Origin of the sequence: Cellulosimicrobium cellulans, assembly GCF_006539945.1 — a bacterium.
GTDB lineage: Bacteria > Actinomycetota > Actinomycetes > Actinomycetales > Cellulomonadaceae > Cellulosimicrobium > Cellulosimicrobium cellulans.
In genome coordinates, this window is record NZ_BJNZ01000019.1 from 1 (window position 1) to 56,237 (window position 56,237).

The 56,237-nt window shown below is 74.4% G+C and carries 50 protein-coding genes and 3 riboswitches (1 of these 53 running past the window's edge); of the genes, 34 read left to right on the plus strand and 16 right to left on the minus strand.

All coding sequences use genetic code 11. The features are described from left to right. Positions 1-2,445 (minus strand): exodeoxyribonuclease V subunit gamma (recC, locus tag CCE02nite_RS13850; protein ID WP_141390214.1); only part of this gene is annotated, 2,445 nt, incomplete at its 3' end. 201 nt (positions 2,446-2,646) lie between these two features. Here recC and CCE02nite_RS13855 point away from each other — a divergent pair. Together CCE02nite_RS13855 and CCE02nite_RS13860 are read left to right on the plus strand one after the other, a co-directional pair. Beyond that, entirely contained in the window at positions 2,647-2,895 is a 249-nt protein-coding gene (locus CCE02nite_RS13855; protein WP_141390215.1) for a helix-turn-helix domain-containing protein, read from the plus strand. After that, positions 2,885-4,174, plus strand: a complete 1,290-nt coding sequence (locus CCE02nite_RS13860; protein ID WP_141390216.1) for a HipA domain-containing protein — start codon at positions 2,885-2,887, stop codon at positions 4,172-4,174. The genes CCE02nite_RS13855 and CCE02nite_RS13860 overlap by 11 nt, the downstream gene beginning before the upstream one ends. A gap of 37 nt (positions 4,175-4,211) precedes the next feature. On the opposite strand, the gene CCE02nite_RS13865 is transcribed toward CCE02nite_RS13860, so the two are convergent. Genes CCE02nite_RS13865 through CCE02nite_RS13875 form a run of 3 tightly spaced genes read right to left on the minus strand, consistent with a single transcriptional unit; the run spans position 4,212 to position 6,549 of the window. After that, positions 4,212-4,790 carry a class I SAM-dependent methyltransferase gene (locus CCE02nite_RS13865; RefSeq protein WP_141390217.1) on the minus strand — a complete coding sequence of 193 codons (579 nt, stop codon included), beginning with the start codon at positions 4,788-4,790 and terminating at the stop codon, positions 4,212-4,214. Between the two features lie 20 nt (positions 4,791-4,810). After that, complete coding sequence (locus CCE02nite_RS13870; RefSeq protein WP_170227321.1) at positions 4,811-6,061, minus strand: O-succinylhomoserine sulfhydrylase; 1,251 nt, start codon at positions 6,059-6,061, stop codon at positions 4,811-4,813. After that, positions 6,058-6,549 carry a rhodanese-like domain-containing protein gene (locus tag CCE02nite_RS13875; RefSeq protein WP_141390219.1) on the minus strand — a complete coding sequence of 164 codons (492 nt, stop codon included), beginning with the start codon at positions 6,547-6,549 and terminating at the stop codon, positions 6,058-6,060. The genes CCE02nite_RS13870 and CCE02nite_RS13875 overlap by 4 nt, the downstream gene beginning before the upstream one ends. Before the next feature lie 277 nt (positions 6,550-6,826). On the opposite strand from CCE02nite_RS13875, the gene CCE02nite_RS13880 reads away from it, so the two are divergent. The 3 genes from CCE02nite_RS13880 (at position 6,827) to CCE02nite_RS13890 (ending at position 9,779) form a co-directional block, all read left to right on the plus strand. Further along, positions 6,827-7,384 (plus strand): hypothetical protein, encoded by a 558-nt coding sequence (locus CCE02nite_RS13880; protein WP_170227322.1) that lies wholly within the window; start codon positions 6,827-6,829, stop codon positions 7,382-7,384. Positions 7,385-7,429: 45 nt separating this feature from the next. After that, positions 7,430-7,545, plus strand: a riboswitch (SAM riboswitch). A gap of 35 nt (positions 7,546-7,580) precedes the next feature. Next, positions 7,581-9,017 (plus strand): aminotransferase class V-fold PLP-dependent enzyme, encoded by a 1,437-nt coding sequence (locus CCE02nite_RS13885; RefSeq protein ID WP_141390221.1) that lies wholly within the window; start codon positions 7,581-7,583, stop codon positions 9,015-9,017. 114 nt (positions 9,018-9,131) lie between these two features. Further along, a complete protein-coding gene (locus tag CCE02nite_RS13890) occupies positions 9,132-9,779 on the plus strand; it encodes a GNAT family N-acetyltransferase (protein WP_141390222.1) in 648 nt (215 codons plus the stop codon). Positions 9,780-9,865: 86 nt separating this feature from the next. Here the strand turns inward: CCE02nite_RS13890 and CCE02nite_RS13895 are convergent, their stop codons facing one another. Further along, complete coding sequence (locus tag CCE02nite_RS13895) at positions 9,866-10,039, minus strand: CsbD family protein (protein ID WP_141390223.1); 174 nt, start codon at positions 10,037-10,039, stop codon at positions 9,866-9,868. 92 nt (positions 10,040-10,131) lie between these two features. Here CCE02nite_RS13895 and CCE02nite_RS13900 point away from each other — a divergent pair, with 92 nt between their 5' ends. Further along, positions 10,132-10,695: a GNAT family N-acetyltransferase gene (locus CCE02nite_RS13900; RefSeq protein ID WP_141390224.1), complete on the plus strand. Its 564-nt coding sequence runs from the start codon at positions 10,132-10,134 to the stop codon at positions 10,693-10,695. Positions 10,696-10,803: 108 nt separating this feature from the next. Here CCE02nite_RS13900 and CCE02nite_RS13905 read toward each other — a convergent pair whose 3' ends face one another. The 3 genes from CCE02nite_RS13905 to CCE02nite_RS13915 are packed head-to-tail and all read right to left on the minus strand — an operon-like array spanning position 10,804 to position 14,666. Next, on the minus strand, positions 10,804-11,901 hold the full coding sequence (locus CCE02nite_RS13905; protein WP_141390225.1) for a MaoC/PaaZ C-terminal domain-containing protein: 1,098 nt from the start codon (positions 11,899-11,901) through the stop codon (positions 10,804-10,806). Further along, the gene (locus CCE02nite_RS13910) at positions 11,898-13,268 is read right to left on the minus strand and encodes a 3-oxoacyl-ACP reductase (RefSeq protein ID WP_141390226.1); all 1,371 of its coding nucleotides are present in this window, start codon (positions 13,266-13,268) and stop codon (positions 11,898-11,900) included. The genes CCE02nite_RS13905 and CCE02nite_RS13910 overlap by 4 nt, the downstream gene beginning before the upstream one ends. Before the next feature lie 27 nt (positions 13,269-13,295). Continuing rightward, on the minus strand, positions 13,296-14,666 hold the full coding sequence (locus tag CCE02nite_RS13915) for an acetyl-CoA C-acetyltransferase (protein ID WP_141390287.1): 1,371 nt from the start codon (positions 14,664-14,666) through the stop codon (positions 13,296-13,298). 306 nt (positions 14,667-14,972) lie between these two features. Between CCE02nite_RS13915 and CCE02nite_RS13920 the strand changes: the two genes are divergently transcribed. Next, on the plus strand, positions 14,973-15,827 hold the full coding sequence (locus CCE02nite_RS13920; protein WP_255318867.1) for a TetR/AcrR family transcriptional regulator: 855 nt from the start codon (positions 14,973-14,975) through the stop codon (positions 15,825-15,827). After that, positions 15,824-17,956, plus strand: a complete 2,133-nt coding sequence (locus tag CCE02nite_RS13925) for an acyl-CoA dehydrogenase family protein (protein WP_141390227.1) — start codon at positions 15,824-15,826, stop codon at positions 17,954-17,956. Before CCE02nite_RS13920 ends, CCE02nite_RS13925 begins: the two co-directional genes overlap by 4 nt. Before the next feature lie 126 nt (positions 17,957-18,082). Here CCE02nite_RS13925 and CCE02nite_RS13930 read toward each other — a convergent pair whose 3' ends face one another. Then, positions 18,083-18,910, minus strand: a complete 828-nt coding sequence (locus CCE02nite_RS13930) for a DUF2599 domain-containing protein (RefSeq protein ID WP_141390228.1) — start codon at positions 18,908-18,910, stop codon at positions 18,083-18,085. A 236-nt stretch (positions 18,911-19,146) separates the two neighbouring features. Then, positions 19,147-19,587: an NUDIX hydrolase gene (locus tag CCE02nite_RS13935; protein ID WP_141390229.1), complete on the minus strand. Its 441-nt coding sequence runs from the start codon at positions 19,585-19,587 to the stop codon at positions 19,147-19,149. A gap of 208 nt (positions 19,588-19,795) precedes the next feature. On the opposite strand from CCE02nite_RS13935, the gene CCE02nite_RS13940 reads away from it, so the two are divergent. The 3 genes from CCE02nite_RS13940 (at position 19,796) to CCE02nite_RS13950 (ending at position 22,517) form a co-directional block, all read left to right on the plus strand. Beyond that, entirely contained in the window at positions 19,796-20,446 is a 651-nt protein-coding gene (locus CCE02nite_RS13940; protein ID WP_255318868.1) for a PadR family transcriptional regulator, read from the plus strand. A 206-nt stretch (positions 20,447-20,652) separates the two neighbouring features. Continuing rightward, positions 20,653-21,732 (plus strand): ABC transporter ATP-binding protein, encoded by a 1,080-nt coding sequence (locus CCE02nite_RS13945; RefSeq protein WP_218027119.1) that lies wholly within the window; start codon positions 20,653-20,655, stop codon positions 21,730-21,732. Further along, the gene (locus CCE02nite_RS13950) at positions 21,729-22,517 is read left to right on the plus strand and encodes an ABC transporter permease (RefSeq protein ID WP_141390231.1); all 789 of its coding nucleotides are present in this window, start codon (positions 21,729-21,731) and stop codon (positions 22,515-22,517) included. The genes CCE02nite_RS13945 and CCE02nite_RS13950 overlap by 4 nt, the downstream gene beginning before the upstream one ends. A 34-nt stretch (positions 22,518-22,551) precedes the next feature. Here CCE02nite_RS13950 and CCE02nite_RS13955 read toward each other — a convergent pair whose 3' ends face one another. From CCE02nite_RS13955 to CCE02nite_RS21045, 3 genes are all read right to left on the minus strand, one after another. Beyond that, a complete protein-coding gene (locus tag CCE02nite_RS13955; protein WP_141390232.1) occupies positions 22,552-22,923 on the minus strand; it encodes a YrdB family protein in 372 nt (123 codons plus the stop codon). Then, positions 22,920-24,383 carry an APC family permease gene (locus CCE02nite_RS13960; RefSeq protein WP_141390233.1) on the minus strand — a complete coding sequence of 488 codons (1,464 nt, stop codon included), beginning with the start codon at positions 24,381-24,383 and terminating at the stop codon, positions 22,920-22,922. Before CCE02nite_RS13960 ends, CCE02nite_RS13955 begins: the two co-directional genes overlap by 4 nt. Before the next feature lie 64 nt (positions 24,384-24,447). Continuing rightward, positions 24,448-25,632: an EamA family transporter gene (locus CCE02nite_RS21045; RefSeq protein ID WP_255318869.1), complete on the minus strand. Its 1,185-nt coding sequence runs from the start codon at positions 25,630-25,632 to the stop codon at positions 24,448-24,450. Between the two features lie 90 nt (positions 25,633-25,722). Between CCE02nite_RS21045 and CCE02nite_RS13980 the strand changes: the two genes are divergently transcribed. From CCE02nite_RS13980 to CCE02nite_RS13990, 3 genes are all read left to right on the plus strand, one after another. Further along, positions 25,723-26,676 carry a LysR family transcriptional regulator gene (locus CCE02nite_RS13980; protein WP_141390234.1) on the plus strand — a complete coding sequence of 318 codons (954 nt, stop codon included), beginning with the start codon at positions 25,723-25,725 and terminating at the stop codon, positions 26,674-26,676. After that, positions 26,673-27,221 carry a hypothetical protein gene (locus CCE02nite_RS13985; protein WP_141390235.1) on the plus strand — a complete coding sequence of 183 codons (549 nt, stop codon included), beginning with the start codon at positions 26,673-26,675 and terminating at the stop codon, positions 27,219-27,221. The genes CCE02nite_RS13980 and CCE02nite_RS13985 overlap by 4 nt, the downstream gene beginning before the upstream one ends. 70 nt (positions 27,222-27,291) lie before the next feature. Then, a complete protein-coding gene (locus CCE02nite_RS13990) occupies positions 27,292-27,678 on the plus strand; it encodes a DUF1304 domain-containing protein (protein ID WP_141390236.1) in 387 nt (128 codons plus the stop codon). Positions 27,679-27,712: 34 nt separating this feature from the next. Here CCE02nite_RS13990 and CCE02nite_RS13995 read toward each other — a convergent pair whose 3' ends face one another. Next, positions 27,713-27,988 (minus strand): hypothetical protein, encoded by a 276-nt coding sequence (locus tag CCE02nite_RS13995; RefSeq protein WP_074805434.1) that lies wholly within the window; start codon positions 27,986-27,988, stop codon positions 27,713-27,715. 163 nt (positions 27,989-28,151) lie between these two features. On the opposite strand from CCE02nite_RS13995, the gene purL reads away from it, so the two are divergent. Together purL and CCE02nite_RS14005 are read left to right on the plus strand one after the other, a co-directional pair. Further along, on the plus strand, positions 28,152-30,524 hold the full coding sequence (gene purL / locus CCE02nite_RS14000; RefSeq protein WP_141390237.1) for a phosphoribosylformylglycinamidine synthase subunit PurL: 2,373 nt from the start codon (positions 28,152-28,154) through the stop codon (positions 30,522-30,524). A 243-nt stretch (positions 30,525-30,767) separates the two neighbouring features. Beyond that, positions 30,768-31,775 carry an endonuclease/exonuclease/phosphatase family protein gene (locus CCE02nite_RS14005; protein ID WP_141390238.1) on the plus strand — a complete coding sequence of 336 codons (1,008 nt, stop codon included), beginning with the start codon at positions 30,768-30,770 and terminating at the stop codon, positions 31,773-31,775. 72 nt (positions 31,776-31,847) lie between these two features. Here CCE02nite_RS14005 and CCE02nite_RS14010 read toward each other — a convergent pair whose 3' ends face one another. Beyond that, positions 31,848-34,481 (minus strand): MMPL family transporter, encoded by a 2,634-nt coding sequence (locus tag CCE02nite_RS14010; protein ID WP_141390239.1) that lies wholly within the window; start codon positions 34,479-34,481, stop codon positions 31,848-31,850. Between the two features lie 110 nt (positions 34,482-34,591). Continuing rightward, positions 34,592-35,314, minus strand: coding sequence for a TetR/AcrR family transcriptional regulator (locus CCE02nite_RS14015; protein WP_255318870.1), 723 nt, complete (start codon positions 35,312-35,314; stop codon positions 34,592-34,594). 170 nt (positions 35,315-35,484) lie between these two features. Continuing rightward, positions 35,485-35,592, plus strand: a riboswitch (SAM riboswitch). Positions 35,593-35,939: 347 nt separating this feature from the next. Between CCE02nite_RS14015 and CCE02nite_RS14020 the strand changes: the two genes are divergently transcribed. The 18 genes from CCE02nite_RS14020 to CCE02nite_RS14105 all read left to right on the plus strand — a co-directional run. Next, on the plus strand, positions 35,940-37,094 hold the full coding sequence (locus tag CCE02nite_RS14020; protein ID WP_141390240.1) for an LLM class flavin-dependent oxidoreductase: 1,155 nt from the start codon (positions 35,940-35,942) through the stop codon (positions 37,092-37,094). A gap of 19 nt (positions 37,095-37,113) precedes the next feature. Continuing rightward, complete coding sequence (locus CCE02nite_RS14025) at positions 37,114-38,523, plus strand: NtaA/DmoA family FMN-dependent monooxygenase (protein ID WP_141390241.1); 1,410 nt, start codon at positions 37,114-37,116, stop codon at positions 38,521-38,523. 53 nt (positions 38,524-38,576) lie between these two features. Continuing rightward, positions 38,577-39,491 carry a DUF1684 domain-containing protein gene (locus tag CCE02nite_RS14030; protein ID WP_141390242.1) on the plus strand — a complete coding sequence of 305 codons (915 nt, stop codon included), beginning with the start codon at positions 38,577-38,579 and terminating at the stop codon, positions 39,489-39,491. Continuing rightward, positions 39,488-40,111 (plus strand): GNAT family N-acetyltransferase, encoded by a 624-nt coding sequence (locus tag CCE02nite_RS14035; RefSeq protein WP_141390243.1) that lies wholly within the window; start codon positions 39,488-39,490, stop codon positions 40,109-40,111. Before CCE02nite_RS14030 ends, CCE02nite_RS14035 begins: the two co-directional genes overlap by 4 nt. Further along, positions 40,108-41,199, plus strand: a complete 1,092-nt coding sequence (locus CCE02nite_RS14040; protein ID WP_141390244.1) for an amino acid ABC transporter permease — start codon at positions 40,108-40,110, stop codon at positions 41,197-41,199. Before CCE02nite_RS14035 ends, CCE02nite_RS14040 begins: the two co-directional genes overlap by 4 nt. Next, positions 41,196-41,990, plus strand: coding sequence for an amino acid ABC transporter ATP-binding protein (locus tag CCE02nite_RS14045; RefSeq protein WP_141390245.1), 795 nt, complete (start codon positions 41,196-41,198; stop codon positions 41,988-41,990). The genes CCE02nite_RS14040 and CCE02nite_RS14045 overlap by 4 nt, the downstream gene beginning before the upstream one ends. 143 nt (positions 41,991-42,133) lie before the next feature. Further along, on the plus strand, positions 42,134-43,156 hold the full coding sequence (locus CCE02nite_RS14050; protein WP_141390246.1) for an ABC transporter substrate-binding protein: 1,023 nt from the start codon (positions 42,134-42,136) through the stop codon (positions 43,154-43,156). Between the two features lie 7 nt (positions 43,157-43,163). Then, complete coding sequence (locus CCE02nite_RS14055; RefSeq protein ID WP_141390247.1) at positions 43,164-44,345, plus strand: FAD-dependent oxidoreductase; 1,182 nt, start codon at positions 43,164-43,166, stop codon at positions 44,343-44,345. Further along, positions 44,342-45,283 carry a nitroreductase family protein gene (locus tag CCE02nite_RS14060; RefSeq protein ID WP_141390248.1) on the plus strand — a complete coding sequence of 314 codons (942 nt, stop codon included), beginning with the start codon at positions 44,342-44,344 and terminating at the stop codon, positions 45,281-45,283. Before CCE02nite_RS14055 ends, CCE02nite_RS14060 begins: the two co-directional genes overlap by 4 nt. 89 nt (positions 45,284-45,372) lie before the next feature. Continuing rightward, entirely contained in the window at positions 45,373-46,632 is a 1,260-nt protein-coding gene (locus CCE02nite_RS14065) for an LLM class flavin-dependent oxidoreductase (protein WP_141390249.1), read from the plus strand. Positions 46,633-46,726: 94 nt separating this feature from the next. Beyond that, positions 46,727-47,104: a rhodanese-like domain-containing protein gene (locus CCE02nite_RS14070; protein ID WP_141390250.1), complete on the plus strand. Its 378-nt coding sequence runs from the start codon at positions 46,727-46,729 to the stop codon at positions 47,102-47,104. Positions 47,105-47,164: 60 nt separating this feature from the next. Further along, entirely contained in the window at positions 47,165-48,280 is a 1,116-nt protein-coding gene (locus CCE02nite_RS14075; protein ID WP_141390251.1) for an LLM class flavin-dependent oxidoreductase, read from the plus strand. A 202-nt stretch (positions 48,281-48,482) separates the two neighbouring features. Continuing rightward, positions 48,483-49,580 carry an LLM class flavin-dependent oxidoreductase gene (locus tag CCE02nite_RS14080; RefSeq protein WP_141390252.1) on the plus strand — a complete coding sequence of 366 codons (1,098 nt, stop codon included), beginning with the start codon at positions 48,483-48,485 and terminating at the stop codon, positions 49,578-49,580. A 219-nt stretch (positions 49,581-49,799) separates the two neighbouring features. Further along, positions 49,800-50,120 carry a contact-dependent growth inhibition system immunity protein gene (locus tag CCE02nite_RS14085; protein ID WP_141390253.1) on the plus strand — a complete coding sequence of 107 codons (321 nt, stop codon included), beginning with the start codon at positions 49,800-49,802 and terminating at the stop codon, positions 50,118-50,120. Positions 50,121-50,629: 509 nt separating this feature from the next. Then, positions 50,630-50,743, plus strand: a riboswitch (SAM riboswitch). Positions 50,744-50,847: 104 nt separating this feature from the next. After that, positions 50,848-52,476, plus strand: a complete 1,629-nt coding sequence (locus tag CCE02nite_RS14090) for an ABC transporter substrate-binding protein (protein ID WP_141390254.1) — start codon at positions 50,848-50,850, stop codon at positions 52,474-52,476. 70 nt (positions 52,477-52,546) lie between these two features. Continuing rightward, positions 52,547-53,500 carry an ABC transporter permease gene (locus CCE02nite_RS14095; RefSeq protein ID WP_141390255.1) on the plus strand — a complete coding sequence of 318 codons (954 nt, stop codon included), beginning with the start codon at positions 52,547-52,549 and terminating at the stop codon, positions 53,498-53,500. Next, positions 53,497-54,549 (plus strand): ABC transporter permease, encoded by a 1,053-nt coding sequence (locus CCE02nite_RS14100; protein WP_141390256.1) that lies wholly within the window; start codon positions 53,497-53,499, stop codon positions 54,547-54,549. Before CCE02nite_RS14095 ends, CCE02nite_RS14100 begins: the two co-directional genes overlap by 4 nt. Then, positions 54,546-56,237, plus strand: the 5' portion of a protein-coding gene (locus tag CCE02nite_RS14105; protein WP_141390257.1) for a dipeptide ABC transporter ATP-binding protein. 42 nt of this gene lie beyond the right edge of the window; the window shows 1,692 of its 1,734 coding nt (coding positions 1-1,692); its start codon is at positions 54,546-54,548; the stop codon falls past the right edge of the window. Before CCE02nite_RS14100 ends, CCE02nite_RS14105 begins: the two co-directional genes overlap by 4 nt.

Here is a 56,237-nt window from a genome sequence, read left to right on the forward strand (position 1 = left end):
GTCGAGCGGTGCGCCGACGAGCGCGCCGACGGGCCGGCGCTCGCGGTGCAGGGCGCGGGCCCCGGCGAGCGCGGCGCCGTCGTGGCTGAACGGTCCGGGCACGCCCAGGGCACCCGGGACGAAGTTGCGCTCGTCCACGGTCTGGAGCGGGTGCTGCACGACCACGTGCTCGCGCGCCGGGCGGCCGTCGACGGTCGTCGCCACACGGTCGAGCGCGTCGAGCAGCTCCGCGACGGGGACTGCCGGCGGGCGGGCAGCACCCGTGCGCTCGTCGGCGCCCGTGTGCACGACGACGAGGTGGTCGCCCGCCGCGGCGACGGCGTCGAGGAAGATCTGCCGGTCCTCGCTGCGCGCGTCGCGCTCGCCGATCTCCGGGTGCCGGGCGAGCAGGTCGTCGCCCGCGGGCGCCGCCGTGCGGGGGAACACGCCGTCGTCGAGACCCAGGAGGCACACGACCCGGTGCGGCACCGAGCGCATCGGCTCGAGCGAGCACACGGTGAGCGCGCCCGTGCGGAAGCCCGCGCGCGTCGGGCGCCCCGCGAGGCGGTCGTCGAGCAGCGCGCGCACGTCCGCGAGCCGCAGCGCGACCCCGCCGTGCGCGGCGCCCGCCGCGCGGACGTCGCCCAGCACGCGGCGCGCGGAGCCGATCTGCCACGCCTCCGTGGGCGGCGCCTCGGCGAGCAGCGTGAGCGCGCGGTCGAGCGCGTCGAGCCAGTGCGCGAGAGGGTGCACCCCGTCGAGCGCGCGCAGCGTCACCGTCAGCCGGGCGACGAGCTCCGCGAGGCGGCCCGCGAGGTCCACGTCGGTCGAGCCGACGTCGTCGAGCGGCAGCGCCGGCCCGACGAAGCGCGCGTCCTCGTCGGCCATCGCCGCGCCGAGCAGGAGGCGGTCGAGCGCCGCGTCCCACGTGCCCTGCCGCACGTGCCCGTCGATCCCGAACCGCGCCCGCCGCTCGCCGTCCTCGCCCCAGTGCACACCCGCCTCGACGGCCCACTGGCGCAGGCGGTCGACGTCGTCGTCGGAGAACCGGAACCGGCGACGCACCGGCGCGCTCGCGGCGAGGTCGAGCACCTCGGACGCCGTGACGCGGCCGTCGGCGAGGCGCAGCAGCGTCGCGAGCAGCGCGAGCACCGGGTTGGTCGTCCCGGCGCCGCGGTCGGCGAGGCTGACCCGCAGGCGCTGGCCGGGGTGCGCGTCCTCGCCGAGCTCGGGCACCGCGCCGAACGTCGCCGTGACGAGCGGGGCGAACGTCTCGACGTCGGGGCACAGCACGATGACGTCGCGCGCCTGGAGCGTCGGGTCGGCGGAGAACAGCCCGACGAGCGTCTCCCGCAGCACCTCGACCTGCCGCGCCCTGCCGTGGCACGCGAGCACCTGCACCGACCGGTCGGCGGGGTCGACGACGTGGGTCCCGTCCGGCGTGTCCGTGCGGAGGGCGCCCTGCAGCGCGCCGAGCAGCGTCGGCGGGGTGGGTGCGGCCTCGTGCCGGGTCTCCTGCACCGCGCCGCCCCCGGCGAGCCGGAGCTGCAGCTCGACCGCGTCGCGACCGGTCGACGCGAGGAACGGGTGCCGTGCGAGCGTGGGCAGGTCCGCGCGACGTCGGGTGCCTGCGTCGTCCGGAGCGGTGTCGTCGGCGAGCGCGTCGCTCGTGGCGGGGCCGCCGTCGTACGCCGCGATCTTGTCCCACAGCGCGGGCGACGGGTGCACGAGCCACAGGTGGACGTCGCGGTGGTCGGCGAGCGCTCGCAGGACCCGCAGCTCGTCCTCGGGGAGCCGCGTCGGCCCGAACACCGAGAGCCGCGGCGGGAGGTCCACGGACGTGGGGTCGGCGCGCAGCGCGGCGACGGCCTCCTCGACGCGACGCGCCGGGTCCGTGGCCGGGACACGGTCGACGAGACGCCGCCAGAGCTCGGGCTGCCACGCGAGGTCGTCCGGGGTGTCGCCGCTCTCGTCGACCGGCGACGTGGCCGACCATGCGAGCACGACCTCGGGCCGCTGCCGCGCGTAGTCCACGAGCAGGTCCGCGAGCCGGCGCGCGAGCGTGAGCCGCCGACCCCGGCGCACCTCGTCGCCCGGGTCTCCGACGTACCGCGCGAGCGGCGCCGCCCACGGCTCGGCGAGGTGCGCGTCGAGCACCTCGAGCACGGACCAGGCGAGGCGCTCGGGACGCCACGGGTCGTCGTCGGGGTCGAGGTCGGTGAGGTCCGCGACGACCTGCTCCACGAGCCGGCGCGGCCCGCGGAAGTCCACGTTCGCGCACACGCCCGACACCGCGTCGTCTGCCCCGAGGTGGTGCGACAGCCGCTGCGCGAGCCACCGCTCGACACCGCGGGTCGGGACCGCCACGACGTCGGGCGTGAACGGGTCCTCCGGCGCCTCGGCGAGCACGGCGGCGAGCGGCGCCACGAGCGCCTCGGCACGCTCGGAGCGGTGCACTTGCAGCACGGAGGACCCCCGTCAGGCAGGAACGTCGCCCGCCGGTCGGCCGGGCGCTACGAGGAGGCTACGAGGTGCGTCCGACATGGGCGAACCGCCGTCCACAGCGCCCGTGCGCGCGGCCGCTGCGGTGCATGTCTACGTATGGCGACACTGCAGGTCTGTCGCCGTACGTAGACATTGCATTCTTGTCGTCGTACCGTGACTCCTATGGCCGAGGTGTCGATGCTCTCCGCGCGCTCGCTCCCGCGTCTGGGTGCTGCGATCAGGCGCCTCCGTTCGGATCGCGGCATGACCCAGGCTCAGCTGGCGGAGGCGGCAGGGGTCTCACGTCAGTGGGTCGTCGCGGTAGAGAACGGCTCGAAGGACGGGCTCGAGATCGGCAGGCTCATGCGTCTGCTGGACACTCTCGACGCGTCGCTGATGGTGCGCGACGACGGGGCCGACGATGGCCGCTAGCCCGCGACTCGTCGTCGTGCTGGCCGGTCGTGTCGTGGCCGAGGTGGGCCGCACACGCGCCGGCGTGCTGCGCCTCACCTACACCAGCGAGGCGCGCGCACCCGGCGCGACGCCGCTCTCGCTCTCGCTCCCGACCGACACGGGGTCGGTCACGGGCGAGCGCGTCCGATGGTTCCTCGACGCTCTCCTCCCGGACAACGAAGCCGCGCGCAGAGCGATCGCGAGGCGCCACGCGGCGGACGCGGACGACGTGCTGAGCCTCCTCGCGGCCGTGGGCAAGGACTGCGCAGGGGCCGTGCAGCTCTGCACTCCTGAGGACGTCAGCGCGACCCTTGCGCGCGAGGGGGCGCTCGTGGCGCTCTCGGACGCGGACGTGGAGATGCGGCTGGCCGAGCTGCGGACTGACGAGGACGCGAGCTGGACGATGGCCGAGGAGCACTGGTCGCTCGGTGGTAGTCAGCAGAAGTTCGCGGTGCGACGGATGGCAGGGAACTGGTACGAGGCCACCGGTGCCGAGCCGACGAGCCACATCGTCAAGCCCGGGATCCGACGCCTCCAGGCACAGGCGCTCATCGAGCACGTCAGCATGCGTGCCGCGGCACTGTGCGGTGTCGACGTCGCTCACACCGAGTACATGTCGTTCAAGAGCGAGAGCGCGATCGTCATCACGCGGTTCGACAGGGCCGCAGATGTGGCGGGTGGCCTGTGCCGTCTTCATCAGGAGGATCTGTGCCAGTCCCTCGGCGTCCCGGAGAAGTACGAGAGCGAGGGTGGTCCGACGGCGCAGGACGTCGTGAGACTCCTGCGCGATGCGTCCGCCACCCCGGCCGACGCGAGGGAGAACGTCCGCAGGTTCATCGACGCGCTCGTGTACAACACCGTCATCGCTGCCCCCGACGCGCATGCACGCAACTACGCCGTCCTGCTCGACGGGGAGCGCGTGCACCTCGCGCCGGCGTTCGACGTGGCCACCGGTCTCGCCTACGCCCCCCCGCCTGAGGGACGCTCTCTGTCCATGAGCGTCGGTGGGGTGTGGGACGCCGAGAAGGTCGACACGGCGGCGTGGAGGCGCCTCGCACGGGAGAACCGTCTCGACCCCGAAGCGTTGCTCGTCCGTGTGCGCGAGATCGCGGAGAGAGTCCCCAGGGCTGTGACACGTGCGCTCGACGAGGTGGACGAGCTGGACGAGGACTGGGACGGGTCGGTGGCGAGCGTCCGTGAGCGACTCCTGCCCCGCCTCGGGGCGCACGTCGCCGCGCTGCTGGAGCGCATCGGCTGAGGCGTTGGTTCTGACCGGACGACGGGTGACGCACCCGTCAGGCGCGGCGCGCGACGAACACCCACTCGCGGCCCGGGCGGTCGGGCGCGTCGCGGACGTCCACGAGCTCGAACCCGCAGGCGACGAGCGACGCCTCGACCTCGTCGCGCTCCCGGAAGCGCAGTGTCGAGTCCGAGTGCAGCTCGGTGCCGTCGGGCAGCACGGTCGTGTCGTGGAAGGACACGAACGGGAGCGACACGTCGGTGAGGTCGGTCCAGGACTCGACCGGCCCGACGTCGGGCACGTCGACGCGGACGGTCGTCGCCTCGCGGACCCAGCCCTCCCAGGCCCGGCGCGCGGGGTCGCGCGTCTCGAGGACCAGCCACCCGCCCGGCACCAGCGCGGAGCGGACGCCGCGCAGCGTCGCGGTCCACGCGTCGTCGGTGAGGAACACCTGCGCGACGTTCGCCGTCATCGTCGCGAGGTCCACCTGGAGCGGCGGGAGCGCCGTCGCGTCGCCGTGCAGCCGGCGCACGCGGTCGGCGCCCGGCTTGGAGCGCGCGACGTCGAGCGACGCGCCCGCCGGGTCCACGCCGACCACGTCGATCCCGCGCCGCGCCAGGAGGCAGCGAGCCATGTCTTTCGAGCGGGCAGGGGTCAGGCGTCGAGTGCCTGCTCCACGTCCTCGATGACGTCGAGCGGGTCCTCGAGGCCCACGGACAGGCGCACGGTCGTCTCCGCGATCCCGACGGCGGCGCGGCCCTCGGGGCCGAGCTTGCGGTGCGTCGTCGTGGCCGGGTGGGTGACGAGCGACTTGGCGTCCCCGAGGTTGTTCGAGATGTCGACGACCTGGAGCGCGTCGAGGAACGTGAACGCGCGCTTCTTCGCCGTCTCGGGGTCGGTGCCCTCGGGGACGGCGAGGTCGAACGTCACGACCGTCCCGCCGCCGCTCTGCTGCGACTGCGCGAGCTCGCGCTGGGGGTGCGACGCGAGGAACGGGTACCGCACGCGGCCGATCCCCGGGAGCTGCTCGAGCGCCTCGGCGACCTGGGCGGCGGCGGCGTTCTGCGCGGCGACGCGCACGGGCAGCGTCTCGAGGCCCTTGAGCAGGACCCACGCGTTGAAGGCCGAGAGCGACGGGCCCGTGTTGCGGATGAACGTCTGCACGGGGCCGTTGACGTACTCCTCGGTCCCGAGGATCGCGCCGCCGAGCACGCGGCCCTGGCCGTCGATGTGCTTGGTCGCCGAGTACACGACGACGTCCGCCCCGAGCTCGAGCGGCTTCTGCAGCAGCGGGGTCGCGAACACGTTGTCGAGCACGACGACCGCACCGGCGGCGTGCGCGAGCTCGCTCACGCGCCGCGCGTCGACGATGTCCTGCATGGGGTTGGAGGGCGTCTCGAAGAACACGACGTCCGCCGGTGTGGACAGCGCCTCCTCCCACTGGGAGAGCACGTGCCCGTCGACGTAGTCCGTGCGCACGCCCCACTTGGCGAAGATCTCGTCGAAGATGACGATGCTCGACCCGAACAGCGCGCGCGCCGCGACGATGCGGGACCCGGAGCCCACGAGCGCGGCGAGCGACGTGAACACGGCGGACATGCCGGACGCCGTCGCGTAGCACGCCTCGGCACCCTCCAGGAGGCGCAGACGCTCCTCGAAGGCGTGCACGGTCGGGTTGCCGTAGCGCGAGTAGACGAACCGGTCGAGCTCGCCCTTGAACGCGGCCTCGGCGTCGGCGGCGCGGTCGTACGTGTAGCCCTGCGTGAGGAACAGCGCCTCGGACGTCTCCTGGAACTCCGTGCGGTGGTGCCCGCCGCGCACGGCGAGCGTCGCGGGGCGAGCGCTCGCGGGCAGGGGCTTGCGGCCGGAGCCGCCGGGCACGCTCCCGGGCTGCGCGGCGCTCACCGGGCCGCCTCGTCGTAGGTCGTGGTGGGCAGGCCGCGGACCTTCCAGCCCTCGACGTCGCGCAGGCCCGAGAAGCCCTGCGCGCCCTCGAAGCCCTCGAGCACGTTGTACGACGGCCCGAGCCCGGCGGCCGTGGCCGCGCGCGCCGCGCCGATCGAGCGCTGGCCCGAGCGGCACAGGAACACGACGGGACGTTCGTCGCCGGGGGTGAGCCCGGCCTCGACGAGCTGGTCCACGAAGCGCGGGTTGGGTCCGGCCGGGGTCACCCACTCGTCGAACACGACGTCGCGGTCGAGGTCCGTGGCGTCGGGCACGCCGATGGTGCGCCACTCGCCCTCGGTGCGGACGTCCACGAGCACGGCGCGCTCGTCGTTCGCGAGCAGGTCCCACGCCTGCTGCGGCGTGATGTCGCCGGCGTAGCCGACGGCGGGTCGTGCGTCGGGCAGCGCCGCCTGGGGTGCCGACGCCTGCTGGGACTGGTCGCTCATGAGTCTCCTCCATCGATCGTGGCAGTAGCACCCTGCGCCCGGCCGTCTCGCGACGGACCGGGGGGTTGCTGCGGCGTCGACGTGCCACGTCACTCGGCCGCTCCGGATGGTTGCTCGGGATCGTACGCCACCCGTCCGACGCGCGGAACGCCCGTCTCGGGGAGCGATCCCAGGCCCGGGGGTGCCCGACGTCGGACGGCCGCGCTAGCGTGGCCGCGTGGCCGGGCGGGGGTCTCGGCGGGCAGGGGGATCGATGCGGATCGCACGGGGACGCGCGGTGGGTGCGGCGGTGGTCGCCGGAGCGGTCGCGGCGGGGGCGGTCCTGCTGTGGACGGCACCACGGGGCGAGGAAGGCCCGCAGGCGGTGGCCGAGGTGCACCTCGTCGGGGACGACGTCCCCGGGCTGCCCACGGAGCGGTCGCGGGTCGTCCAGGTCGAACCCGACGAGGACCTCGTCTCGCCCCGTCCCTCCGGCACGGCGCTCGACGCACGGGAGGGCGAGCCGATCGACCTCGCGGACCACGTCGTCGGAGGGTACGAGGGCTGGTGGAGCTCGGACGGCAACGGCGAGGCGTGCGACGGCTACGCCGCCGCGCACCCCGAGGTCGTGCTGGCGAGCACACGCACCGGTGAGGTCGTCGAGGCCCACGCGGACGGCGTGCGGCTCCAGCGTCCTCCGCGGACGCCACCGGGAGACCCGGCCGAGTGGCCGCCCGACTCCGTCGTCGTGCTCGACGCGCGCACCGGGGCGGTGCTCGACTCGTTCGAGGTCGACGAGTCCGGGTGGCGCCTCGAGCTGCCCGTGGAGTGCGTCCCGCCATCCGAGACACCCTGACCACCGGTTGACACGGCGTGTCCCGCGCGCACATCCTGGGACGCAGGTCATGAGTGCCAGCGTGAAACCCCGGTTTGCTGGCCGGCAACCCTCCTCTCGCGGCGGGGTGCCCCGGGTGACGACCAGGCCGTACGCCGACCGGCGCGCGGCAAGCGCGGGGATCACCGTCCCCGGACCGCCCTCGGAGGACTGTGCCATGACTGCTCTCGCCGACGTCTCGTGTCCGACCGAGGTCTCGGAAGCCCCCGACCTCGCGACGGTCGCCGACGCGCCCGCCCTCCTGCCCGTCGTCGGTGCGGACACGCTCGTGCCCCTCGTCGACGGCCGCAGCGTCCCGTACGCGAACCTCGACGTCGCGGCCTCGGCCCCGGCGCTGCGCTCGGTCGCGGACCGCGTCACCGAGGTGCTCCCGCTCTACGCGAGCGTGCACCGCGGCGCGGGCTATCTGTCGCAGGTCTCGACCGCGCTCTACGAGGCGTCGCGCCGCACGATCGGCGCGTTCGTCGGCGCGCGCGAGGACGACGTCACGGTCGTCACGCGCAACACGACCGACTCCCTCAACCTGCTCGCGGGCTGCGTCCCGGCGAACGCGGACGGGACGCCCGGGCGCGTCCTCGTCCTCGACGTCGAGCACCACGCGAACCTGCTGCCGTGGCAGCGCGCGGGCGGCGCGACGGTCCTCGCCGGTGGCGCGTCCGTCGCGGAGACGCTGTCCGGCCTGCGCACGGAGCTCGCACGCTTCCCGTACACGCTGGTCGCCGTGACCGGTGCGTCGAACGTCACGGGCGAGTCGCTGCCCGTCGCGGACGTCGTGCGGATCGCGCACGACGCCGGGGCGCGGGTCGTGCTCGACGGCGCCCAGCTCGTCCCGCACCGCGGGTTCTCGCTCGCGGGCTCGGGCGTCGACTACGTCGCGTTCTCCGGCCACAAGACGTACGCGCCGTTCGGCGCGGGCGCCCTCGTGGGCCGCCGCGACTGGCTCGACGCGGGCACGCCGTACCTCGCCGGGGGCGGCGCGGTGCGACATGTCGCCGTCACGGGGACGCAGTGGCAGACGGCGCCCGCGCGCCACGAAGCCGGGTCGCCGAACGTCGTGGGCGCCGCGGCGCTCGCGGCGGCGTGCGACGCGCTCGCGGCGCTCGACCCTGCCGACCTCCACGCCCACGAGGCGAGGCTCCGCGCTGCGCTCGTCGGCGGGCTAGAGGCCGTGCCGGGCGTGCGCGTGGTGCGGGTCTGGGAGGACGCCGTCGACCCGGTCGGCGTCGTCACGTTCTCCGTCGAGGGTCACGACCCGGGCCTCGTCGCCGCCTACCTCTCCGCCGAGCACGGCATCGGCGTGCGCGACGGCCGCTTCTGCGCGCACCCGCTGCTCGCGCGCCTCGGGTACGACGCGGGCGCGATCCGCGCGTCCGTCGGCGTCGGGACGACGGGCGCGGACGTCGTCCGGCTCGTCGAGGCCGTGCGGTCGTACGTGGAGCACGGTCCGGCGACGCGGTACGAGGTCGTCGACGGCTGCTGGGCCGTGGCCGACGACCCGCGCCCGGTGCCCGTGGGGTCCGGTCTCGAGGGTCTCTTCGCGACCGCCGCGGCGGGTTTCCTCGCCGACGCCGCGGGGTGCGGTCCCGCCGTCTGACCCGGCGCCGGCGGGACCGCCGGGACTCCCGTTCACCGGGCCGTCGACGAGCGTTGTCCACGACGTCGCCGGACCCTCTTGGCGGCGTCGTCCGCGTGTGCTCTGATATGCGCTGTGCTGCACGACGTCGTCCTCTCGGGGCACGGTTTCCGCCTGGAGCCGCTGGCCCTGGAGCACGCTGAGACACTGGCCGGCCTCGTCGACGAGGCGATGTGGTCAGGCATGAGCATCCCCATGCCCTTCGGGGTCGCGGGGATGGCCGAGCTCGTGGCCGCGACGCGCGCCGCACCCGACCTGACGGGCTTCGTCGTGCGCGCCGTCGACCCCGACGGCGCCCCGGGCGACGTGCTCGGCAGCACCGCGTTCCGCGACCTGTCGCTCGTCGACCGCCGGGTCGAGGTCGGGCGGACGTTCTACGCGCGCTCCACGTGGGGGAGCCTCGTCAACCCTGTGACCAAGTGGCTGCTGCTGCGGCACGCGTTCGAGACGTGGGACGTGCACCGGGTCGGCTTCCGCGTCGACACGCGCAACACGCGCTCGCTCGGGGCGATGCGGCGCCTGGGCGCGTACGAGGAGGGCGTCATGCGCGGCCACCGGACGGCGCCCGACGGGACGCGCGCGGACTCGGTGATGTTCTCGATCCTCGCGCCCGAGTGGCCCACGGTCGAGGTCGGGCTGCTGGAGCGGATCAACGCCCCGCGCGTCGTGCCCGTGCTGGCGCCGCCGCTGCCTCCGGTGGTCCTGCCGCTCGCCGCGTCCTGACCGGGCCCGTCCGTGTGAGCAGCCCCCGGACACGCCGCGAGGGCCCCGCCGCAGCGGAGCCCTCGCGACTCGTTCGGCGGAGCACGTCAGCGGTCGAACGCGTCCTTGACGTCGTCGCCCGCCTGCTTCACGTTCGCCTTGGCCTGGTCGGCCTGGCCCTCGGCCTCGAGCCGCTCGTTGTCGGTGAGCTTGCCCGCGCCTTCCTTGAGCTTGCCACCCGCCTCTTCGGCGGCGTGCTTGGCCTTGTCTCCGATGCCCATGAGTGCTCCTCTCGTCGGTACGTGGTCGACCGTAGGCACGGACCCGGTCACTCGCACGCGGTCGGGCACCCGGGGTGTGGTGGGATGTGCGGGTGCAGCACGACACCGCCCTCGAAGGCTTCGGCGTCCGCCTCGTCCCGCTCGACGAGCGCCACGCCCCCGCGCTCGGCGCGCTCGTCGACGACGGCATCTGGGCCGGCATGTCCAGCCGCGTGCCGAGCGGGACGGAGGCGATGGCCGGGTACGTCCGTGACGCCGTCGCCGCCCCCGGTCGGCTCGCGTTCGCGGTCGTCGGCGCGGACGTCGTCCGCGGGTCGACGTCCCTCTACGAGTGGGTGCCCTCGCAGGGCCGCCTCGAGCTCGGCTCGACGTTCTACGCGCGCCGTTGGTGGGGTGGCGTGACGAACCCGGCGTGCAAGTACCTGCTGCTGCGCCACGCGTTCGAGGACCTCGGCGTCGCGCGCGTCGCGTTGCGGGCGGACGCCCGCAACAGCCGCTCCATCGGCGCGATCCGGCGCCTGGGCGCCGTACCCGAGGGCGTGCTCCGCAGCCACCGCGTCGCACCCGACGGCTCGCGCCAGGACACGGCCTACTTCTCGATCCTCCGCGACGAGTGGCCGACCGTCCGCGACGGCCTGCTCGCCCGACTGGCCTGATCGGCCGGCTCGCCGAGAACGAGCCGGGGCGGGGTCGAGCACGGGGTCGGTGTCGTCGTCCGATCGATCGCGACGCCGACCCCGTGCTCGGCAGCGGGGCGCGGGAGGTCAGCCCCGGGGCGTGACGCGGCCCGTGAGGTGGAGGCGCCCCTTGCCGTCCCACGCCTGGTAGACGACGCCCGTCGTCGGGTCGCCCGCGCCGTCGGGCACGGCCGGGGCAACCTGCGCGACGGCGTCGCGCACCGCGGTGGACGTGCTGCCCGCCGGCCGCAGCGCGACGTCGACCGTGCTCGGCAGCAGGACCGGGTTCGCGAACGACACCGTCCAGTCGTACGTGTCGCCGCGGCGTGGCCCTGCCTCGGCGAGCGCGCGCGCGGCGGTGTACATGCCGTGCGCGATGGCGCGCGGGAACCCGAACGCCTTGGCGCCGAGCGCCGACGTGTGGATGGGGTTCCGGTCGCCCGAGACCGCGGCGTAGGCGCGGCCCGTCCCCGCGCCGAGCGTCCAGCGGGCGGTCGGGAGCGGGGCGACGAACGCCTCGGTGCCCGACGATGCGTTGGCGTCCTCGGCTGCCGGGCCGCCCGGGAGCGTGACGCCCTTCGCGAGGTAGGTCGAGACACCGCGGTACGCGAGCGTCGTCGCTGAGAGCCCGCTCCCCGCCGCTCGCTCGTCGTCCGTGCGCTCCACGGACACCTCGGTGACGAGATCCACCTGGACGCCGCGACGGTGCGGCCGCAGCCGCTCGGCCCAGGCACGCACCTCGAGGATGTCCCCGAGCCGCACGGGACGGAGCACGGACACCGAGTTCGCGAGGTGCACCATGCCGAGCAGCGGCAGCGGGAAGTCGGTCCGGACCATGACGGCCGTCGCGAGGGGGAACCCGAGCACGTGCAGGTACCCGGCGGGCAGCACCTCCGACGGGGCCTCGCCCACGAGCCGCGCGTACCGCGCGAGGTGCGCGGCGCTGCCGACGTGACCGGGTGCGGCCGCGTCGCCCGTCGGCACGCCGGCGACGCGGTACGTGACGTCAGGGAGTGCGAGGTCGCGGCGACCGCCCCCGGGGAGCCGGTGCGCCGCCGCGATGCGGCCCGACGCCGCGACCCCGCGCACGTACAGGCCGCCGAGCCCGGGGATCGTGGGCAGGGTCTCGACCCGCTCGGGCGCGCCCGACCGGGCTGTCGGCGCGACGCCGTCGGGCGCCGTCACCGGCCCACCACGTTCTGCCCGCACACGCGCAGCACCTGCCCGTTCACGCCCGCGGCCGCGGGCGACGCGAGGAACGCGATCGCCTCGGCCACGTCCACGGGCTGGCCGCCCTGCTGGAGCGACGCGACCCGGCGCGCGACCTCGCGCTGGACGAACGGGATCGACGCCGTCATGTCCGTCTCGATGAACCCCGGCGCGACGGCGTTCGCCGTGCCGCCCGGACCGCCCGGCGCGGCGAGGAGGCGCGCGAACGCGCGCGTGTGCCCGATGACGCCGGCCTTCGAGAACGCGTAGTTCGCCTGGCCACGGTTGCCCGCGATGCCGCTCGTCGACGCGAGCGACACGATGCGCGGCGCGGACGAGAACCCGTTCGCGCCGAGCAGGTACTCCGTGATCCGCAGCTGCGCGGCGAGGTTCACCGCGACCACCGCGTCCCACTTGTCCGCGGACATGTTGGCGAGCAGCTTGTCGCGCAGGATGCCCGCGTTGTGCACGAGGACGTCCAGCCCGCCGTGCCGTGCACGGGCGTGCTCGAGGATGCGCGCGCCCGCGTCGTCGGCGGTCACGTCGAGCTGCAGCGCCGTGCCCTTGATCTCGTTCGCGACCTTGGCGAGCGCCTCGCCCGCCGCGGGCACGTCGACCACGACGACCTTCGCGCCGTCGCGCGCGAGCGTCCGGGCGACCTGCGCCCCGATCCCGCGCGCCGCGCCTGTGACGACGGCGACCTTGCCGGCGAGCGGCTGGTCCCAGGAGGTGCCGGTCACGCCGACGTCGGCGACGGGCGTGCCGACGCGCAGCACCTGCCCGTCGACGAACGCCGACCGGGCGGACAGGAGGAAGCGGAGGGTCGCGAGGACGCTCGGGCTGTCGACCGGGGCGTCGTCGGTCACCTGGATGCCGTTGCCGGTCGCGCCGTAGCGCAGCTCCTTGGCGACGGAGCGCAGGAACCCGTCGACGCCCTCGCGTGCGGCGGCGAGCTCGGGGGAGTCGCTGTCGGCGGGGGCGCGGGAGATCGTCACGACGCGGCCGTTCGACGCGAGGCGGCGGAGCGTCGCGGAGAGCGCCATGACGGGCGCGGACGCGTCCTCCGGACGCTCGATCCCGCTGAGCACGACGACGACCGCACCCCACCGGGTCGTGTCGTCCGGGGTCTGGCGGACGTCGAGGTCCCAGGCGAGCAGGGCCTCGGCGACGCGGTCGGCGTCGTCGCGCACACCCGGCGTGCCGCCGAGCACGAGCACGGGCCCGACGGTGAGCGGGTCGCCCGCGCGGAAGCGGCGCAGGACGGCGGGGCGTGGGAGGCCCAGCTTCTTGGCGAGCGTCTTCGTGAAGCCGGAGTTGACGGCCTGGACGTAGGAGTCGGTCACGGTGGTTCCTCTCGGGTCGTCGGGCCGTCAGGCGGGGGCGTCGGTCGCGGGGACGGACTCGAGGATCGCGGCGACGCCGAGCCCGCCCGCGGCGCACACGGAGATCAGCGCACGCGCGGGTGCCCCGGTCTCGGCGGTGCGCTGCGCGAGGAGCTTGGCCGCCGTCGCGACGATGCGGCCGCCGGTCGCGGCGAACGGGTGGCCCGCGGCGAGCGAGGACCCGTTGACGTTGAGGCGCGAGCGGTCGATCGACCCGAGCGCGCCGTCGAGACCCAGCTCGGCGCGGCAGTACTCGTCGTCCTCCCATGCCTTGAGCGTCGTGAGCACGGTGGACGCGAACGCCTCGTGGATCTCGTAGAGGTCGAAGTCGCCGAGCGCGAGGCCGTTGCGCGCGAGCAGGCGCGGGACGGCGTGGGCCGGCGCCATGAGCAGGCCCTCGTGACCGTGCACGAAGTCGACGGCGGCGGTCTCGGCGTCGACGACGCGCGCGAGCAGCGGGAGGTCGCGCTCGCGCGCCCACTCGGCGGACGCGAGCAGGACCGTGGACGCACCGTCGGTGAGCGGGGTCGAGTTGCCCGCCGTCATGGTCGGCTCGGCACGGCTCCCGTCGCCCGCCACCGCGCCCGCGAGGCGCTTGCCGTACACCGGCTTGAGCGCCGCGAGCTTCTCGAGCGACGAGTCGGTGCGGAGGTTGTCGTCGCGCACGAGCCCGCGGAACGGGGTGACGAGGTCGTCGAAGAAGCCGGAGTCCCACGCGGCCGCGAGGTGCTCGTGGCTCGCGAGCGCGATCTCGTCCTGCGCCTCGCGCGTGATGCCCCACCGCGCCGTCGTGATCGCCTGGTGCTCGCCCATGGACAGGCCCGTGCGCGGCTCGTCCGTCGCGGGGGTGAGGGGCGCGAGGTCGGAGGGACGCACCTTCGTGAACGCCTTGACGCGCTGACCGAGGGTCTTCGCGTGGCTCGCCTCGAGCAGCGCCCGGCGCAGGCCCTCGCTCACGGCGATCGGCGCGTCGGACACGGTGTCGGAGCCGCCCGCGACCCCCGACTCGACCTGGCCGAGGCGGATCTTGTTCGCGACGGTGATCGTCGCCTCGAGGCCGGTCGCGCACGCCTGCTGGAGGTCGTAGGCGGGGGTCTCGGGGGAGAGCGACGAGCCGAGCACCGACTCGCGGACGAGGTTGAAGTCGCGGGAGTGCTTGAGCACCGCGCCGCCGACGACCTCGCCGAGCCGCTCGCCCTGGAGGCCGAAGCGCGCGACGAGTCCCTCGAGCGCGGCCGTGAACATCTCCTGGTTGCTCGCCGAGGAGTACTTCTTGCCCGCGCGGGCGAACGGGATCCGGTTCCCGCCCACGACCCAGGCGTCGCGGGGGGTGCCGGTCGTCGTCGCCTGCTCGGGCACCCGCTCGGGGGACTGCTCGGGGGTCTGGCGGGGGCTGGTGCGGTTGGCCACTGTGCCTCACTTCCTGTCCGTGCTCGCTGCGCTGCGTCGGTCCCGGCCCGGGGAGGGAGCCTCTGCGCGAGTCCGGCGGCGATGCCGCAGTCGATGCCGCGCGGAGGCGAGGGAGAGGGCCGGCTGGTGTCCAATACCAAGAGTACCTGATACTCTCGGTTTCGTGAGTCGGGTCACAGGGCCGTGCCCTGCCCCGACACGGTGCCGGAGGACCAGGCACCGACGACATCGAGGTCGGGCGCAACGGAGGGCGACGTGAACACAGGTGCCGACGCGCGAGCGGCCACCCGAGGACGGGTGCAGCCGGGCGTGGCGGTGGACGGCCGGTCGACCCGCTGGGACGAGCACCGGGCGGCACGCCGCGCGGAGCTCATCCGGGCGGCGAGCAAGGCCGTGCACCGCGGGGGCCCCGGGGTCTCCATGGACGAGATCGCGGCGGCGTCGGGGACGTCGAAGTCGATCATCTACCGCTACTTCGACGACAAGACCGGCCTGCAGGTCGCGCTCGGCTCCGCCGTCGTCGGGCAGATGCACGACGCGCTGACCCAGGCCGCCGAGTCGGCCGAGACCCCCAAGCGCGCGCTGCGCGCGATGGTCGGCGTCTACCTCGAGATGATCGAGAGCTCGCCCAACGTCTACTACTTCGTCACCCGGACGAGCGCCGTCGCGGGGACGGAGGAGCCCGCCGCGCAGCTCGCCGCGAGCGGCATCACCACCGGGACGGCCGGCGCGAGCCGCGCGCCTCTCGCGGCGTTCCTCGACTCGGTGATCGAGCTCGTCGCCGAGCCGTTCGCGCGCGTCACCGACGTCTCGTCCGCCGACGCCGCGGCCTGGGCCGCGGGTGCCGTCGGCTTCGTGCGCGGGGCGGGGGAGTGGTGGCTCGGCCACCGCGACCGGGCCGACGTCCCCGACCGTGAGCAGCTCACCGAGCGCGTCGCCGCCTGGCTCTGGGCCGGGCCCGTCGGCGTCCTCTCCCACAACCCGGGTAACCCCCGCTCCCACGACGACCGGCGCACGTCGCCCGTGACGCGTCGTGACGGCGTCCGCCGCCCCACCACCGACCGCCCTGAGCACCCGGCGACCGCCTCAGAACTCAAGGAGATCCCATGACCGCCACGTCCGACCGTCCCGCCCTCGCGCAGCGCGCGTCGACCACGGGTGACGCGAGCGCGACGCCGCAGGGCGAAGCCCGCGTCGACGTCGCCTCCCTCGAGAAGCTCCTGCTCGGCCGGTGGGCCGACCTGCGCGCGGCGGCGCGCGCGACCGCGGGCGAGGAGGCGTTCCAGCGCATCGAGGGCCTGACCCTGCGCGAGCACCGCGAGCGGGTGCTGGAGCAGATGCACCTGCTCGTGGGCAAGCGCCAGGTGTGGCGCGGGTACCCGGAGCGCCTCGGCGGCGCGGACGACGCGGGCGGCAACCTCGCCGGGTTCGAGGAGCTCGTCGCGGCCGACCCGTCGCTGCAGATCAAGGCGGGCGTGCAGTGGGGGCTGTTCGGCTCGGCGATCCTGCACCTCGGCACCCCCGAGCAGCAGGACCGCCTCCTGCCGGGCGCGATGGACCTCTCGGTGCCGGGCGCGTTCGCGATGACGGAGATCGGCCACGGGTCGGACGTCGCGAGCATCGCCACCACGGCGACGTACGACCCGGAGACCGAGGAGTTCGTCATCCACACCCCGTTCCGCGGGGCGTGGAAGGACTACCTCGGGAACGCGGGCGTGCACGGCGTGGCAGCCGTCGTGTTCGCGCAGCTCGTCACGAAGAACGTCAACCACGGCGTGCACGCGTTCTACGTGCCCATCCGCGACACCGCGGGCGAGCGCGACGAGCTCGGCCGGCTGCCGTTCCTGCCCGGCGTGGGCGGCGAGGACGACGGCCAGAAGGGCGGGCTCAACGGCATCGACAACGGGCGCCTGCACTTCGACCACGTGCGGGTCCCGCGCACCGACCTGCTCGCGCGCTACGGCTCGGTCGACGCCGACGGCACGTACTCCAGCCCCATCGACAGCCCCGGGCGCCGCTTCTTCACGATGCTCGGCTCGCTCGTCCAGGGTCGCGTGTCGCTCGACGGTGCCGCGGTGACCGCGGCGAAGCTCGGCCTCGCGATCGCCGTGCGGTACGCGAACGAGCGCCGCCAGTTCACGGGTGCGACGCCGACCGAGGAGGTCGTGCTCCTCGACTACGGCACGCACAAGCGCCGCCTCGTCGTCCCCATCGCGGAGACCTACGCCGCGCACTTCGCGCACGACCGACTGCTCGACCTGTTCCACTCGGTGTTCTCCGGCGAGGAGGACACCCCGGAGCAGCGTGAGGACCTGGAGACGACGGCCGCCGCGCTCAAGGCCACGAGCACGCGGTTCGCGCTCGACGTGCTCCAGGAGACGCGCGAGGCGTGCGGCGGGGCGGGGTTCATCACGGCCAACCGCATCACGAGCCTGCGCGCGGACCTCGACGTCTACGCGACGTTCGAGGGCGACAACACGGTTCTGCTCCAGCTCGTCGCGAAGCGCCTGCTCGCCGACTACGGCAAGCAGTTCAAGGGCATCACCCCGGGCCAGATGGCGCGCGTCGTCGTCGAGCGCGCGGGTGACATGGCGCTGCACCGGACGCCGCTCAAGCGCGCGGCGCAGGCGCTCGCCGACGTCGGCGACCCGCGCCGCGCCGCCGGCCACCTGCGCGACCCCGAGACGCAGCGCGCACTGCTCACCGACCGGGTCGAGACGATGGTCGCCGACGTCGCGCAGGCCCTGCGCCCCGCGCAGAAGGCCGACCCCGAGACGGCGACGAACCTGTTCAACGCCCACCAGGTCGAGCTCGTCGAGGCCGCCCGCGCCCATGCGGAGCTGCTGCGCTGGGAGGCCTTCACGCAGGCGCTCGAGACCATCGAGGACGCAGGCACGCGTGAGGTCCTCACGACGGTCCGCGACCTGTTCGGTCTGAGCCTCGTCGAGCGCCACCTCGCGTGGTACCTGCTCAACGGCCGCCTCTCGGCGCAGCGCGCCCGGACGGTCACGAGCTACCTGGACCGCCTCATCGACCGTCTGCGCCCCCACGCGCAGGACCTCGTCGACGCCTGGGGCTACGGACCCGAGCACCTGCGCGCGACGATCGCGACCGGCATCGAGAAGGAGCGCCAGGACGAGGCGCGCGACTACTACCGGCGCCTGCGCGCGAGCGGCGACGAGCCGCGGAGCGAGAAGTCGCTGCGCAAGGCTGCGAAGGGCGGCCCGCAGGCCCGCTGACCAGCCCGTCCCCGGAACGTCCTCGGCACAGCAGCGGAGCGGTACCGCCGCCGAGGGTCAGGCCCGGGCGGCACGACGTCCACCAGCCGTCGTGCCGCCCGGGCCGTTGCCGTCCGTGGCCCGTGCTCAGGCGGGGTTGCAGCGCGCCGCCATCGTGGCGAGCAGCCCGACGTCGGGCCGCCAGGGCTCGAGGTTCCACGTCGCCTTGTCCGGGGCACCCAGGGCGTGGCACGCGAGCTGGTCGTGCATCGTCGGGGTGTCGATCTCCGGCTCGGCGGCGACGAGCTGCGCCCACACGAGCTCCTGGCCCGCCTGCCCCGCGGCGCGCGCCCACGCGGTCGGGTCGACGGCGAGCGATCGCCCGCCCTCCCGCTCACCCCAGTCGGTGCTCCGCACGGCCTGCGTGCCGAGCGGGACGACGACGTCCCACGCCCCGGCGGGCCCGCCGCCGTCCGCTCCCGTCCCGTCCGATCTCGCGTCGTCGGTCACGGCGCCGGGCGCGCGGCCCGTCGCGGCGGCGTCTGGCGAGGTGCCCGACGGCGTCCCCGCCGCGGGCACGAGCATCACCTCCGCGCGGCGGGCGTCGACGAGCACGACCCGCACGCCTGGATTCCCGGGCGAAGGCTCGCCCGTGGCGGCGGCGTCGCCGCTCGCCGTGTCGCCCGGGGCCGTGCCGTCACCGGGCCGTGCCCCGTGCGGACCGACGACGCGCGGTGCGCCGAACCCGCCGACGGGTGTGCCGTCGTCGTCCAGCACGGTCAGGGTGCCGTCGGCGTGGCGCACGAGCGAGCCGCCCTCGACCGAGACCAGGGCCGAGGCGCCGGCGAGGACGAGCGCGACGTCCGACGCGCCCTCGTCGCCCGCCGCGACGGCCACTGCGGGAGCGCCCTCGCCCGGCGCGGGCGGCATGGGCGGGGGTGCTGCGATCTCGACGGTCACCGGTCCCACGGGCACGCGGACGACCTCGGGGTCCGCAGTGCTGCCGCCACTGGTCCCCGAGGTGCCGAGGTCATCAGGCTCGCCGGAGGTGCCCTCTGGGCGCGTGGTCGTGACCGCGTCGGGTCCCGGAGACGGCGCGCCGTCGTGCGGCGTGCACCCGCCGAGGACGAGGGACACGAGGGTGCCGACGGCGAGCGCGGCCAGCGCGGTGACCCCGGGCCGTCGTCGCGACCGGACAGGGGCGGGCCGCCTCACGACGACACGGGGAGCAGCCCGGCCCAGCGGCGGCCGAGGTCGACGAGCCCGACGCGCCGGAGCGCGTCGACCTCGTCGGGCGTGAACCAGCCGACGTCGTCGGTCGACTCGTCCTCCTCGACGCGCAGCTCGCCGCCCACGACGTGCGCGCGGTAGACGATCCGGACGGCGTGCAGCGAGCGGTCGCGGTCCTCCACCCGCAGGCGGTCGGCCGCGGCGACGACGATGCTGTCCACGCCGAGCAGGCCGTCGAGCTCGACGTCGTAGCCGGTCTCCTCGTGCACCTCCCGCACGGCCGCCGCCTCGGGGTGCTCGCCGGGGTCGATGCCGCCGCCCGGGAGAGTCCAGCCGTCGTGGTCCCCCTCGCTCCAGTGGGGGAGGAGCATCCTCCCGTCCTCGCGGACGATCACGGCGTAGGCGGCGACGCGGATCTGCATGGACCCATCATGCGCGACGACCGTCGTCGCCCTGCGGTTCCGGCGAAGGTGCGGTTCCGGCGCGCCGATCGTGCGGAGACCGCCCGTCCCGGTGCCGTGACGGTCGGCAACCCCTGTTCGGCGCGACAGGGAAAGAGTCCTTGCGCAAGCAATCGGGATCGAATACTCTGAACAAAGTATTCGGAGGTGAGCAGTGTCCCGTCGTCCTGTGTCCAACCCGCTCGCGCTCGCCGTGCTCGCGAGCCTCGCCGAGCGACCCATGTACCCGTACGAGATCACGACGACCTTGCGCGAGCGGGGCAAGGACGACAGCATCCGGCTCAACTTCGGCTCGCTGTACTCCGTCATCAAGTCGCTCGAGAAGCACGGCTTCATCACGCCGTCGCACTCGGAGCGCGAGGGCAACCGGCCCGAGCGCGTCGTCTACGAGATCACGGAGGCGGGCAAGGTCGAGGCGGCCGCGTGGCTGCGCGAGCTGCTCGCCGTGCCGTCCAAGGAGTACCCGGACGTCGAGGCGGGGCTGTCGCTCATCGCCATGCTCTCGCCCGAGGAGGTCGCGGCGCTCCTGCGCGCACGGCTCGCGTCGCTCGACGCCGAGATCCGCACGCGCGACGCCGGGCTCACCGGCGCTGCCGCGGCCGGTCTGCCGGAGATCTTCCTCGTCGAGGCCGACTACCGGCTGTCCATGCTGCGCGCGGAGCGCGGGTGGATCGACCGGTTCGCCGCACGCCTGGAGGCGGGTGAGGTCGGCGGCCAGGAAGGCTGGGCCGAGATGGCGCGCCTGCGCGCCGCGGGCGCGTCACCCGAGGAGATCGAGGAGGTCGTGCGCCGCCACCTGCCCGCCGACCTCACCCCCTGAGACCACCGGCGCGCGCCCGACCGGGCGCGTGCCGGACGGACAAAGAGTGGTGGCCCGGATGCGCCAACATCCGGACCACCGAGCCCGAGTCGTCCCGCCGGAACCGACGGAACTGCTGCGTCAACAGTCACCCAGGGCTCTCCCATGCTATCCGCGCGGGAGAGGCCACCCCCGGCGAGACGGCTCCCGACACAAGGAGCCTCATCGTGCCTTCCAGCACCCGTGCGCAGGAGACGGCGATCGACGCCGTCGACCTGCGCAAGACCTACCCGGGCGGCCGCGGCCGCTCGCCCGTGCACGCGCTCGACGGACTGTCGTTCGCCGTGCCGACGGGCACCGTGTTCGCGCTGCTCGGCCCCAACGGGGCGGGCAAGTCGACGACCGCCAAGATCCTCACGACGCTCAGCCGCGCCGACTCCGGCACGGCGACCGTCGCGGGGATCGAGGTCGCGCGCCACCCCGAGCGCGTGCGGCGCGCCATCGGGTACGTCGCGCAGAAGCCCGTGACCGACCCGATGGACAGCGGTCGCGAGAACCTCGTCCTCGCGGGCCGGCTCCAGGGCCTCGGCGCGCGTGACGCCCGTGCCCGTGCGACCGAGCTCCTCGAGCGGTTCTCCCTCACGGACGAGGCCGACCGCCTCGTGACGACGTACAGCGGCGGCATGGCGCGCAAGCTCGACGTCGCGATGGGGATCGTGCACCGGCCGCGGGTCCTGTTCCTCGACGAGCCGACGACCGGGCTCGACCCCGAGGCGCGCGCCGAGATGTGGGCCGAGATCGAGCGCATGACCGCGCACGAGAGCATGACGATCCTCCTCACCACGCACTACCTCGAGGAGGCCGACCGCCTCGCCGCGAGCCTCGCGATCGTCGACCACGGCCGCGTGGCGGTCGCGGGGACGCCCGACGCGCTGAAGGACGAGCTGCGCGGCGACGGGATCGTCGTCGAGCTCGCCGCCCCGACCGTCGCGGCGTCCGGGCTGCCCGACGGCGGCGCCGCCCTCGCGGCCCGCGTCACCGCCGCGGTGGGCACGTGCGCGGGTGTCCGCGACGTGCACGTCGAGGGCCGGACCCTGCGCGCCCGCGCCGACTCGGGCGCCGTCGCGCTGCCCGCCGTCCTCGCCGCGCTCGACGCCGCGGGGCTCCCCGTCGCGTCGGCGACGCTCGCCCGCCCGAGCCTCGACGACGTCTATCTGCGGCACACGGGCCGCACGTTCACGGCCGCCCGGTCCTCCGCGGACGCGATGGCCGGTGCCGGCGCGACCGTCGAGGGGGTGGCCGCATGACCGCCGTCGTGCACACCGGGCTGCTCACCGCCCGGGCGCTGCGCCAGGGCGCGCGCATCCCCGTGTTCATGGTCATGAACCTCGTGCAGCCCATGATCTGGCTGCTGCTGTTCGGCGAGCTCTTCCGGTCGGTCGTGGAGATCCCCGGGTTCTCCACGGGCGGGACGTACCTCGAGTTCATCACGCCCGGCGTCGTGATGATGACGGCGATGTTCGGCGCCGCCTGGGCCGGGACGTCGTACGTGCAGGACATGGACCGCGGCGTCATGGACCGCTTCCTCACGTCGCCGGCGTCGCGCGGCGCGCTCATGGCGTCGACGATGATCTACCAGGCCGTCATCGCGGTCGGTCAGGCGCTCGTCGTCCTCGCCGTCGCGTGGCTGTGCGGGGCGCGGTTCGGCAGCACGCCCGGCGAGACGACGCTCGGCGTCCTCGCCCTCCTGCTCGCGGTCGTGCTCCTCACGGCGCTGTTCTCGGCGCTGAGCAACGCGACGGCCCTGCTCACCGGCCAGCAGGAGGCCCTCATCGGCATCTCGCAGCTCATCACGCTGCCGCTCATGTTCCTGTCGTCAGCCGTGATGGACACGCGGCTCTCCGCGGACTGGGTGGCGGACGTCGCGCGCTACAACCCGTTCGACTGGGCCGTCGTCGCCGGGCGCGAGGCGCTCGCCGCGTCGCCCGACTGGGGCGTGGTGTGGGGACGGCTCGGGCTGCTCGCGCTCGCGGCGGTCGTCATGGGCTGGCTCGCGACGCAGGCGTTCCGCACGCGGCAGCGCTCGGCCTGACGGGTGCGCACGACGGCGTTCGCCCTCACCCGGGTCAGCGGTCCCGGGTGAGGGCGAACGCCGTCGTGCCGACGAGCGCGAGGCCCACGCCCCACCAGACGAGCCCGACGCCCGCGGCCGCGAGCCCGGCGGCGACGAACAGCACGATCTGGCCGTCCAGGCGCCAGGGCTGCGGGAGGCGGTGGGCCGCGGTCGGCGCGAACCAGCGCCCCCACACGACCACGACGAGGGCGGGCAGGGCGAGGGCCAGCACCACCGAGAGCGCGACGCCACCCGGCCCGGACGCGCCCCCGAGACGCCAGCCCACGACCGCGACCAGGGCGAGGAGCGCGAGCTCGCAGAGGAACGCGACGACGTCGGCGGCGCCGACGCGCGGACGACGCCGGTCGAGGGGCGGTGGGCTCATCGGTCCTCGACGTCGTCCTCGAGCTGGGACACGTCCGAGAACGCGGTCTGGCGGTGGCGCACCGCACGGTTGTACAGCCATGTGACGAACGAGAGCAAGACCCCGAGCCCCACGAGCGCGCCCGCGATGACGTACTGCTCCTGCTGCTCGGCGCTGCGCGCCCACGGTCCGGCGAGGTACGCGCACGTGAGTGCCCCGAGGACGGCGAGCCAGGTGCGCGTGCGGAAGTGCTGGTGGTCCACGTGGTCGCGGCGCAGCACGAGGAGCGCGATGTTGACGATCGTGAAGACGACGAGCAGGAGAAGCGACGTCGTGCCGCCGAGCAGCGCGATCGCGTTGGTGCCGGCCTCGGTCCCCGACTGCCGCACGACGTACACGATGAGCGCGAACGCGATGGCCGTCGTGACGAGGATCGACACCCACGGCGTCCGGCGGAACGGGTGCACCTGGCCGAACGCGCGCGGCAGCACGCCCTGGTTCGCCATGCCGTAGAGCAGGCGGGACGCCATGAGCATGTTGATGAGCGCCGAGTTCGCGACGGCGAACATGCCGATGAACGGGAAGATCGTGTCGAACGGCAGGTTCGGCGCCCCCGCCGCCACGACCTGCGTGAGCGCCGAGCCCTTCGAGTCGTCCACGAGGTCGCCGACGGGGACGAGCGCGACGGCGGTGATCGCGACGAGCACGTAGATCGCGCCCGTGAGGGAGAGCCCGGTGAGCATCATGCGCGGGAAGTCGCGCACGGGGTTCTTGCACTCCTCGGCCATGTTCACCGAGTCCTCGAACCCGACCATCGCGAAGAACGCGAGCGTCGTCGCGGCCGTCACGGCGAGGAACACGCTCTTGTCGTCCGCGCTCTCGAACACGACGACGCGCGAGAAGTCGGCGCGGCCCTGCGTGGTCGCCCACAGCCCGACGAAGATCACGAGCAGCAGGCCGGACAGCTCGACGAGCGACAGCACGACGTTCGCCCGGACGCTCTCGCCGACGCCCCGCAGGTTCACCAGCGCGACCAGGGCCATGAAGCCGAGCGCGATGAGGAGCCTGCCGTCGCCGCCCGTCGGGAGCTCGAGGCCGAACCCGTCCGAGACGAACCCCGCGAACGCGTTGGACGCCGTCGACGCCGACGTGATGCCCGAGCTCATGACCATGAACGCGACGACGAACGTCAGCAGGTGGATGCCGAACGCCTTGTGCGTGTAGAGCGCAGCGCCGGCGGCGCTCGGGTACTTGGTGACGAGCTCGAGGTAGGAGAACGCGGTGATCGTCGCGACCACGAAGGCGAGCAGGAACGGCAGCCACGCCGCCCCGCCGACCTCGCCCGCGACCTGGCCCGTGAGCGCGTACACGCCCGTGCCGAGGATGTCCCCGACGATGAACAGGAGCAGCAGCTTGGGCCCCATGACGCGCTTGAGCTCCGGCTGCTGCCGTTCCTCCGTGCGACCCGCGGTCTGGCTCATGAGAGGCTCCCTCGCGTCTCGGACGTCCCCGGACCTCCATGGAACCCCCGGTCACGGCCTCCTGTCAGCGCGAACGAGCGCGTGTCGCCCCCGGGCTGCCGAACCCGGCCCTGTCGTCGGGAACCTCGCCGAACCCGGGGCTGTCCCCGGGCTCGGCCCCGTGGGGTGCGACAACCCCGGGTGCGGCGGCCGTCGGGCGTACGGCACGCGGTCTCCGGCGCAGGACGCCCGTCGTCGTCGCGACGCCCAGCAGGAGCACGGCGCCGCCCGCCAGCTCGGCCGCGTTCGGCACCTCGTCGAGCACGACCCACGCGGCGAGCATCCCGACGGGCGGCACGAGCATCGTGAACGGCACCACCGCGGACGCCGGGTACCGGGCGAGCAGCGTGTTCCAGATCCCGTAGCCCACGACGCTCGCGAGCCACGCCGTGTACAGGGTCGAGAGCACGGGCGCGAGCGTGAGGTGCGTGAGCGCGTGCCCGACGGCGTCCGGCCCGTCGAGCGCGAGGGACAACCCGAGCATGGGGACGGGGACGACGAGCGCCGACCACACCGTCATCGACAGCCCCTCCAGCCCGGGCCGCGGGGAAGAGCCCCGCCCCGCCGAGGTAGAGCCCTGGTCGCGCGAGGTAGAGCCGTGGTCGCGCGAGGTAGAGCCGTGGTCGCGCGAGGTAGAGCCCTGGTCGCGCGAGGTAGAGCCGTGGTCGCGCGAGGTAGAGCCCTGGTCGCGCGAGGTAGAGCCCTGGTCGCGGCGGCTCCCGGCGCGTCGGGCGACGACGTTGCCCACCGCCCACGACGCCGCGGCGGCGAGGGTCACGACGAACGCGAGCGCCGGCGTCGACGCGCTGCGCCCCACGCCGACGACGACGAGCCCCGCCGCGCCGACGAGCACGCCGACGAGCTGCGCGCGCGTCGGGACCTCGCGCAGCGCCGCGGCGGCGAACAGCACCGTGAGCCCGACCTGCGCCTGGAGCACGAGGGACGCCAGCCCGGCGGGCATGCCGAGCGCGAGCGCGGTGTAGAGGAGACCGAACTGGCCGAGGCTCATGAACGTGCCGACGAGCAGCACGTCCCGCCATCGGGCGCGCGGCCGCGGGACGAGGAAGACCGCCGGGACCAGCACGACGAGGAAGCGCAGGGCGACGAACAGCGTCGGGGGCATGTCGCCGAGCCCGAGGTCGATGACGACGAAGTTCACGCCCCAGACGACGGCGACGAGGACGGCGAGGAGGGACGAGCGCAAGGGCATGGGATCGAGGGTGCGTCTTCGGCATCGTGCACGTCCAGCGCACGATCGTGCACGGTTCCCGGTAGCGATGCTTCCCGATAACCTGAAGACATGATCGACCTCGCCGCCGTCGACGCCCTGCTCGCCGTCGAGCGCACCGGCACCGTGCACGCCGCCGCGCGCGACCTCGGGTACACGCCGTCCGCCGTCTCGCAGCAGGTCAAGCGCCTCGAGCGGGACCTCGGAGCGCGCCTGCTCGACCGGGAGGGCCGCGGCGTCGTGCTCACGGCCGCGGGGCGACGCGTCGTCGAGGAGGGCCGCGTGCTGCGCGAGCAGGTCGAGTCGCTGCGGGCCCGCCTGCACGACGCCGGGGCGCGCCCCACGGGGACCGTGCGGCTCGGGTCGTTCTCGACGGCGGTGCGCGGCGTCGTCGCGCCCCTCGCCGCGCGCGTGCGCGCGGACGTCCCGGACCTGCGCCTCGTCGTCGAGGAGGCGGAGCCGTGGGACGCCGTCGCGGCGGTCGCGGCGGGCACCCTGGACCTGGCGCTCGTCCACCACTGGGAGGGCGTCGGTCTCGCGCTGCCCCCGAGCCTGCGCGCCGAGGAGCTGTTCCGCGACGAGGCCGACGTGCTCGTGCACGCGTCGAGCCCGCTCGCGGCCCGGCCCGCGCTCACCCCGCCCGACCTGCTCGACGAGACGTGGGTCTGCACGCCCGACGGCACGATCTGCTACGAGTGGTTCTGCCACATGTTCGCGCGCGAGCCGCGCGTCCCGCGCATCGACTTCCGGTGCCTCGAGTTCGCGTCGCAGGTCGAGGTCGTGGCCCAGGGCCTCGCCGTCGCGCTCGTGCCGCGCCTCGGGCGCGGCCCGCTGCCCGCCGACGTCGTCGCAGTGCCCGTGCGCGAGCCCGTCCCGACCCGCCCGGTCACGGTCGTGTGGCGCGCGACCATGACCGACGCCCCCGCGGTGCGCTACCTGCGCGAACGCCTGCGCGCCGCAGGAACTCGGCACGGTCGCGGGCCGTTAGGACCCCCGAGCACACCTGCCGACGAAGGGGCACGATGACCGAGCACGCGCCGACCCGACGGGTCGCCGACCCGCGCACCGTGGCGATCGCGGGGCTGTCCACCGTGGCGTGGTACGCCGTGCCCGACGTCGTGCGCCCGCGCTGGGCGCGCGCGCTCGCCAAGACCGCGATCGGGACGGCCGCCGTCGTGCTGACGTTCACCTCGACGACCGAGGGGACCGAGGCGCGCGAGGGCGTCCGCTCCCTGCGCGACGCCGCTCGCGAGGCGGGCGCGGCCGTGGCCGACGCGACGCCCGGGCCCACGACGACCGACGGCGCCCCGCGGGAGGACAACACCTGGGCGACGACCGACGACGGCACCGCGCCGGTTCCGGCCGGCGTCGCCGTCGCGGGCACGGCGGCCGGGCTCGCGCTCGCGACGACCCTCGTCGTCGCGGGGGAGAAGTGGGTCTACCGGCGCGGGGAGCGGCTGCGCGACCGCGGCGTGCGGCTGCCGCACACGCGCGTCGGGCTCGTGGTCGGCGCGCTGGCCGTGGCGCTCGCAGCGGCGGAGCCGCTCCTGTGGAACGCTGAGGAGCGCTGAGGCAGCGACACCCGGTCGGCACGCCGGGGTCCGCGCACCGTGCGGCCTCGCGGACCGGGAGGGTTCGACGATGATCGGGTTCGGGCTGGCGCTCGCGGGGGTCGCCGCGGCGATCCACGTGTACATCTTCGTCATGGAGTCGCTCACGTGGACGAGCGCCCGCACGCGCGCCACGTTCGGCACGTCGCCGGAGGAGGCGGCGGCCACGCGCGAGATGGCGTTCAACCAGGGGTTCTACAACCTGTTCCTCGCGGTGCTCGTCGTGCTCGGCATCGTCCTGTACGCGGTGGACCGGCCGGACGTCGGCCTGACGCTCGTGGTCGCGGGGGCCGGGTCGATGGTCGCGGCCGGGCTCGTGCTGATCCTCTCGTCGCCGTCGAAGGCGCGCGCGGCGCTCGTCCAGCTCGTGCCGCCCGCTCTCGGCGTGCTGGGTGTGGTGCTGGGGCTGACGCTCTGAGCCGTCCCTCGTCGCGGGTCGCCCGCGGCGCCGGTCAGCAGGACGCGGCGACGCGCATCGCGCTGAGCATCTCGAGGCGCGACAGGATGCGCTCGCGCTCGGCCTCGAGCTCGTCCCGGTAGCGCCCTTCCGCAGGCTCGACGGTCTCGACCGCCCCGTGGCCCACGTAGGAGCCGGTGCGCCGGGAGTAGCCGTTGAGCTGGCGCTCGACGAGCGTGAGCTCGTGGCCGAGCCGTTCCAGGTGCGGGTCGAGGAGGTCGCTGGTCGTGCTGCGCGCGGTGCCGGACGTCGGTTCGAGAAGGGTGGTCACCTCTCCATCGGAACCCGGAAACGGAGTTTCCGCACGGCCAGACGCCCGTCTCACTTCTCGGCCGCCCGCGACACGAGACGCCCGGACGGCCTCTCTCCGGGCGCCGGTAGACTGGTCGCGCGCCGTCGTGCGCTCCCCGCTCAGCGCCCACCCGAGGGAAACGATGACCGCCCCCGCACCCCAGGCTTCCGCACGCTCCGAGGCTCGTCCCGCCGCGCCGACGCTCGACACCGTCGAGCACGCCGCCACCACGCCCGACGAGGTCCAGCCGTTCGCCGAGCTCGGCCTCAAGCCGGACGAGTACCAGCGCATCCGCGACATCCTGGGGCGCCGCCCCACGGCCGCGGAGCTCGCGATGTACTCCGTCATGTGGTCCGAGCACTGCTCGTACAAGTCCTCCAAGGTCCACCTGTCGAAGTTCGGCGCGGCGACCACCGACGAGATGAAGAAGCACCTGCTCGTCGGCATCGGCGAGAACGCGGGCGTCGTCGACATCGGCGACGGCTGGGCCGTGACCTTCAAGGTCGAGTCGCACAACCACCCGTCGTTCGTCGAGCCCTACCAGGGCGCCGCGACCGGCGTCGGCGGCATCGTGCGCGACATCATCTCGATGGGCGCGCGCCCCGTCGCCGTCATGGACCAGCTCCGCTTCGGTGCCGTCGACCACCCGGACACGGCGCGCGTCGTGCACGGCGTCGTGAGCGGCGTCGGCGGCTACGGCAACAGCCTGGGCCTGCCGAACATCGGTGGCGAGCTCGTCTTCGACGCCTCGTACCAGGGCAACCCGCTCGTCAACGCGCTGTGCCTCGGCGTGCTGCGCCACGAGGACATCCACCTCGCCAACGCGTCGGGCGTGGGCAACAAGGTCGTGCTGTTCGGTGCCCGCACGGGCGGCGACGGCATCGGCGGCGCGTCGATCCTCGCGTCGGAGACGTTCGAGGACGGCGTGCCCGCCAAGCGCCCGAGCGTGCAGGTGGGCGACCCCTTCATGGAGAAGGTCCTCATCGAGTGCTGCCTCGAGCTCTACGCGGCGCAGGTCGTCGAGGGCATCCAGGACCTCGGCGCGGCCGGCATCTCGTGCGCGACGTCGGAGCTCGCCTCCAACGGCGACGGCGGCATGCACGTCTGGCTCGACGACGTGCTGCTGCGCGACCCGACGCTCAACGCGGGCGAGATCCTCATGTCGGAGTCGCAGGAGCGCATGATGGCGGTCGTCGCGCCCGACAAGCTCGACGAGTTCTTCGCGATCACGAGCAAGTGGGACGTCGAGACCGCCGTGATCGGCGAGGTCAACGACTCCGGCCGCCTGACGATCGACCACCACGGCGAGCGCATCGTGGACGTCGACCCCAGGACGGTCGCGCACGAGGGCCCGGTCTACCACCGCCCGTACGCGCGCCCGGCGTGGCAGGACGGGCTCAACGCCCGGACGGTGGACGCCGACGCGCTCGCCCGCCCCGAGACGGGCGACGAGCTCCGCGCGACGGCCCTGCGCCTCCTCGCGTCGCCGAACCTCGCGTCCAAGGAGTGGGTGACGAACCAGTACGACCGGTTCGTCCAGGGCAACACCGCGCTCGCGCAGCCCGACGACTCGGGCGTCGTCCGCGTCGACGAGAGCACGGGCCTCGGCGTCGCGCTCGCGACCGACGCGAACGGGCGCTACGGCAAGCTCGACCCGCGCACGGGCGCGCGCCTCGCGCTCGCCGAGGCGTACCGCAACGTCGCGACGACGGGCGCCCGCCCGCTCGCGGTGACCGACTGCCTGAACTTCGGCTCGCCCGAGGACCCGGACTCGATGTGGCAGCTCGTCGAGGCGATCGAGGGCCTCGCGGACGCGTGCCGCGAGCTCGGCGTGCCCGTGACGGGCGGCAACGTGTCGCTCTACAACGGGACCGGCGAGCCGGGGCAGATCGACTCCTCGATCCACCCGACCCCGGTCGTGGGCGTGCTCGGCGTGCTCGACGACGTCGCGCACGCCACGCCGTCGGGCTGGCGCGAGACGGGGGAGAGCATCTACCTCCTCGGCACCACGCGTGCGGAGCTCGACGGCTCGGCGTGGGCCGACGTCGAGCACGGCCACCTGGGCGGCGTGCCCCCGCGCGTCGACCTCGCGGCCGAGAAGGCGCTCGCCGGCGTCCTCGTCAACGCGAGCCGCGACGACCTGGTGTCGGCCGCGCACGACCTCTCCGAGGGCGGCCTCGCGCAGGCGCTCCTCGAGGCGTCGCTGCGCTTCGGCGTCGGCGCCACGGTGTCGCTCGTCGCGCTGGCCGAGCGCGACGGCGTCACCCCGTTCGAGGCGCTGTTCTCCGAGTCGACCGCCCGCGCGCTCGTCGCGGTCCCCCGCGGCGAGGAGTCCAAGCTCGTCGACGCGTGCGTCGCGCGCGGCGTCCCCGTCCTCAAGATCGGCGAGACCGGCACGGAGCCTGGCGCCGCCGCCGAGTCGGGCGAGGCGCTCGAGGTCGCGGGCCTGTTCACCGTCCCGCTCAGCGAGGCGGACGCGGCCTTCCGCGGCACCCTCCCGGCCATCTTCGGCTGACACCCGCACCACCGACGCCCCGGTCACCGCACAGGTGACCGGGGCGTCGTCGTTCGTGGACCCTGGCCGAGCACGACCCTGCCCGCTGTCGAGAACGACATGGGTGCCGTCATCGGGCGGAGAACGACCCTCATGTCGTGGTCGGCGGACCGGGGCGCCATGCTGCGTGGGGTTCGTGGAGGTCGGCGGGCGAGGTGGTGCGGCGGGTCGCGGCGTCCGCCGCGACGCTGCGAGAGTCCGGGCATGACCTCGGCGACCACGAGCCTTCCGCCCGCGCACGTCACCGCCCGACGACGCCCGGGCGGCCCGGTCCTCACCGTCCTGCTGGCCACGGGGACTGTGGCGGTCGCGCTGCTCACGCTCGTGCGGGCCGTCCCGTACGACGCCGTGACGCCGTTCGCGCAGGTCGTCGGGTTCACGCCGTTCGTCGCGGCCGCGGCCGTCGTCGGCCTCGTGGTCACGCTCGTCGCGCGCCGGTGGGTCCTCGCGGCGCTGCTCGCGGTGTGCGTCGCCGCGCAGGCGGTGTGGCTCGCGCCGGCGTTCGTGCCCGGTCCGGAGCCGTCCGACGGCGCGGCGGCCCTGCGCGTGATGGGCGCCAACGCGTGGCTCGGGTCCGCCGACGCGGACGCGCTCGTCGACCTGGTGCGCGAGCAGGACGTCCAGGTGCTCGCGGTGCTGGAGCTGACCACAGACCTGCGTGAGCGCCTCGTCGCGGCGGGCATCGAGGACGTGCTCCCGCACAGCGCCGACGCGAAGGTCGGGTCCGGGGCGCTCGGCAGCGGGCTGTGGAGCGCGTACCCGCTCCGCGACGTGGACCTCGAGCCGTTCTCCGACGACGCGATGCCGTCGGCGACCGTCGAGGTCGACGGCGTGCCGGTGCGGGTCACCGCCGTGCACCCGATCCCGCCGATCCCGGAGTACGTGCGCGTCTGGGGCGAGGAGACGGCCGCGCTCGCCGAGCGGGCGGCGGCGGACCCGCTCCCGCAGGTGCTCGTCGGCGACTTCAACGCGACCCACGACCACGCGACGTTCCGGCGGCTGCTGGGCGACCGGTTCCACGACGCGAGCCGCGCGTCGGGCGGCGGGCTCGACCTGTCGTGGTCGCCGCGCCCGGGCACCGTCCCGCCGGTGCTGAACCTCGACCACGTGGTGACGGACCGGGAGAACGTCGTGACCGACGTCGACTCCCTGCACATGCCCGGCAGCGACCACCGCGCGATCGTCGCGACGGTCCACGTGCCCCGCCCCTGACGCCGAACCCGGGGTTCCGCGCCACCGAGCCGACTCGGTGACGCGGAACCCCGGGTTCGGCACCGGGCGGGGTCAGGTGCGCGCGGGCTCCGGGGACTCCGCGGAGGTCTCGTGGTGCGGGTGGCGACGCTCCAGGGCGGCGCCCTCGACGTCGACGTCGGGCAGGATGCGGTCGAGCCAGCGGGGGAGCCACCACGCCTTGTCGCCCACGAGGTGCATGAGCGCCGGGACGAGCAGCATGCGGACGACGAACGCGTCGACCAGCACGCCGAACGCGAGCGCGAACCCGATGGGCCGGATCATCGCGCTGTGCGAGAAGACGAACCCGCCGAAGACGGAGATCATGATGATCGCCGCCGCGGTCACGACGGCCCGGCCCGCGCGCACGCCCTGCACGATCGCGACGCGCGCCCGGGCTCCGTGCGCGTACGCCTCGCGCATCCCCGAGCCGAGGAAGAGCTGGTAGTCCATCGCGAGGCCGAACAGGATGCCGACGAGGATCGTGGGCAGGAAGTTGAGGATCGGGCCCGGCGTCTCGACGCCGAACACGCCCGAGAGCCAGCCCCACTGGTAGATCGCGACGACCCCGCCGAGCGCGGCGAAGTAGGACAGGATGAACCCGAGCGTCGCGACGACCGGCACGAAGATCGACCGGAACACCAGCACGAGGATGACGAGCGACAGCCCCACGACGACCGCGAGGTAGATCGGCAGCGCCTGCGCGAGCTTGTCGGAGATGTCGATGTTGCCGCTGGCCGAGCCGGCGACGCCCAGCGTCACGTCCCCGTCGAGGGGCTCGAGCGCGCGCAGGTCGTGCACGAGCTCCTCGGTGGACTCGCTCGTGGGCCCCTCGGCGGGAACCACCTGGAACGCGGCGACCGTGCGGTCCTCGGAGGTCCCGATCGGGGCGACCGCGACGACGTCGTCGATCGCGAAGAGCGACCGGGCGACCTGCACCTGGTACTCCAGCGCCTCGGCCGTGGTGGGCTCCCCCGGGAGGTCGGCGACGACGAGCAGCGGGCCGTTGGTGCCCTCGCCGAACTGCTCGGCGATCGTCGAGTACGCGCGGTACTGCGTGGAGTCGTGCGCCTCCGACGACCCGTCGGGCAGGTTGGTCCGCAGGTCGAGCGCGGGGAGCGCGATCACCCCGAGCGCCACGATGGCGAGGATCGCCGTGCCCACCGCGCGCAGCGTGGACATGGGGCGGACGGGCTTCGTCCCGTCCGAGCCAGTCGTGCCCGACGCCGCGGGGCCGGCCGCGGCGTCCGGCTCGCTCGGAGCCCCGGCCCCCTCGGTCCCGCCGAGCGCGGCGCGCTCGCGACGGCTGAGGATGCGGGTCCCGATCATGCTCAGCAGGGCGGGCGTGAGGGTGACGGCGATGAGCACGGCGATCGCGACGCACAGCGCGCCGACGGTCCCCATGAGGCCGAGGAACGGGATCCCGGTGACGTTGAGCGCGAGGAGGGCGATGAGCACCGTGGCGCCCGCGAACACGACGGCGTTGCCCGACGTGCCGTTCGCGAGCGCGATGGACTCCTGCACGTCGTCGCCCTGCTTGAGCTGGCGCCGGTGCCGGTTGACGATGAACAGCGAGTAGTCGATGCCGACGGCGAGCCCGAGCATGAGGCCGAGCACGGGCGTCACCGACGACATCTCGACGACGCCGGAGAGCGACATCGCGGCGAGCGCACCGATGCCGACCCCGATGAGGGCCGTGAGGATCGGCAGCCCGGCGCCGACGAGCGTGCCGAGCATGACGACCAGCACGATCGCCGCGACGACGAGGCCGATCGCCTCGCCGACGCCGAAGACCTGGGGGACGCCCTGCGTGATGTCGGACGAGAAGTCCGTCTGGACACCCTCGACCGGGTCGTCGGTGAAGACCGCGACGAGGTCGTCCTTGGTCTGCTGCTCGATGCTCATGTTGGGCTCGGTGAACGAGACGCTCGCGACGGCGGCGCTCCCGTCCTCGGAGACCATGCGGATCTCCGACGCCATCTCGAGCAGCGGTGCGGAGAGCTCGAGCTGCGCGGACTGCTCCTCGAGCGTCGTGCTCTGGTCCTCCAGGGCGGTGACCTGCTTGTCGAGCTCTGCGGCCTGGGCCTCCAGCTCGGTCCGTCCGGCGTCGAGCTCCGCCTGCTGGGCGTCGAGCTGCGGCGCGGCCTGGTCGAGCGCGCCCGCGGCCTCGGCCTGCGCGCGCGCCGCGTCGAGCCGGGTCTGGCCCTCGTCGAGCCGGGCCCGTGCGGCGTCCAGCTGCTCCTGGCCCGCGGCGAGCTGGGTGCGCCCGTCCTCGATCTGCGCGCGCCCGGTCTCGATCTGGGTCCGGCCGTCCTCGACCTGCTGACGCTGGTCCGCGAGCTCGGCCCGCGTGGCGAACGGGTCGACGGCCGTCTCGACGCCGTCGACCTCCTCGGCCGTGGCGAGCCGGTCGGAGATGGCCGACTCCTGCTCGGGCGTGAACGCGGAGCCGTCCTCCGTGGCGAAGACGATGGTGCCGCTCCCGCCCGAGGCCTCCGGGAGCGCCGTCTGCAGGCGCTCGGTGACCTCGGCGGTCGGCGTGCCCGGGATGGAGAAGCTGCTCGCGAGCGTGCCGCCGAACGCGACGAACGCCGCCCCTGCCAGCACGAGCACCGCGAGCCACGCGGCGAGGACGGTCCGCGCGCGGCGCGCGCACGCGCGCCCGAGGCGGTAGAGGAGTTCAGCCATGAGGATCCTTCGGTGGGAGTCCGGTCCGGGTCCGGCGGGTGCGTCCGGGGTGGCGGGAGTGGCGTGGGGAAGAGGCGGTTGCGGGGCGGGGCGGGAGGGTGCGGGTCGCGTCAGGCGGGGTCCGCCCAGCCGGCGCGGATCCGTTCGACGAGGCGGTCGAGCAGAGCGGCCCAGACCTCGCGCGAGGCGTCGTCGTCGGCGGCACCGGTCGCTGCCCACCAGCGACGCTGGATCACGAGGACCCCGGCCATGAGCGCGCCCACGAGCATCTCGATCTCGAGCGGGTCGACGTCCGGGTGCCGGCGCGTGGTGGCCGCGACGAGGCGCTCGGCGAGGTGGGTGAAGGTGCGCACGACCATCGTCGTGACGCGCGGCGTGGGCTCGGTCGCGGTGCCGCCGAGGGCGCGCGTGAGGTAGGCCATGGGGCCGACGAGGTCCGTGCCGCGCAGCGCCGCGGTGACGTCGTCGAGGGGCGTGGGGCGGTCGGTGCCCGGCTCGGCCGCGCTCGCCCCGAGCGTCTCGACGACCGAGCCCAGCACGTCCTCGCAGACCTCGACGACGACGTCGTCGAGCGACGCGAAGTGGTTGAAGATCGTGCGGCGCGCGACGTCGGCGCGTGCCGCGAGCTCGTCGACGGTGAAGCGCGCGCCGCCCTTCTCCTCCATGAGCGTCGCGGCGGCGGCGACGATCGCGCGGCGGTGGCGCGCGCGCAGGGCCGCGCGACGGTCGGGAGCCGCCGCGTCCGGAGCGGGGGCGTCCGGGCTGGGGGCGGCGAGGTCGATGGCGTCCGTCACGGGCGCGGTCGGGCGCTCGGGTCCGGGCAGGGGAGGCACCTCTTGACACTAGGTGCATCGATGCACTCGGTGCAAACGAGAGCCGTCGGCGCTCAAAGTTGACCGATCAAGTCCAGTATGTGGGAAGGTCCCGGCGGTGCGTTGACACCCTCCGTGCCCGCTCGTAAGTTCCCGCGCAACCGAGGTCCACGGACCTCGGCACAGGACATGGTCATGAGCTCCGACGCCAAGCCCCGGCTCGTCGGACGGCAACCCTCCCGCGCGGCGGGGTGCCCCGGGTGAGGACCAGGTCCCGCGACGCGCGACCCGCGCGGTGCGGGGCAACGACGCGGCGCCCGGCGACGGGCACGAAGGAGACGGACGATGGACCGGCGAGAGTCGAGCACCGCGGTGAGCACCCCGCACGCGCCGACGTGCCCCTGTCCGGTCCGCGGTGCGGCCGCCGTCTCCTGTCCGGCCGGCGCCCCCTCGCGCGTCACCTGTTGTCGCTGACGACGCCCCGCTCCTGACGCCGCGCGCGCCCGCGCGCACGCCCTGACGGGCCTCCCTCCGGCCTCCCCGGCCCCGCCCTGCCGCCCCGCGGCGGGGCGACCCTGCCCACCCCCCGGCACCCCGCCGCGCCATGAGCGTGCGGTCGGCGCCTGTCCCAGAACGGATCCTCGCGATGCCCGACCCCCGCCCCGCCCGCACCGTCCACCTGGGCGTCGACCTCACCGACGCCGGTGCGCACCCCGCCGCCTGGCGGACCGTGGGCTCCCAGGCCCAGCGCCTGTTCGACGCCAAGCGCCTCGTCGAGCTCGTCGCCACCGCCCAGCGCGGCCTGCTCGACCTCGTCACGCTCGACGACGCGTTCACCCTCCAGCCGGACCGCAACGGGTCCGTGCGCGGCCGGCTCGACGCCGCGCTCGTCGCGTCCCGGCTCGCGCCGCGCAGCGCGGGCATCGGCCTCGTCCCGACCGTCACGACCACGCACACCGAGCCGTTCCACGTCTCCAAGGCGGTCGCGACGATCGACCACGTGAGCTCCGGCCGCGCGGGGTGGCAGGTCGGGTGGTCCACGACCCCGGCCGAGGCCGCGGCCTTCGGGCGCAAGCTCCCCCAGGACGAGCCCGACGCCGTCGCCGAGGCGGACGAGGCGGTCGAGGTCGTCACGCGGCTCTGGGACTCGTGGGAGGACGACGCCGAGATCCGCGACGTCGCGACGGGCCGGTTCGTGGACCGCGAGAAGCTGCACCACGTCGACCACGAGGGCATCCGGTTCGCCGTCAAGGGACCGTCGATCACCCCGCGCCCGCCGCAGGGCCAGCCGCCCGTCGTCGTGCGGGCGAGCACGCCGGCCTCGCTCGACCTCGCGGCCCGCCGGGCCGACGTCGTGCGGGTCCGCGCCGCGACGCGGGACGAGGCGGTCGCGCTCCGGTCGCAGGTGCGCGACGCGGCCGCGGTCGCCGGGCGCGACCCCGACACGCTCCGCGTCCTCGTGGATGCCTACGTCGTCGTCGGCGACACCCGCGCGAGCGCCCAGGCCCGCCTCGACCTGCTCGAGGACCTCGAGGGCGTCTCGTGGGACACCGACTCGCTCACGCACGTCGGCACGGCGCGCGACCTCGCGGTCACGGTCGAGGAGTGGGCGCACGCCGGCGCGGCCGACGGGTTCCTCCTGCGCCCGTCGTCGCTCAGCACCGACCTCGACGCGATCGTCGACGGCGTCGTGCCGCTCCTCCAGGGGGCCGGCCTGTTCCGCACGGCCTACCCCGGGACGACGCTGCGCGACACGCTCGGCCTCCCGTTCCCCGCCAACCGCTACGCCGCGATCGCCTGAACCCGGACGGACCGACGACATGAGCTCCCGACCCCGCAAGCAGATCCACCTCGGCGCCCACTTCCCGGGCGTCAACAACACGACCGTCTGGAGCGACCCCCGCTCGCGCAGCCAGATCGACTTCGCCTCGTTCGAGCATCTCGCCCGCCGCGCCGAGGACGCCAAGCTCGACTTCTTCTTCCTCGCCGAGGGCCTGCGTCTTCGCGAGCACAAGGGCCGCATCCACGACCTCGACGTCGTCGGGCGCCCCGACACGCTGCCCGTGCTCGCCGCACTGGCGGCCGTCACGGACCGCCTCGGTCTCGCAGGGACGATCAACACGACGTTCAACGAGCCGTGGGAGCTCGCCAAGCAGTTCGCGACGCTCGACCTGCTCTCCGAGGGGCGCGCGGCGTGGAACCTCGTGACGAGCCCCGACGCGTTCACGGGCGCCAACTTCCGCCGCGGCGGCTACCTGCCCTACCCCGAGCGGTACGCGCGGGCCGGGGAGGTCGTCGAGGTCGCGCGCGCCCTCTGGGACTCGTGGGACGACGACGCGGTGCTGGCCGACCGGATCGCGGGCGAGTTCCTGCGGCCCGGCGCGGTACGGCCGGTCGCGCACCACGGGACGTACGCGGACGTCGTCGGGCTGTTCGAGACGCCGCGCGGGCCGCAGGGCCACCCCGTCCTGTTCCAGGCGGGCGACTCCGCCGACGGCCGCGACTTCGCCGCGGCGACCGCGGACGTCGTGTTCTCCGCGCACTCGACGTTCGACGCCGGGCGCGCGTTCTACGAGGACGTCAAGGGGCGCCTCGCCGCCCACGGGCGCGACCGCGACGCGCTGAAGATCCTGCCCGCGACGGTCGTCGTGCTGGGCGACACGCCCGCCGAGGCGGAGGAGCACGCGCGGGAGATCCGGCTCCAGCAGGTCTCGGGCCCGACGGCGATCGCGTTCCTCGAGCAGGTCTGGGGCCGCGACCTCGAGGCGTACGACCCGGAGGGGCCGCTGCCCGACGTCGACCCCGACACGGAGAACCTGTCGATCACGCGGGGACGCGTGCGGCACGCGAAGGACCCGGCGGCGGTCGCCGCGGCGTGGCGCGAGCAGGCCGAGGCGAACGGCTGGTCGATCCGCGAGCTCGTCATCCAGGTGACGTCGCGCGGCGGGTTCGTCGGCACGCCGCAGCAGGTCGCGGACGACATCGACCGCCACGTCCAGGAGGACGCCTCCGACGGCTTCATCCTCGTGCCGCACCTCACGCCGGGCGGCCTCGACGACGTGCTCGACCAGGTCGTCCCGCTGCTCCAGGAGCGTGGCTCGTTCCGCACCGAGTACGAGGGCACGACGCTGCGCGAGCACCTCGGCCTCGCGCGGCCCGGCACCGCACCGCGCGCCGCCGACCCCGAGCCGGCCGCGGCGGCCTCCGCCGAGCTCGTCGGCCGGCCGTAGCCGCGCCGCACACCCGTACCGCAGACCCGCACTGCACCGACCCCGGAGGACCCATGAGCCAGAGCACGCTGACCGCCACGGGCGCCGTGGCCGACGACCCCGCGGCCCCCGGGTCGACCACCGACGCGCAGGACGCCGCCGCGTGGGCGGCGTGGCACGCCGAGCGCGAGGAGGGGCTGCGCCCGCCGCACGGCTGGCTCAGCCTCGTCGCGTACCACTGGCTCCCGGCCGAGCCCGCCGCGCTGCCCGGCGTGCCCGGGCTCTGGTGGGCCGACGCCGACGGCGCGCACCATCGCGCGGACGAGGGCGGCGCGGTCCGGACGACGACGGGCGACTCCGTCGGGACCGTCGTCGTCACGGAGGGCGGGTCGACGGTCGCGGGCACGTTCCTGCCCGACGACCGGGACGCGGGCGACCCGTCGGGCGACGGCGAGACGCGTGAGGTCGCGGTGGAGGTCGTGCGCCGCACGGGCCGGTACGCCGTTCGGCTGCGCGACCCGCTCGCCCCGGCCCGGACGGGGTTCGACGGCGTCCCGACGTTCGCGTACGACCCCGCCTGGGTCGTGGACGCGGCGGTGCGCTGGTACGACGCGCCGCGGCCCGTCGTCGTCGGCGCCGCGCGCCCCGGCCTGGTGCACCACGTGAGCACGGTCGGCGAGGTCGACCTCGTGGCCGAGCGTGACGGGGTCTCCCACCGCGCGACGCTCGTCCTCACGGGCAAGCCCGGCGGCGCGGTGACGCTGCTGTTCAGCGACGAGGCTTTGCACCTCGACGAGGCCGTCGCGCCCTGGCGCGTGCTGGGGGTGGAGGCCGACGTGGCGCCCGGCACCGAGGGGCGCGTGCGCCTCGACCTCAACCGCACGATCAACCTCCCGTACGCGTTCAGCGACTTCGGCACCTGCCCGGCGCCGGTCGAGGGCAACCACGTGCCGTTCGCCGTCACCGCGGGCGAGAGGGCACCCCGATGACCGCGCTCGCGGCGGGACCGGCCACGACGGGACCGACGGGAACGACGGAGCCGAGTGCCGCAGCGCGCGAGGTCCGCTCCGTCCTCATGCACGACCCGCTCGTCCGCCCCCTCCTCGACGAGCTGTCCCACGAGTACTGGACGCGGTACCAGCGCGTGCTGACCGCGGACGAGCTCCGCGCGGAGATGGAGCGCTACCCCGCGCAGGACTTCGCGGCACCGCACGGCGAGCTCGTGCTCGTGCTGGAGGACGGCGAGCCGGTCGCGGGCGGCGCGTTCCGGCGTCGGACCGAGCCCGAGCTGGGCGACCCGGCCCGCCTCGCCCGGCCGGCCGCGCGCCGCGCCGACGGGACGCCCGCCGTGCGCACCGCCGAGCTCAAGCGGATCTGGACGCACTCGGCGCACCGGCGCCGTGGGCTGGCGCGCCTCGTGCTCGCCGAGCTCGAGCGCCGGGCCGTCGAGCGCGGCTACCGGCGCGTGTACCTCACGACGGGCCCGCGCCAGCCCGAGGCCGCTGGGCTCTACCTCGCGACGGGCTACACGCCCCTGTTCGACACCGGGTCCGATCCCGAGGAGACCGGCCCGCTCGCCTTCGAGAAGTGGTTGGAGGTCGCGCCATGAGCACCGTGTCGCTCCCGCAGGACGAGTCCCGGCAGCTTGCGCCGCCGTCGGGCCGGCACCCCGCCGACAGGCGCGGCGGTGTCGAGGACGCGCTGCCGCTCGAGAGCCTGCGCATCGTCCCCGCGCGGCACCCGGGTCGCTGGGCCGCGACGGCCGGCGTCGCGGTGCTGCTCGCCATGGTCGTCAGCTCGCTCGTGACGAACGACCGCTGGGAGTGGGACGTCGTCGCGCAGTACCTCACGTGGCCCTCGATCCTCGAGGGTGCTTGGGCGACGATCCGGCTCACGCTCGTCGCGTCCGTCGTCGGGTTCGCGCTCGGCACGGTCCTCGCGCTCATGCGCCTCTCGCGCTCGCCGCTCCTGCAGTCGGTGTCGTGGACGTACACGTGGGTGTTCCGGTCGGTGCCGCTGCTGCTGCAGCTCCTGCTCTGGTACAACCTCGCGTACCTGTACCCGTACCTCAGCGTCGGGATCCCGTTCGGGCCCGAGCTCCTGTACTTCGACACGCTGTCCGTGATCGACAAGTTCTGGGCCGCGATCCTCGGCCTCGGGCTGTCGCAGGCCGCGTACTCGGCGGAGATCGTCCGCGCCGGGATCCTCTCGGTCGACCAGGGGCAGCAGGAGGCGGCCGCGTCGCTCGGCATCCCCAAGCGGCGCCAGGTGAGCCGCATCATCCTGCCGCAGGCGATGCGCTCCATCATCCCGACGGCCGTCAACGAGGTGATCGGGCTGCTCAAGGGCACGTCGATCGTCTACGTCCTCGCGTACGGCGAGCTGTTCTACATCGTCAGCGTCATCTACGGCCGCAACGGCCGCGTCGTGCCGCTGCTCATCGTCGCCTCGATCTGGTACCTCGTGCTCACGACGCTCATCACGATCGTGCAGTACTACGTCGAGCGGCACTACGCGAAGGGCGCGGTGCGCACGCTGCCGCCGACGCCGCTGCAGAAGGCCCGCTGGACCGTGCTCGTCTGGGCGTCGCGGCTCTCCGGCCGGCCGGTGCCCGACTCCGTCCCGCCCGCGTACGCGGCCCGTGCCCGGGTGGGCGTGCTCACGCGCACCGCGCGCACGTCGGGAGGTGCGGCATGAGCGCCGACACCAGGACCGCAGGCGTCACGACCGCCGGGCTCGTCGAGATCCACGGCGTCCACAAGAGCTTCGGCACGCTCGAGGTGCTGCGCGACGTGTCGCTCACCGTGCCGCCCGGGTCCGTGACGGTCGTGCTCGGCCCGTCGGGCTCCGGGAAGTCGACGCTGCTGCGGGCGATCAACCACCTCGAGAAGGTCGACAAGGGGTTCATCTCGCTCGACGGCGAGCTCATCGGGTACCGCCGCAAGGGCAGCACCCTGCGCGAGCTCAAGGAGCGCGAGATCCTCGGTCAGCGCACCCAGATCGGGTTCGTCTTCCAGAGCTTCAACCTGTTCCCGCACCTCACCGCGCTCGAGAACGTCGTCGAGGCCCCGGTCTCGGCACAGCGCCGCCGCCGCGAGGACGTCGAGCCCGAGGCCCGCGCGCTGCTCGAGCGCGTCGGGCTCGCCGACAAGGCCGACGCCCGGCCGCGCCAGCTCTCCGGGGGCCAGCAGCAGCGCGTCGCCATCGCCCGCGCGCTCGCGCTGCGGCCCAAGGTGCTGCTCTTCGACGAGCCCACGTCGGCGCTCGACCCCGAGCTCGTCGGGGAGGTGCTCGAGGTCATCAAGGACGTCGCGAGCACCGGCACCACGCTCGTCGTCGTCACCCACGAGATCGGCTTCGCCCGCGAGGTCGCCGACACCGTCGTGTTCATGGACGACGGCGTCGTCGTGGAGCAGGGCACGCCCGCCGAGGTGCTCGACCACCCGCGCCACGACCGCACCCGGGCCTTCCTCCAGAAGGTCCTCTGACCGGCTGCGCGAGCCCGGGTCCACGACCCGGGGACCGACACAGCCCTCGACCCCCCGACGTCGCCACCCGCGACCGGCCGCCCGGCCGTCCCGCACCGCACTCCCCGCGTCGACCGACGCACCACCCGAGAGGTAGGACACCCGTGACCGCAACGACCACCCGCGCCCGCGCCCCCCGCGCGCTCGCCGCCCTCGCCGTCGTGCCCCTGCTGGCGCTCGCGGCCTGCTCCGGGGTGAGCACCGAGGCCCCGGCCGCCGCGGAGGAGGGCGCGGCCACCGAGGAGAGCACGACCTCCGTGTCGGACGCCCTCGACGTGAGCACGAGCCCGGACCAGGACCGCATCCGCACCACGGAGTCGGCCGAGGCCGTCGCGCTCCTCCCGGACGCGTGGAAGGACAAGGACGAGCTCGTCGTCGCGATCTCCGCCGGCGCGGCGCCGCCGCTCGGCTTCCTCGCCGACGACGACGAGACGCCCATCGGCAACGAGACGGACATCGCGCAGCTCGTCGCCGACGCGCTCGGCAAGGACCTGCGGCTCGAGGTCAAGGCGTGGGCCGACTGGCCGCTCGCGCTGGGCTCGGGCGACGTCGACGCCGTGATCTCCAACGTCACCGTGACCGAGGAGCGCAAGGAGACCATCGACTTCTCCACGTACCGCAACGACGAGCTCGGCTGGCTCGTGGGCGCCGACTCCGACATCACGTCGATCACGAAGCGCGAGGACATCGCGGGCAAGGTCGTCGCGGTCGGCTCCGGGACGAACCAGGAGAAGATCGTGCTCGAGTGGGACCGCCTCAACCAGGAGGACGGCCTCGAGCCCATCCAGGGCCCCGAGTACTACGAGCAGTTCTCCGACGTCCTGCTCGCGCTCCAGTCCGGCCGCATCGAGACGTACGTCGGCCCCAACGCGTCCCTCGCGTACCAGGCGGCGATCTCCCCGCAGGACTTCACGGTCGTCGGCACGCTGAACGGCGGCTGGCCCGACACGGCGCAGATCGCCGTCGCCACGAAGAAGGGCAACGAGGTGGCCCCGGCGATCACCGCCGCGATCAACCACGCCATCGAGGACGGCACGTACCTCGAGGTGCTCCAGCGGTGGGGCCTGGAGTCCGAGGCCGTCGAGGAGTCGCAGACCAACCCGCCCGGCCTCCCGAAGACGGAGTGACCCGCGCATGACCACCAGCACCCAGCACGTCGACCACGTCGTGGTCGGGGGTGGCGTGATGGGCTCCGCCGCGGCCTGGCAGCTCGCCCGGCGCGGGCGCGACGTCCTGCTGCTCGAGCGCTTCGCGCCCGGGCACGCGCACGGCGCCTCGCACGGGACGTCGCGCATCTACCGCACGACGTACGCCGAGCCCGAGTACCTCGACCTCGCGCAGGAGGCGCTCGGCCTGTGGCGCGAGGTCGAGGACGAGACCGGGACCGCGCTGCTCGCCGTCACCGGCGGCGTGAGCCACGGGCGGCGCGACCGCGCGGCCGAGCGGCGCGCGGACGCGATCGGCGCCGCGTTCGCGGCCCGCGGGATCGAGCACGAGTGGCTCGACCCCGCGACCGCCGCCGAGCGTTGGCCCGGGCTGCGGTTCGAGGGCAGGGTGCTGCACGAGGTCGCGACGGCCGGGCGGCTGCACGCCGACCGCGCCGTCGCGGCCCTCCAGGGCGCGGCCGCCGCGAGCGGGGCCGACGTCCGCCACGAGGTCGCCGTCCGGCACGTCGAGCGCGTCCCGGAGGGCGTCCGCGTCGTGACCGACGGGGGCGACGTCGTCGCCCGGGTCGTCGTCGTGACCGTCGGCGCATGGAGCGCCGGGCTCCTCGGCGGTCCGACGGGTGGGCTGCTGGGCCAGGAGCTGCCGCTCGTCGTGACCCAGGAGCAGCCTGCGCACTTCGCGCTCGCCGCGGGCGCGTCGCCCGCGGGGTGGCCGGCGTTCACGCACGACGTCGGCCTGGGCACGGCCTGGCCGAGCGGGGTCTACGGCCTCGCGACCCCGCGCGAGGGCGTCAAGGTCGGCTTCCACGGGGTCGGCCCCGTCGTCGACCCGGACCGCCGCTCCTACCGGCCCGAGCCGGGGCAGCTCGCAGCCCTGCGCGACTACGTGCGCACGTGGCTTCCCGGCCTCGATCCCGACGCCTACGTCCCCGTGAGCTGCACCTACACCACGACGCCCGACCACGACTTCGTGCTCGACCGTCGCGGCCCCGTCGTCGTGGGCGCCGGGTTCTCCGGCCACGGCTTCAAGTTCGCCCCGGCGGTCGGCCGCGTGCTCGCCGACCTCGCCACCACGTCCGACGGCGTCACCGCGGCCGAGCGGTTCTCGCTCGCCCGGCTCGCCGCGCTCCCCGAGAGGACCGCCTCATGACGATCGCTCCCGCACCCACCGCGGCGGACGCTCAGGCTCCGTCCGCAGTCCCCGAGACGCTCCCCGCGCCGCCCCACGAGAACGACGGAGCCCGGGCCGCGCTCGCTGCGCGGTACGGCGTGGACCCCGTGACCGTCGAGGACGTCGCGCCGGGCGCGACCGAGGGACTGGCACCCGCCGTGGACCGTCCCGGCACCGTCCTCGCGACGCAGCTCGGTCACCGGACGGTCCGCCGCTACCGCACCGACCCGCTGGCCGACCACGTCGTCCCGACGCTCGTCGCCGCCGCGCAGTCCGCGCCGACGTCGTCGAACCTCCAGCTGTGGAGCGTCGTCGCCGTCACCGACCCCGCGCGCAAGGCCCGGCTCGCGGCGCTCGCGGGCGACCAGGAGCACGTCCGTACCGCGCCGCTGCTGCTGGTGTGGCTCGCAGACGTCTCGCGAGCGCGCGCCCTCGGCGAGCGCGAGGGCGTGCGGCTCGAGGCCACCGACTACCTCGAGACGACCGTCGTCGCGTTCCTCGACGCCGCGCTCGCCGCGCAGAACGCCGTCGTCGCGGCCGAGTCCCTCGGCCTCGGCACCGTGTACATCGGGGCGCTGCGCAACCACCCGGCCCAGGTCGCCGCCGAGCTCGGCCTGCCCGAGGGCGTCGTCGCGGTCGTGGGGCTCGTCGTCGGGCACCCCGACCCCGCGGGCGGCGAGCGCGTCAAGCCGCGGTTGCCGCAGGCCGCGGTGCTGCACGCCGAGCGCTATCGGGCCGCCGGCCAGCACGAGCACGTCGCGGCGTACGAGGAGCGCATCGCGCCCTTCTACCGCGACGAGGGGCTCGACGGCGGGTGGCGCGACCGCGTCGTCGACCGCCTACGTGTCCCCGGCGCGCTGCGCGGGCGCGCCCACCTGCGGCCCACGCTCGCCGCGCTCGGGTTCCCGTCCAAGTAGCCGGCGTCCCGCGCGACCGTGCGTCGCCCGGAGCTACCGCACACCACAGACCGCCGCACCACCCGGCCGCCGCACCACTGAAGGAAGCCATGTCGTCCCACCAGCACCCGCACCAGACCGCCACCCCCGGGCAGCGACCGGCGTCCGGCCGCGTCCCGCTGTCCGTCCTCGACCTCGCGATCGTCCCGGAGGGGGCGACGGGCCAGGACGCGGTGCGCCGCGCCGTCGGGCTCGCGCGCGACCTCGACCGGCTCGGCTACCACCGGGTCTGGTACGCCGAGCACCACCTGTCGCCCGGCGTCGGCTCCGCGTCGCCCGCCGTGCTCGCCGCCGCCGTCGCGGCCCGGACCGAGCGCATCCGCGTCGGCAGCGGTGCCGTGCTCCTCAGCACGACGAGCCCGCTCGTCGCGGCCGAGCAGTTCGGGACGATCGCCGCGCTGCACCCGGGTCGCGTCGACCTCGGTCTGGGGCGGGCGTTCTCGCCGCCGAAGGGCGGCCAGGGCAAGGACTCCGACGGTCCGGTGCGGGCCGCGCGCACGGGTGCGACCGGGCCGCGCGTCGTCGAGGGGCTGTACGTCCCCGGTGCGCCGCCGTCGAACCTCAACGACTCGGTGCTCCGCGAGCGGATCCTCGCGCAGAAGCGGATCGTCGGCGCCTCGCGCACGCCCGTCAGCTTCCGCGACGAGCTCGACCTCGTGCTCGGCCTGCGTGCCGGGACGTACCGCGACGAGCACGGGACGCCGTACGTGAGCCCACCTGTCGAGGGCGCCGACTGGGGCCTGTGGGTCCTCGCGTCGAGCCCGGGCGAGAGCGCGCGCGTCGCGGGCGAGCTCGGGCTGCCGATCGCCGCGAACTACCACGTGGCGCCGTCGGCGACGATCGACACGGTCGCCGCGTACCGCGAGGCGTTCCGCCCGGGCGTGCTCGACGAGCCGTACGTCGTCGTGTCCGCCGACGTGCTCGTCGCCGACACGATCGAGCGCGCCCGCGAGCTCGCGACGCCGTTCGCCGACTGGGTGCTCTCCATCCGTAGCGGCGCCGACGGCGCGATCGTCTACCCCGAGCCGGGCACGTCGCCCGCCTGGGAGGACCGCCCGGAGGCCGAGCGCGCGCTCGTCGCCGACCGCGTCGACACGCGCATCGTCGGCGACCCGGAGACGGTCGTGCGGCGGCTCGACACGTTGCGCCGCGCGACCGGCGCCGACGAGCTCCTGGTCACCACCGCGACCCACGACGCCGACGACGCCCGCCGCTCGTTCGAGCTGCTCGCGGATCACTGGTTCGCGAGCTCCGCCCCCGACGCGGCCGCGGGCGCCTCCGCCGCTCCCGCACTCGCCACCACCACCTGACGCGAGGTCGACCCGTGCGTCGTCAGGTCGACCTCCTGAGGGTCGATCTCGGACGTGCGGGTCGATCCCGCGACCTCACCCGAAGGAGAGACCCATGACCACGACCCCGCCCCTCCAGCCCGCCACCGAGGCCGGAGCCAAGGTCGCCGACGGCGCGCTGCTGATCGACGTGCGCTCCGCCGGCGGCCGCGCGTCGCACGGCGAGATCCCCGGCGCGACGCTTGCCGACCGCAACGACCTCGACGCGCTGTTCGGCCCCGCCGACGACCCGGCGATCTCGCTCGACACGCCCGTCGTCGTCGTGTGCGGGTCGCCGAACGGCTCGGGCCCCGTCGCCGCCGCGCTCGCCGAGCGCGGGTACACGAACGTGTCCCACGTCGACGGCGGCTTTCCGGCCTGGAAGGACGCCGGCCTCCCGGCGTCCGACCCGGTCGACGCCCCCGCGGAGCCGACGGCGCCCGCCCGGTCCTGAGCCGGCAACCGGCCCGCACGCACCTCGAACCACCCGCACCGACACCCACGGAGAACCCTCATGCCCGTCGAGTTCCTCGGCATCGCCACCACCAACGACGCGTCGGAGACCACCGAGCGCACCACCGCGTCGTTCGACACCGCCTACCTGGAGCGCATCGTCCGCGCGCACGAGGACAACGGCTGGACGCGCGTCCTCTTCGCCTACGGCTCCTCCGGTCCGGAGCCCGCCGCCCTGGCCGCCCACACCGCGGCGCGCCTGCAGTCGATCGAGCTGCTGCTCGCGCACCGGCCCAACGTGTCGTACCCGACGTACGCCGCCAAGACGTTCGCGACGCTCGACCTGCTCTCCGGCGGGCGGCTCTCCGTCCACTTCATCACCGGCGGCAACGACCACGAGCAGGGCCGCGAGGGCGACACACTGACCAAGGACGAGCGGTACGCGCGCACCCACGAGTACATCCAGATCGTCAAGCAGGCGTGGGCGAGCGCCGAGCCGTTCGACCACCACGGCCCGTTCTACGACTTCGACGACTTCGTGCTCGACGCGAAGCCGTTCGAGGGGCGCACCCCGACGATCTCGTTCGGCGGGTCGTCCGACGTCGCGTTCCGCGTCGGTGCCGCCGAGGCCGACATCTACGCCGTCTGGGGCGAGCCCCTCGATCGCACGGCCGAGCAGATCGCGCGCGTGCACGCCGAGGCCGCCGCCGCGGGCCGAGCGACGCCGCCGCGCATCCACGCCGCGTTCCGGCCGATCGTCGCGCCGACCGAGGAGCTCGCGTGGGAGAAGGCCCACCGCATCCTCGACCGGATCGAGGCGCGCAAGGCCGCCGCCGGTGGGCAGCTCAGCCGTCGCCACCCGATCGACAAGCCGGAGAACGCCGGCTCGCAGCGCCTCCTCGAGATCGCCGCTCAGGGCGAGCGCTTCGACACCGCGCTGTGGACCGCGACCGCCAAGGCGACCGGTGGTGCCGGCAACTCCAACGCGCTCGTCGGCACGCCCGAGCAGGTCGCGGAGGCGCTCCTCGCGTACTACGACCTCGGCGTCCGCGTCATCTCGGCCCGCGGCTACGACCTGCTCGACGACGCGATCGACTTCGGTCGCTACGTCATCCCGATCGTCCGCGAAGAGGTCGCGAAGCGCGACGCCGCCGCCGCCGAGGCCGCCGCGGCCTGACGTCCGAGGTCCTGGATCGGGGCCGCAACACGCGCACCGGCCCGGGCCCCGTTGAGTGCATGAAATTCGTCGTCCGCAAGGCGTGAGGACGACATATTTCATGCACTCACGGGACCGGGGGAGCCGACCTCGTGAGCGGACCTCGACCTCGACCCGACCCCGAACGAGAGCAACAGCAACAGCAACAGCAAGGAGCAGGACCGTGCGGTTCCAGGTACTCGACATCGTGTTCAACCCGCCCCATCCGGTGACCGGGGAGGCGGTCGCGCCGTCCGACCGGTTGAACCGGGTCGTGGAGACGGCGGTGCTGGCGGAGGAGCTCGGGTTCGACTCGTTCGCGGTGGGGGAGCGGCACGCGGGGGAGGTGCTGTCGTCGGCGCCGACGGTGATCCTGGGGGCGGTCGCGGCGCGGACGTCGCGGATCCTCCTGAGCACCGGCGTGACGGTGCTGTCGCTGCTCGACCCGATCCGCGTCGCCGAGGACCTCGCGACGGTGGACCAGCTCAGCCGGGGGCGGCTGGAGATCGTCATCGGCAAGGGCAACGAGGTGCTGCAGTACCCGCTGCTGGGGCTGGACATCGACAAGCAGTACGAGTACCTCCAGGAGAACTACGAGCTCCTGCGGCTGCTGCTGTCCGAGGAGGACGTGAGCTGGACCGGGCGGCACCGGCACGCGCTGGAGCACGCGACGACGCTGCCGCGTCCGTTCGCGGGTCCGTTCCGCATCTGGCACGGGTCGGCGACGTCGCAGTTCGCGGTGGATCTCGCGGCGCGGTACGGGGACCCGATCGTGAGCGCCAACGCGCTCCAGCCGCGCGAGAACTACCAGGTGCTCATCGACCGCTACCGCGAGCGGTACGCGGAACACGGGCACGACCCGGCGTACGGGTTCGTCGGGTCGGGCTCGGGCGGGCTGTTCCTCGCCGACACGACGGAGGAGGCGATCGAGCAGTACCGCCCGATCTACGAGGGCCAGGTCGCGGCCGCGGCACGCCGCGGCTACGGGCCCGACGCCGTCGGGAAGGCGCCGAGCTTCCGGACGGTGGAGGACGCCGTCGAGCGCGGCCCGGCGCTCGTGGGGTCACCCGAGCGCGTGGCGGAGAAGATCCTCGACTACCACGCCTCCTACGGGCACGACCTCCAGTCGGTGTCCGTCAACCACCTCATCCCCGCGACGCAGCAGGAGGACGTGCTGCGCTGGTTCGCGGAGGAGGTGGTCCCGGTGGTGCAGGCCGAGGTGAAGACCGACCTGTGGAGCCCGGCCGACGCCCGCCGCGCGGCGGGGTTCACGGCGGCCTGACGAGGCATCCTCGACGCCATGGTCGGCTCGCTCTTCCTCGAGCTGAGCGGCATGAATGATGGAGGAAACTGCGCCGCGGGCTCGGCTGCAGGCTAAGAGCACCCCTGCTGAAGAGGTCTACGGTGTAACGTCGCGTCTCCGGCGCGGCTCCAGTCTCGACGCCGGCTCTCGTATTCACGCCGCCTTCCCTGACGCGACGACCCATTCGTGAGGTGCGCCATGACGAACCACTACTCGCTCGACGCGTTCTTCGGCTCGTTCTTCCACCAGGACTGGGAAGAGGACTACGGGAGCGCCGCAGGTGCTCTGGCGCGCTTCCTCGATCTGGCCGGCCCCAGCAGGTACGACGGACTCGTCGATGAAATCGATAGCACCCTGGACAACTACCGTTCCGACGAGCAGGTCGCCGAATGGATCAACGGCCGACTTCACGCCGAGATCTATCCTGAGGCTGTGGGAATGCCGCTGCGCGACTGGCTCCTTGTGGCCAGGGGAGAAGTGATGGCGAGAATCACCGCATCAGATCTTGACGGTCCCTAAGGAGTTTCGCTCTCTCGGTTTCTCGCGTGCGGGCTATGGTCGGCGGGTTTGATCGCCACGGCTCCGGTGGCGCGTATTGCTCGGCTGTGTCGGCGCGCGTCCGGGTGTCGACAACGTCGCTGTCGATCCCCTTAGCGCGTGCTTCGCTGTCGGTGGCGTCGCGGCGGTCAGTGCTGTCGCAGGTCGGGCACCGGCCCGAGCGCGCCCGGTCCACGAGCCCGTCGAGCCGGGCTGCCTCGGCGGCCACACGCTCACGCTCGCCGGGTTCGGTTCGTGCTCTGCGGTGCTGCGCGGTTTCCGCGGACGTCCGGTCTCAGGAGACGTCCCACCGCGCCGCCCCCGAGGGCTGGCGCCAGTGCGGCACCCCACGGCCTGAGTCGCCCGTCCCAGTGCGGCGACACGTGAGGCAGCCGCAACTCACGTCGTCTCGGCGGAAACATCCGTCCGCCTGACGGGACGTCCGTCTCGAAACTTGACTCAACCGGTCGGGATTGTCTTTCCTGCTCCCAGGTGACGAGCGTCAGCACCCAGGCCCGGCTCGCTGACCAGCAACCCTTCGACGTGACGGGGTGCTCCGGGAACGACCTGACCGCGCAGCTCCCGCTGCGCGGTAAGCACGGCACCCCGGTGGGTTCCCCCGCCGCGACGGCCCTCGGCCCGGCGCGGACGACCACCGGCGCCGGACGACCACCGGTCCTCAGCCGGTACACGAGGAGAGCAGCACGACATGAACCCCACACCTCACCGACGCCGGTCCCTGACCGTTGCCGCGGCGGCCGCCGCGACGGGCCTCCTGCTCAGCGCGTGCGCGGGCGGCGGCTCCGGCGCGTCCGACGGCGACGGGTCGCCCAGCCCGACGGGCGAGCCCGTGGCGGGCGGCGACCTGACCTTCGCGATCACGGTCGACTCGCACTGCATCGACCCGCAGCAGGTCGGCAACAACGACGCCATCGCGGCGGCGCGCCAGACCGTCGCGTCGCTCACGGCGCAGGACCCGGAGACGGGCGAGATCGTGCCGTGGCTCGCGGAGAGCTGGGAGGTGAACGACGACGCGTCGAGCTACACGTTCCACCTGCGCGACGACGCGACGTACGCCGACGGCACGCCGATCGACGCCGAGTCGGTGAAGACGAACTTCGACGCGATCGTCGCCCTCGGCGCGACGGCGTCGCTCGGGTCGCAGTACCTCGTCGGCTACGAAGGCACGACGGTCACCGATCCGCAGACCCTCACGGTCGACTTCGCGGAGCCGAGCGCACAGTTCCTCCAGGCGACGTCGACCTTCTCCCTCGGCCTGCTCGCGCCGTCGTCGGCCGACCTGAGCGTCGAGGACCGCTGCGCCGGCAAGTTCGTCGGCTCCGGCCCCTTCTCCGTGAAGTCCTACACGCAGGACCAGGAGATCGTGCTCGAGAAGGTCGCGGGCTACGCGTGGGGGTCGGAGGCGAACGACCACCAGGGCGAGGCCTACCTCGACACCGTGACGTTCAAGGTCATCCCCGAGGCGAGCGTGCGCAGCGGCAGCCTGGTCTCGGGCCAGATCGACGCCTCGGCCGCGATCTCGACCGTCGACCTCCCGCAGTTCGACGGCAACGGGTTCTGGCTCGAGTACCGCGCCAACCCGGGCGTCGTGTTCAACCTGTTCCCCAACGAGTCGAGCCCGCTCGCGGGCGACGAAGCCGTGCGGACCGCGATCCTCAAGGGCATCGACCGCGAGCAGATCGCGGACACCGTGCTCAGCGCGCAGGACGAGCCGGCCACGAGCGTCCTGTCCCACTCGACGCCGCTCTACGAGAGCGTCGCGGACGAGCTCGCCTACGACCCCGAGGGCGCGAAGAAGATCCTCGACGACGCAGGTTGGGTCGAAGGCGCCGACGGCGTGCGCGAGAAGGACGGCCAGAAGCTCTCGACGACCGTGACGTTCTGGCAGGTGCCGGAGCCCCTCGAGCTGGTCCAGCAGCAGCTCGCGCAGATCGGCGTGGACCTCCAGCTCCAGCACGTGACCGTCGCCGAGTCGCAGGCCATCAAGGAGAGCGGCGACTTCGACTTCGACTACTACAACCTCACGCGCTCCGACCCGGACGTGCTGCGCACGATCTTCTCGGCGAACGCGCGCAACATCAACCAGCGCGACGCGGAGGAGGTCGACGAGCTGCTCGACGCGTCGGCCGCGGCGACCGACCCGGCCGAGCGGCAGGAGCTCGTCACGGAGGCCTCGCGCCTCCTGGTGCGGAAGGGCCACGCGATCCCGGTCTACGAGCTCTCGACGACCATCGCGGCCGCCGACACGGTCCACGGCCTGACGTTCGAGGCGTCCTCGCGTCTCGACTTCTACGACGCCTGGGTCACCCAGGGCTGACCCGCCGGGCCCGCCTGCCCGACGCCGCGGCGTCGGGCAGGCGGGCATCCCCCACGGAAGGAGGCCGACCATGGGCCGGTACGTCATGCGTCGCGCCGGGCAGGGGCTGTTCGTGCTCTGGGCGGCGTTCACGATCTCGTTCTTCGTCCTCTACCTGCTGCCCAGCGACCCGGCCGCGCTCATGGCGAGCGGCGGCGGCGAGGCGGACCAGGTGGACCCTGCGCTGCTCGACGCGCTGCGCGCGCAGCACGGCCTCGACCGGCCCGTGCCCGTGCAGTACGCCGACGCGCTGTGGCACGCGCTGCGCCTCGACTTCGGCACGTCGTACTCGTCGGGCGCGCCCGCGACCCAGCTCGTGCTCCAGGCGCTCCCCGCGACGCTCCAGCTCACCCTCGCGGCGCTCGTCCTCGCGGTCGTGGCGGGCGCCGGCATCGCGATCGCGAGCACGTTCCCGCGTGCGGCCTGGCTGCGCCACGCGCTCGCGTCGCTCCCGCCGCTCGGCGTCGCCCTGCCGCCGTTCTGGCTGGGCCTGCTGCTCCTGCAGTGGTTCTCCTTCCAGCTACCGGTCTTCCCTGCGATGGGCAACGAGGGCGCGCTCAGCCTCGTGCTGCCGGCGGTCACGCTCGCCGTCCCGGCGAGCGCCGCGCTCGCCCAGGTTCTCGCGCGGAGCCTGCGCGGGACGCTCGGCGAGCCGTACGTCGAGACGGCGCGCGCCAAGGGCGCGAGCCGGGCGCGCGTGCACTTCGGCCACGCGCTGCGCAACGCCGCGATCCCGGCGCTCACCGTCCTGGGGGTCCTCGTCGGTGGGCTGCTCGGCGGCACGGTCGTCACGGAGACGGTTTTCTCGCGTGCGGGCCTCGGCCGGCTCACGGTCACGTCCGTGGACGCGCAGGACATCCCCGTGGTGCAGGCGGTCGTCGTCCTCTCCGCGCTCGTGTTCGTGGTCGTCACGCTCGTGGTCGACCTGCTCTACCCCCTGCTCGACCCTCGGATCGACGCACGACAGAAGGCGGTGGCCGCATGAGCACCAGGCCGGGAGTGCGCATCGTGCTCCGGGACGAGGCCCGGGTCGCGGACGCGGACCGTGCCGCGGCGGCGGACGCCCCGCCGTCGGGCGCGCTCGCCCCCGACGCCCCGCCCACCGACGCGCCCGAGGTGCGCACGCCCGAGGAGATCGAGGTCGCGGACCGCGAGGACGCGCGCGCGATCATCCGGGACGGGCGCGTCCGGACGCGAGGCCCCGCAGGCCGGTGGCGACGCGGGGCGCGGTACGCCGTGCGCCGTCCCGGGCTGGTCGTCGCCGTGCTCGTCGTCCTGCTCGTCACGGCGTGGGCTGTCGTCCCGCAGCTCTTCACGTCGTACGACCCGCTCACGGGCGTGCCCGCCGACCGGCTCCGACCGCCGTCGGGCGCGCACCTGTTCGGCACCGACCACCTGGGTCGCGACGTGTACGCGCGCGTCGTCCACGGCGCGTCCGCGTCGCTCAGCGCGACCGTCATCGCGGTGGCGGTCGGGCTCGTCGCCGGGTCGCTGCTCGGCCTGCTCGCGGGGTTCGTGCGCGGGTGGGTGGACGACGTCGTCGGCCGGTTCGTCGACGTCCTGCTCGCGATCCCCAGCATCCTGCTCTCGCTCGCGATCATCACGGCGCTCGGGTTCGGGACGATGAAGGTCGCGATCGCCGTGGGCATCACGAGCGTCGCGACGTTCGCGCGCGTCATGCGGGCCGAGGTCCTGCGGACCTCGACGTCGGTGTACGTCGAGGCGGCCCGCGCGTCGGGCGTGCGCTGGTACGGCGTGCTCGGGCGCCACGTGCTGCCCAACTCGACGGGACCGGTGCTCGCGCTCGTCGCGCTCGAGCTCGGCACGGCCGTGCTCGCCATCTCGGCCCTGAGCTTCCTCGGCTACGGGACGCCGCCGCCCGCGCCGGAGTGGGGCTCGCTCGTCTCGGGCGGGCGCGACTACCTGGCCACCGCGTGGTGGCTCACGACCATGCCGGGCCTCGTGATCGTCGCCGTCGTGCTGTCGGCGAACCGCGTCGCGCGGGCCCTGGAGCGGACCGGAGGGGACGCATGACCGCCACGACGCCGACCACCCAGGAACGTCCCGGCCCGACGTCGGGCCAGGCGCCCGCGCTCGAGATCCGCGGTCTGGAGGTCGCCTACCGCACGCGCGACGGCGGCTCGTACGCCGCCGTCCGCGGCGTCGACCTCACGGTCGGGGCGGGCGAGGTCGTCGCGCTCGTGGGCGAGTCCGGGTCGGGCAAGAGCACGACGGCGCACGCGGCCCTGCACCTGCTGTCGCGCGGGGGAGCGGTGACGGGCGGGACCATCCGGCTCGGCGGACGCGACGTCGGCGACCTCTCCGAGAAGGAGTGGCAGCAGGTGCGCGGCCGCGACGTCGGCCTCGTGCCGCAGGACCCGACGGTCTCGCTCAACCCGGTGACCCGCGTGGGCGACCAGGTCGCGGAGGTGCTCGTCATCCACGGGCTCGCGCGGCGCAAGGAGGCGCGCGAGCGCGCGGTCGAGCTGCTGCGGCAGGCCGGGATCGACGACCCGGAGGCGCGTGCGCGGCAGTACCCGTCGCAGCTCTCCGGAGGCATGCGCCAGCGCGTGCTCATCGCGATCGCGGTCGCCGCGCGCCCGAGGCTCGTCGTCGCCGACGAGCCGACGAGCGCGCTCGACGTGACCGTGCAGCGCCGCATCCTCGACCACCTCGACGGCCTCGTGCGCGACCTCGGCACCGCGGTCCTGCTCATCACGCACGACCTCGGCGTCGCGGCGGACCGGGCCGACCGCATCGTCGTCCTGGAGCACGGGGTCGTCGTCGAGGAGGGCACCGCCGAGCAGGTGCTGCACGACCCGCGCCACCCGTACACCCGGCAGCTCATCGCCGCGGCGCCGAGCCTCGCGAGCTCGCGCCTCGTCGCGGGCGGCACCCCGGAGACGGCGCCGGGCGACGGCGTCGTCCCGGGCGCCGCGGGCGAGCCCGTCCTCGCGGTGCGGGACCTGCGCAAGGAGTTCACGCTGCCGCGCGGGGCGGCGCACCGGACGCTCGTCGCCGTGGACGGCGTGAGCCTCGCGGTCGGGCGCGGCGAGACGTACGCGCTCGTGGGGGAGTCCGGGTCGGGCAAGAGCACGACGGCGCGGCTCGCCCTCCGGCTCGAGCGGCCCACCGCGGGCACGGTGGAGTTCGCCGGAGAGGACATCACGACGGCGCGCGGCGAGCGGCTGCGGTCGCTGCGCCGCGGCTTCCAGGTGGTCTACCAGTCCCCGTACGCGTCGCTCGACCCACGGTTCACCGTCGAGCAGATCGTCACCGAGCCGCTGCGGGCGTACCGCGTCGGGTCGCCCTCCGAGCGGGCGGACCGGGCGCGCGCGCTCGTCGAGGACGTCGCCCTCCCGCCCGACGTGCTCCGGCGGGGACCGCGCGAGCTCTCGGGCGGTCAGCGCCAGCGCGTCGCCATCGCGCGGGCGCTCGCCCTGAACCCCGCGCTCGTCGTGCTCGACGAGCCCGTCTCGGCGCTCGACGTGTCCGTGCAGGCACAGATCCTCGAGCTGCTCGTGCGGCTCCAGGCCGAGCACGGGCTCGCGTACCTGTTCATCTCGCACGACCTCGCGGTCGTGCGCCAGGTGTCCGACCACGTCGGCGTCATGCACCGCGGGCGCGTCGTCGAGCAGGGGGCGACCGAGCGGATCCTGCTCGACCCGCAGGAGGACTACACGCGCGAGCTCGTCGCGGCCATCCCCGGCCGCCGCGCGCGA

Excerpts from the sequence above, each read along its gene's own strand:
- CCE02nite_RS13855 (WP_141390215.1), top strand. The coding sequence starts at position 2,647 with ATGGCCGAGGTGTCGATGCTCTCCGCGCGCTCGCTCCCGCGTCTGGGT.
- CCE02nite_RS13860 (WP_141390216.1), top strand. The coding sequence starts at position 2,885 with ATGGCCGCTAGCCCGCGACTCGTCGTCGTGCTGGCCGGTCGTGTCGTG.
- CCE02nite_RS13865 (WP_141390217.1), bottom strand. The coding sequence starts at position 4,790 with ATGGCTCGCTGCCTCCTGGCGCGGCGCGGGATCGACGTGGTCGGCGTG.
- CCE02nite_RS13875 (WP_141390219.1), bottom strand. The coding sequence starts at position 6,549 with ATGAGCGACCAGTCCCAGCAGGCGTCGGCACCCCAGGCGGCGCTGCCC.
- CCE02nite_RS13885 (WP_141390221.1), top strand. The coding sequence starts at position 7,581 with ATGACTGCTCTCGCCGACGTCTCGTGTCCGACCGAGGTCTCGGAAGCC.
- CCE02nite_RS13895 (WP_141390223.1), bottom strand. The coding sequence starts at position 10,039 with ATGGGCATCGGAGACAAGGCCAAGCACGCCGCCGAAGAGGCGGGTGGC.
- CCE02nite_RS13925 (WP_141390227.1), top strand. The coding sequence starts at position 15,824 with ATGACCGCCACGTCCGACCGTCCCGCCCTCGCGCAGCGCGCGTCGACC.
- CCE02nite_RS13935 (WP_141390229.1), bottom strand. The coding sequence starts at position 19,587 with ATGCAGATCCGCGTCGCCGCCTACGCCGTGATCGTCCGCGAGGACGGG.
- CCE02nite_RS13950 (WP_141390231.1), top strand. The coding sequence starts at position 21,729 with ATGACCGCCGTCGTGCACACCGGGCTGCTCACCGCCCGGGCGCTGCGC.
- CCE02nite_RS13955 (WP_141390232.1), bottom strand. The coding sequence starts at position 22,923 with ATGAGCCCACCGCCCCTCGACCGGCGTCGTCCGCGCGTCGGCGCCGCC.
- CCE02nite_RS13960 (WP_141390233.1), bottom strand. The coding sequence starts at position 24,383 with ATGAGCCAGACCGCGGGTCGCACGGAGGAACGGCAGCAGCCGGAGCTC.
- CCE02nite_RS21045 (WP_255318869.1), bottom strand. The coding sequence starts at position 25,632 with ATGCCCTTGCGCTCGTCCCTCCTCGCCGTCCTCGTCGCCGTCGTCTGG.
- CCE02nite_RS13980 (WP_141390234.1), top strand. The coding sequence starts at position 25,723 with ATGATCGACCTCGCCGCCGTCGACGCCCTGCTCGCCGTCGAGCGCACC.
- CCE02nite_RS13985 (WP_141390235.1), top strand. The coding sequence starts at position 26,673 with ATGACCGAGCACGCGCCGACCCGACGGGTCGCCGACCCGCGCACCGTG.
- CCE02nite_RS13990 (WP_141390236.1), top strand. The coding sequence starts at position 27,292 with ATGATCGGGTTCGGGCTGGCGCTCGCGGGGGTCGCCGCGGCGATCCAC.
- purL (WP_141390237.1), top strand. The coding sequence starts at position 28,152 with ATGACCGCCCCCGCACCCCAGGCTTCCGCACGCTCCGAGGCTCGTCCC.
- CCE02nite_RS14005 (WP_141390238.1), top strand. The coding sequence starts at position 30,768 with ATGACCTCGGCGACCACGAGCCTTCCGCCCGCGCACGTCACCGCCCGA.
- CCE02nite_RS14010 (WP_141390239.1), bottom strand. The coding sequence starts at position 34,481 with ATGGCTGAACTCCTCTACCGCCTCGGGCGCGCGTGCGCGCGCCGCGCG.
- CCE02nite_RS14020 (WP_141390240.1), top strand. The coding sequence starts at position 35,940 with ATGCCCGACCCCCGCCCCGCCCGCACCGTCCACCTGGGCGTCGACCTC.
- CCE02nite_RS14025 (WP_141390241.1), top strand. The coding sequence starts at position 37,114 with ATGAGCTCCCGACCCCGCAAGCAGATCCACCTCGGCGCCCACTTCCCG.
- CCE02nite_RS14030 (WP_141390242.1), top strand. The coding sequence starts at position 38,577 with ATGAGCCAGAGCACGCTGACCGCCACGGGCGCCGTGGCCGACGACCCC.
- CCE02nite_RS14035 (WP_141390243.1), top strand. The coding sequence starts at position 39,488 with ATGACCGCGCTCGCGGCGGGACCGGCCACGACGGGACCGACGGGAACG.
- CCE02nite_RS14040 (WP_141390244.1), top strand. The coding sequence starts at position 40,108 with ATGAGCACCGTGTCGCTCCCGCAGGACGAGTCCCGGCAGCTTGCGCCG.
- CCE02nite_RS14045 (WP_141390245.1), top strand. The coding sequence starts at position 41,196 with ATGAGCGCCGACACCAGGACCGCAGGCGTCACGACCGCCGGGCTCGTC.
- CCE02nite_RS14055 (WP_141390247.1), top strand. The coding sequence starts at position 43,164 with ATGACCACCAGCACCCAGCACGTCGACCACGTCGTGGTCGGGGGTGGC.
- CCE02nite_RS14060 (WP_141390248.1), top strand. The coding sequence starts at position 44,342 with ATGACGATCGCTCCCGCACCCACCGCGGCGGACGCTCAGGCTCCGTCC.
- CCE02nite_RS14065 (WP_141390249.1), top strand. The coding sequence starts at position 45,373 with ATGTCGTCCCACCAGCACCCGCACCAGACCGCCACCCCCGGGCAGCGA.
- CCE02nite_RS14070 (WP_141390250.1), top strand. The coding sequence starts at position 46,727 with ATGACCACGACCCCGCCCCTCCAGCCCGCCACCGAGGCCGGAGCCAAG.
- CCE02nite_RS14075 (WP_141390251.1), top strand. The coding sequence starts at position 47,165 with ATGCCCGTCGAGTTCCTCGGCATCGCCACCACCAACGACGCGTCGGAG.
- CCE02nite_RS14085 (WP_141390253.1), top strand. The coding sequence starts at position 49,800 with ATGACGAACCACTACTCGCTCGACGCGTTCTTCGGCTCGTTCTTCCAC.
- CCE02nite_RS14090 (WP_141390254.1), top strand. The coding sequence starts at position 50,848 with ATGAACCCCACACCTCACCGACGCCGGTCCCTGACCGTTGCCGCGGCG.
- CCE02nite_RS14095 (WP_141390255.1), top strand. The coding sequence starts at position 52,547 with ATGGGCCGGTACGTCATGCGTCGCGCCGGGCAGGGGCTGTTCGTGCTC.
- CCE02nite_RS14100 (WP_141390256.1), top strand. The coding sequence starts at position 53,497 with ATGAGCACCAGGCCGGGAGTGCGCATCGTGCTCCGGGACGAGGCCCGG.